General features: G+C 67.5%; 49 protein-coding genes (2 of these 49 cut by a window edge). 26 read left to right on the forward strand and 23 right to left on the reverse strand.

Going from position 1 to position 57,671, the window contains the following annotated elements; all coding sequences use genetic code 11:
- The 3 genes from ABZS29_RS16675 to ABZS29_RS16685 all read left to right on the forward strand — a co-directional run.
- Nucleotides 1–2,758 carry the 3' portion of a BTAD domain-containing putative transcriptional regulator gene (locus ABZS29_RS16675; RefSeq protein ID WP_355462696.1) on the forward strand. It extends 371 nt beyond the left edge of the window, so the window shows 2,758 of its 3,129 coding nt (coding positions 372–3,129); the start codon falls outside the window, past its left edge; the stop codon is at nucleotides 2,756–2,758.
- Between the two features lie 16 nt (nucleotides 2,759–2,774).
- Entirely contained in the window at nucleotides 2,775–5,042 is a 2,268-nt protein-coding gene (locus tag ABZS29_RS16680) for an alpha-N-acetylglucosaminidase (RefSeq protein ID WP_355462698.1), read from the forward strand.
- A gap of 300 nt (nucleotides 5,043–5,342) precedes the next feature.
- A complete protein-coding gene (locus ABZS29_RS16685; protein ID WP_355462700.1) occupies nucleotides 5,343–6,305 on the forward strand; it encodes a hypothetical protein in 963 nt (320 codons plus the stop codon).
- A gap of 80 nt (nucleotides 6,306–6,385) precedes the next feature.
- Here ABZS29_RS16685 and ABZS29_RS16690 read toward each other — a convergent pair whose 3' ends face one another.
- From ABZS29_RS16690 to ABZS29_RS16705, 4 genes are all read right to left on the reverse strand, one after another.
- Nucleotides 6,386–6,907 carry an OsmC family protein gene (locus ABZS29_RS16690; protein WP_355462702.1) on the reverse strand — a complete coding sequence of 174 codons (522 nt, stop codon included), beginning with the start codon at nucleotides 6,905–6,907 and terminating at the stop codon, nucleotides 6,386–6,388.
- 75 nt (nucleotides 6,908–6,982) lie between these two features.
- Entirely contained in the window at nucleotides 6,983–8,140 is a 1,158-nt protein-coding gene (locus ABZS29_RS16695) for an ROK family transcriptional regulator (RefSeq protein WP_355462703.1), read from the reverse strand.
- Between the two features lie 43 nt (nucleotides 8,141–8,183).
- The gene (locus tag ABZS29_RS16700; protein WP_355462705.1) at nucleotides 8,184–9,677 is read right to left on the reverse strand and encodes a glycoside hydrolase family 36 protein; all 1,494 of its coding nucleotides are present in this window, start codon (nucleotides 9,675–9,677) and stop codon (nucleotides 8,184–8,186) included.
- Nucleotides 9,678–9,701: 24 nt separating this feature from the next.
- Complete coding sequence (locus ABZS29_RS16705; RefSeq protein WP_355462707.1) at nucleotides 9,702–11,060, reverse strand: sugar ABC transporter substrate-binding protein; 1,359 nt, start codon at nucleotides 11,058–11,060, stop codon at nucleotides 9,702–9,704.
- 129 nt (nucleotides 11,061–11,189) lie between these two features.
- Here ABZS29_RS16705 and ABZS29_RS16710 point away from each other — a divergent pair, with 129 nt between their 5' ends.
- Nucleotides 11,190–13,139: a DUF4832 domain-containing protein gene (locus ABZS29_RS16710; protein ID WP_355462709.1), complete on the forward strand. Its 1,950-nt coding sequence runs from the start codon at nucleotides 11,190–11,192 to the stop codon at nucleotides 13,137–13,139.
- 3 nt (nucleotides 13,140–13,142) lie between these two features.
- Here ABZS29_RS16710 and ABZS29_RS16715 read toward each other — a convergent pair whose 3' ends face one another.
- Both ABZS29_RS16715 and ABZS29_RS16720 read right to left on the reverse strand, forming a co-directional pair.
- Nucleotides 13,143–14,024: a carbohydrate ABC transporter permease gene (locus ABZS29_RS16715; protein WP_355462710.1), complete on the reverse strand. Its 882-nt coding sequence runs from the start codon at nucleotides 14,022–14,024 to the stop codon at nucleotides 13,143–13,145.
- Nucleotides 14,025–14,034: 10 nt separating this feature from the next.
- Nucleotides 14,035–14,919, reverse strand: coding sequence for a sugar ABC transporter permease (locus ABZS29_RS16720; RefSeq protein WP_355462712.1), 885 nt, complete (start codon nucleotides 14,917–14,919; stop codon nucleotides 14,035–14,037).
- Nucleotides 14,920–14,988: 69 nt separating this feature from the next.
- Here ABZS29_RS16720 and ABZS29_RS16725 point away from each other — a divergent pair, with 69 nt between their 5' ends.
- Genes ABZS29_RS16725 through ABZS29_RS16740 form a run of 4 tightly spaced genes read left to right on the forward strand, consistent with a single transcriptional unit; the run spans nucleotide 14,989 to nucleotide 18,386 of the window.
- On the forward strand, nucleotides 14,989–15,975 hold the full coding sequence (locus ABZS29_RS16725) for a fatty acid--CoA ligase family protein (RefSeq protein ID WP_355462714.1): 987 nt from the start codon (nucleotides 14,989–14,991) through the stop codon (nucleotides 15,973–15,975).
- On the forward strand, nucleotides 15,968–17,116 hold the full coding sequence (locus ABZS29_RS16730) for a thiolase family protein (protein WP_355462716.1): 1,149 nt from the start codon (nucleotides 15,968–15,970) through the stop codon (nucleotides 17,114–17,116). The genes ABZS29_RS16725 and ABZS29_RS16730 overlap by 8 nt, the downstream gene beginning before the upstream one ends.
- Nucleotides 17,107–17,790, forward strand: coding sequence for an energy-coupling factor ABC transporter ATP-binding protein (locus ABZS29_RS16735; protein WP_355462718.1), 684 nt, complete (start codon nucleotides 17,107–17,109; stop codon nucleotides 17,788–17,790). The genes ABZS29_RS16730 and ABZS29_RS16735 overlap by 10 nt, the downstream gene beginning before the upstream one ends.
- Nucleotides 17,787–18,386: an energy-coupling factor transporter transmembrane protein EcfT gene (locus ABZS29_RS16740; protein ID WP_355462720.1), complete on the forward strand. Its 600-nt coding sequence runs from the start codon at nucleotides 17,787–17,789 to the stop codon at nucleotides 18,384–18,386. Before ABZS29_RS16735 ends, ABZS29_RS16740 begins: the two co-directional genes overlap by 4 nt.
- Here the strand turns inward: ABZS29_RS16740 and ABZS29_RS16745 are convergent.
- Complete coding sequence (locus ABZS29_RS16745) at nucleotides 18,335–18,943, reverse strand: biotin transporter BioY (RefSeq protein WP_355462721.1); 609 nt, start codon at nucleotides 18,941–18,943, stop codon at nucleotides 18,335–18,337. The two genes, ABZS29_RS16740 and ABZS29_RS16745, sit on opposite strands and share 52 nt — an antisense overlap.
- Nucleotides 18,944–19,019: 76 nt before the next feature.
- Here ABZS29_RS16745 and ABZS29_RS16750 point away from each other — a divergent pair, with 76 nt between their 5' ends.
- The gene (locus ABZS29_RS16750) at nucleotides 19,020–21,548 is read left to right on the forward strand and encodes a hypothetical protein (protein WP_355462723.1); all 2,529 of its coding nucleotides are present in this window, start codon (nucleotides 19,020–19,022) and stop codon (nucleotides 21,546–21,548) included.
- A gap of 15 nt (nucleotides 21,549–21,563) precedes the next feature.
- Entirely contained in the window at nucleotides 21,564–22,187 is a 624-nt protein-coding gene (locus ABZS29_RS16755) for a hypothetical protein (RefSeq protein WP_355462725.1), read from the forward strand.
- A gap of 1 nt (nucleotide 22,188) precedes the next feature.
- Here the strand turns inward: ABZS29_RS16755 and ABZS29_RS16760 are convergent, their stop codons facing one another.
- The 3 genes from ABZS29_RS16760 to ABZS29_RS16770 are packed head-to-tail and all read right to left on the reverse strand — an operon-like array spanning nucleotide 22,189 to nucleotide 25,711.
- Complete coding sequence (locus ABZS29_RS16760; RefSeq protein WP_355462727.1) at nucleotides 22,189–22,647, reverse strand: GNAT family N-acetyltransferase; 459 nt, start codon at nucleotides 22,645–22,647, stop codon at nucleotides 22,189–22,191.
- 9 nt (nucleotides 22,648–22,656) lie between these two features.
- Nucleotides 22,657–23,883 (reverse strand): alkaline phosphatase, encoded by a 1,227-nt coding sequence (locus ABZS29_RS16765; RefSeq protein ID WP_355462728.1) that lies wholly within the window; start codon nucleotides 23,881–23,883, stop codon nucleotides 22,657–22,659.
- Nucleotides 23,884–23,911: 28 nt separating this feature from the next.
- Entirely contained in the window at nucleotides 23,912–25,711 is a 1,800-nt protein-coding gene (locus ABZS29_RS16770; protein WP_355462730.1) for a hypothetical protein, read from the reverse strand.
- Between the two features lie 206 nt (nucleotides 25,712–25,917).
- On the opposite strand from ABZS29_RS16770, the gene ABZS29_RS16775 reads away from it, so the two are divergent.
- Nucleotides 25,918–26,709, forward strand: a complete 792-nt coding sequence (locus ABZS29_RS16775) for a maleylpyruvate isomerase family mycothiol-dependent enzyme (protein WP_355462732.1) — start codon at nucleotides 25,918–25,920, stop codon at nucleotides 26,707–26,709.
- Nucleotides 26,710–26,775: 66 nt separating this feature from the next.
- On the opposite strand, the gene ABZS29_RS16780 is transcribed toward ABZS29_RS16775, so the two are convergent.
- On the reverse strand, nucleotides 26,776–29,055 hold the full coding sequence (locus tag ABZS29_RS16780) for a chitobiase/beta-hexosaminidase C-terminal domain-containing protein (protein ID WP_355462733.1): 2,280 nt from the start codon (nucleotides 29,053–29,055) through the stop codon (nucleotides 26,776–26,778).
- A gap of 154 nt (nucleotides 29,056–29,209) precedes the next feature.
- Nucleotides 29,210–29,752, reverse strand: coding sequence for an Lrp/AsnC family transcriptional regulator (locus tag ABZS29_RS16785; RefSeq protein ID WP_355462735.1), 543 nt, complete (start codon nucleotides 29,750–29,752; stop codon nucleotides 29,210–29,212).
- On the opposite strand from ABZS29_RS16785, the gene ABZS29_RS16790 reads away from it, so the two are divergent.
- Nucleotides 29,751–30,323 (forward strand): alpha/beta hydrolase, encoded by a 573-nt coding sequence (locus ABZS29_RS16790; protein ID WP_355462737.1) that lies wholly within the window; start codon nucleotides 29,751–29,753, stop codon nucleotides 30,321–30,323. The genes ABZS29_RS16785 and ABZS29_RS16790 overlap by 2 nt on opposite strands.
- Before the next feature lie 39 nt (nucleotides 30,324–30,362).
- Here the strand turns inward: ABZS29_RS16790 and ABZS29_RS16795 are convergent, their stop codons facing one another.
- The 3 genes from ABZS29_RS16795 to ABZS29_RS16805 all read right to left on the reverse strand — a co-directional run bounded on the left by ABZS29_RS16795 (nucleotide 30,363) and on the right by ABZS29_RS16805 (nucleotide 32,928).
- The gene (locus tag ABZS29_RS16795; protein ID WP_355462738.1) at nucleotides 30,363–30,608 is read right to left on the reverse strand and encodes a hypothetical protein; all 246 of its coding nucleotides are present in this window, start codon (nucleotides 30,606–30,608) and stop codon (nucleotides 30,363–30,365) included.
- Between the two features lie 24 nt (nucleotides 30,609–30,632).
- Nucleotides 30,633–31,580: a right-handed parallel beta-helix repeat-containing protein gene (locus tag ABZS29_RS16800; RefSeq protein WP_355462740.1), complete on the reverse strand. Its 948-nt coding sequence runs from the start codon at nucleotides 31,578–31,580 to the stop codon at nucleotides 30,633–30,635.
- A gap of 145 nt (nucleotides 31,581–31,725) precedes the next feature.
- Nucleotides 31,726–32,928, reverse strand: coding sequence for a glycoside hydrolase family 5 protein (locus ABZS29_RS16805; RefSeq protein ID WP_355462741.1), 1,203 nt, complete (start codon nucleotides 32,926–32,928; stop codon nucleotides 31,726–31,728).
- A gap of 251 nt (nucleotides 32,929–33,179) precedes the next feature.
- Here ABZS29_RS16805 and ABZS29_RS16810 point away from each other — a divergent pair, with 251 nt between their 5' ends.
- Complete coding sequence (locus ABZS29_RS16810; protein WP_355462743.1) at nucleotides 33,180–36,503, forward strand: sugar-binding protein; 3,324 nt, start codon at nucleotides 33,180–33,182, stop codon at nucleotides 36,501–36,503.
- Here the strand turns inward: ABZS29_RS16810 and ABZS29_RS16815 are convergent.
- The gene (locus ABZS29_RS16815) at nucleotides 36,496–39,198 is read right to left on the reverse strand and encodes a LuxR C-terminal-related transcriptional regulator (protein ID WP_355462745.1); all 2,703 of its coding nucleotides are present in this window, start codon (nucleotides 39,196–39,198) and stop codon (nucleotides 36,496–36,498) included. The genes ABZS29_RS16810 and ABZS29_RS16815 overlap by 8 nt on opposite strands.
- A 127-nt stretch (nucleotides 39,199–39,325) precedes the next feature.
- On the opposite strand from ABZS29_RS16815, the gene ABZS29_RS16820 reads away from it, so the two are divergent.
- From ABZS29_RS16820 to ABZS29_RS16835, 4 genes are all read left to right on the forward strand, one after another.
- Entirely contained in the window at nucleotides 39,326–39,673 is a 348-nt protein-coding gene (locus ABZS29_RS16820) for a VOC family protein (protein WP_355462746.1), read from the forward strand.
- 36 nt (nucleotides 39,674–39,709) lie between these two features.
- Nucleotides 39,710–40,315, forward strand: a complete 606-nt coding sequence (locus tag ABZS29_RS16825) for a glyoxalase (RefSeq protein ID WP_355462748.1) — start codon at nucleotides 39,710–39,712, stop codon at nucleotides 40,313–40,315.
- Between the two features lie 21 nt (nucleotides 40,316–40,336).
- Entirely contained in the window at nucleotides 40,337–40,828 is a 492-nt protein-coding gene (locus ABZS29_RS16830; protein ID WP_355462750.1) for a hypothetical protein, read from the forward strand.
- Between the two features lie 69 nt (nucleotides 40,829–40,897).
- Complete coding sequence (locus tag ABZS29_RS16835; RefSeq protein WP_355462752.1) at nucleotides 40,898–41,146, forward strand: hypothetical protein; 249 nt, start codon at nucleotides 40,898–40,900, stop codon at nucleotides 41,144–41,146.
- A 10-nt stretch (nucleotides 41,147–41,156) separates the two neighbouring features.
- Here ABZS29_RS16835 and ABZS29_RS16840 read toward each other — a convergent pair whose 3' ends face one another.
- Nucleotides 41,157–42,191, reverse strand: coding sequence for a GntR family transcriptional regulator (locus ABZS29_RS16840; protein WP_355462754.1), 1,035 nt, complete (start codon nucleotides 42,189–42,191; stop codon nucleotides 41,157–41,159).
- Nucleotides 42,192–42,312: 121 nt separating this feature from the next.
- Between ABZS29_RS16840 and ABZS29_RS16845 the strand changes: the two genes are divergently transcribed.
- Nucleotides 42,313–44,631, forward strand: coding sequence for a polysaccharide lyase 8 family protein (locus ABZS29_RS16845; RefSeq protein WP_355462756.1), 2,319 nt, complete (start codon nucleotides 42,313–42,315; stop codon nucleotides 44,629–44,631).
- Here the strand turns inward: ABZS29_RS16845 and ABZS29_RS16850 are convergent.
- Complete coding sequence (locus ABZS29_RS16850; RefSeq protein WP_355462758.1) at nucleotides 44,628–45,164, reverse strand: helix-turn-helix domain-containing protein; 537 nt, start codon at nucleotides 45,162–45,164, stop codon at nucleotides 44,628–44,630. The genes ABZS29_RS16845 and ABZS29_RS16850 overlap by 4 nt on opposite strands.
- A gap of 77 nt (nucleotides 45,165–45,241) precedes the next feature.
- On the opposite strand from ABZS29_RS16850, the gene ABZS29_RS16855 reads away from it, so the two are divergent.
- The 4 genes from ABZS29_RS16855 to ABZS29_RS16870 are packed head-to-tail and all read left to right on the forward strand — an operon-like array spanning nucleotide 45,242 to nucleotide 48,696.
- Nucleotides 45,242–46,291 carry an aldo/keto reductase gene (locus tag ABZS29_RS16855; RefSeq protein ID WP_355462760.1) on the forward strand — a complete coding sequence of 350 codons (1,050 nt, stop codon included), beginning with the start codon at nucleotides 45,242–45,244 and terminating at the stop codon, nucleotides 46,289–46,291.
- A complete protein-coding gene (locus ABZS29_RS16860; RefSeq protein WP_355462762.1) occupies nucleotides 46,288–47,004 on the forward strand; it encodes a DUF998 domain-containing protein in 717 nt (238 codons plus the stop codon). Before ABZS29_RS16855 ends, ABZS29_RS16860 begins: the two co-directional genes overlap by 4 nt.
- Complete coding sequence (locus ABZS29_RS16865) at nucleotides 47,001–48,029, forward strand: aldehyde reductase (protein WP_355462764.1); 1,029 nt, start codon at nucleotides 47,001–47,003, stop codon at nucleotides 48,027–48,029. The genes ABZS29_RS16860 and ABZS29_RS16865 overlap by 4 nt, the downstream gene beginning before the upstream one ends.
- A 22-nt stretch (nucleotides 48,030–48,051) precedes the next feature.
- Nucleotides 48,052–48,696: a 2'-5' RNA ligase family protein gene (locus ABZS29_RS16870; RefSeq protein WP_355462766.1), complete on the forward strand. Its 645-nt coding sequence runs from the start codon at nucleotides 48,052–48,054 to the stop codon at nucleotides 48,694–48,696.
- Nucleotides 48,697–48,702: 6 nt separating this feature from the next.
- Here the strand turns inward: ABZS29_RS16870 and ABZS29_RS16875 are convergent, their stop codons facing one another.
- From ABZS29_RS16875 to ABZS29_RS16895, 5 genes are read right to left on the reverse strand one after another with little or no spacing between them, the layout of a single operon-like run.
- Nucleotides 48,703–49,242, reverse strand: a complete 540-nt coding sequence (locus ABZS29_RS16875; RefSeq protein ID WP_355462767.1) for a hypothetical protein — start codon at nucleotides 49,240–49,242, stop codon at nucleotides 48,703–48,705.
- Between the two features lie 33 nt (nucleotides 49,243–49,275).
- Nucleotides 49,276–49,695 carry a cupin domain-containing protein gene (locus ABZS29_RS16880; RefSeq protein ID WP_355462769.1) on the reverse strand — a complete coding sequence of 140 codons (420 nt, stop codon included), beginning with the start codon at nucleotides 49,693–49,695 and terminating at the stop codon, nucleotides 49,276–49,278.
- Nucleotides 49,696–49,722: 27 nt separating this feature from the next.
- Entirely contained in the window at nucleotides 49,723–50,298 is a 576-nt protein-coding gene (locus ABZS29_RS16885; RefSeq protein WP_355462771.1) for a GerMN domain-containing protein, read from the reverse strand.
- Nucleotides 50,295–51,659, reverse strand: a complete 1,365-nt coding sequence (locus ABZS29_RS16890; protein WP_355462772.1) for a HAMP domain-containing sensor histidine kinase — start codon at nucleotides 51,657–51,659, stop codon at nucleotides 50,295–50,297. The genes ABZS29_RS16885 and ABZS29_RS16890 overlap by 4 nt, the downstream gene beginning before the upstream one ends.
- Entirely contained in the window at nucleotides 51,656–52,357 is a 702-nt protein-coding gene (locus ABZS29_RS16895; protein ID WP_355462774.1) for a response regulator transcription factor, read from the reverse strand. Before ABZS29_RS16895 ends, ABZS29_RS16890 begins: the two co-directional genes overlap by 4 nt.
- Before the next feature lie 142 nt (nucleotides 52,358–52,499).
- Here ABZS29_RS16895 and ABZS29_RS16900 point away from each other — a divergent pair, with 142 nt between their 5' ends.
- The 4 genes in view from ABZS29_RS16900 to ABZS29_RS16915 are tightly spaced (at most 39 nt apart) and all read left to right on the forward strand, a layout consistent with a single transcriptional unit that may run on beyond the window.
- Nucleotides 52,500–52,811 carry an STAS domain-containing protein gene (locus ABZS29_RS16900; RefSeq protein WP_355462775.1) on the forward strand — a complete coding sequence of 104 codons (312 nt, stop codon included), beginning with the start codon at nucleotides 52,500–52,502 and terminating at the stop codon, nucleotides 52,809–52,811.
- Between the two features lie 11 nt (nucleotides 52,812–52,822).
- Complete coding sequence (locus ABZS29_RS16905; protein ID WP_355462776.1) at nucleotides 52,823–53,245, forward strand: hypothetical protein; 423 nt, start codon at nucleotides 52,823–52,825, stop codon at nucleotides 53,243–53,245.
- 39 nt (nucleotides 53,246–53,284) lie between these two features.
- Nucleotides 53,285–56,365 (forward strand): hypothetical protein, encoded by a 3,081-nt coding sequence (locus ABZS29_RS16910; RefSeq protein WP_355462778.1) that lies wholly within the window; start codon nucleotides 53,285–53,287, stop codon nucleotides 56,363–56,365.
- 4 nt (nucleotides 56,366–56,369) lie between these two features.
- On the forward strand, nucleotides 56,370–57,671 hold the 5' portion of the coding sequence (locus tag ABZS29_RS16915) for a hypothetical protein (protein ID WP_355462780.1). Its footprint extends 954 nt past the window's final position; 1,302 of the gene's 2,256 nt are visible here — the first part of the coding sequence; the start codon lies at nucleotides 56,370–56,372; its stop codon lies off the right edge, out of view.

Below are 57,671 nucleotides of genomic sequence, written 5' to 3' on the forward strand. Positions count from 1 at the left end.
GCACCGGGCGTTGGCGGAATGGCGTGGGCCGGTGCTGGCCGACGTACCGTCCGAGGCGCTGCAGCGGGACGAGGTACCGGCGCTGGTGGAGCAGCGATTGCTCACGCTGGAGCAGCGAATCGAGGCTGACCTGGAGCTGGGCGCGCATGACGTGTTGGTGGGTGAGCTGCGAGCACTGACTTCGGAACACCCGTTCCGGGAGCGCTTCTGGGCCAGTCTGATGCTGTCGCTGTATCGCGCGAGCAGATCCGCCGATGCGCTGCAGGCGTACCGCGAGCTCGACGAAATTCTTACTGCGTCGCTCGGACTCGGACCAGGTGAACCAGTCCGCCGGTTGCACGAAGCCATCCTGCGCAACGACCCTGAGCTCGACCTGGGTGCTCCGCGACCGCTTGCCAGTACGACGCTGCCGCCCGACATCGGTGACTTCGTCGGACGGGTCGACGAGATCGCACTGGCCACGGAACTGCTGTCGGAGCCGCATCCGACCTCGGCGCCGATTCTTGTGCTGTCCGGTCCACCTGGTGTCGGCAAGTCGGCGTTGGCCGTGCACCTGGCGCGACAACTGCTGCATGGGTTCGCGGACGGCGTACTGCACGTCAATCTGCATGGCTATTCGATCAGTCCGGCGATGACGCTGGCCCAGGCCTTTGGCTACCTGCTGCGGGCGCTGGGTATTGCGTCTGAGCGCGTACCGCTCGATCTGGCTGAGCAGGAGCTGCTCTATCAGTCACTGTTGACCGGCAAGCGCGTACTGCTTGTTCTGGACAACGCAGCCGACGCAGATCACGTACGGCGCTTGCTGCCGGCCGAACCGCGCTGTGCCGTGCTGGTGACGAGTCGCAGCGACCTGCGCGGGCTGACTGCGTTGCAAGGCGCCCGGCGGGTCCGGCTGGATGTGCTGTCGTCCGGCGAGGCGCGTGCGCTGGTGGCGGCCATCGCTGGACAGGTGATCGATCCGTCGGCTGGTGATGAGCTGGCGAGCCTGTGCGGCGGGCTGCCGCTCGCACTGCGCATCGCGGCCGCCAACCTGTCGAGCCGGCCGCGGCCTGATGTTGCCGAGTACGTGGCTGAGCTGCGGGAGGACGACAGGCTTGCAGCGTTGGCGGTTGACGGTGATGAGTCTGCTGCGGTCCGGAGTGCATTCGCGCCGTCGTACCGGGCTTTGAAGCCGGAAGCGGCGCGGCTGTTCCGGCTGCTCGGGCTAGTGCCTGGACGGGACTTCACTGCGCCGGTTGCGGCCGCGCTGCTCGACGTACCGGTGGGAACGGCAGGCCGGTTGCTGGAGCAGTTGAGTGCGGCGAGCTTGGTGCAGCAGTACGAGCCGCGGCGGTATCAGTTCCACGATCTGCTTCGGCTGTACGCGGTCACCACTGCGCAGGACGTGGACGACGAGGCGCTGCGGATCGAGGCACTGCGCCGGGTCTACGAGTTGTTTGTGCGGACGGCGGAGTCGGCGGCCGAGCTGCTGCATCCGACGTTGCTGCGGATGCCGCGGCCGCGGTCCGAGCAGCCGGTGCTGCGGTTGGCCGACGAGCTTGAGGCTGCAGCCTGGTTCGATGCCGAGCATCCGAATCTGATTGCCGCGGTGGAGCAGGCCGCGACGGTTGCGCCGGAGTACTCGTGGCATCTGGCGGATGTGCTTCGGGGGTACCTGTCCGCTCGCCGCCTTGATGCGGACCTGCTCAGTACGACGGACACCGCGCTCGCGGCCGCCGTACGGGCTGAGGCGGTCGACGTACTGCCGTGGCTGCGCAACAACCGCGGCATGCTGTTCTGGAGCCGCGGCGACTACCCGCGAGCGATCGAAGACCTCAGTACGGCGCTCGCCGAGCACACCGCGGCGGGTGATCGGATCGGTGCCGCAGTGGCGATCGGCAACCTCGGGGTCGTCCACCTGGAGCTGGGGGATCTGGATGCGGCCCTTGCCGACTCGACGCAGGCATTGGGGATCAGTCGCGAGCTGGGCGAACAGCGTCTCGAGGCAGCGTCGCTGGTAGCGCTCGGAACGATCCACCTCGAGCGGGGTGAGCTGGACTCGGCGACTGCTTGCCTAGGTGAAGCACTCGCTCAATGCGAGCAACTGGGCCTCGCGCACACCGGTGCGATCGCGCGGAACATCCTTGGTGGGGTGTGTCTGCGTCAGGGGCGAACGGATGCGGCGTTTGAGCACCATCGGGCCGCACTCGCGGTGCTGCGTCGGCTGCGGGCGCGCCACGACGAGGCGGAGGTGCTGCAGAACCTGGGCGCCACCTACCGAGAGGTGGGCGACTATGAACAGGCCACCGCGCACTGCGAGCGCGCACTGCGGTTGGCCGTCGAGACGGGCAACCTGCGCTACGAGGCCGATGCGCTGAACACGCTGGCCTCCGTGGAGCACCGGACTGGTGATGCGGCAGCAGCACTCGCCAAGCATGCTTCCGCTCTGGAGCTGAGTCGCAGCGCCGGCTATCGGCAAGGGGAGATCACCGCGCTGATCGGTCTCGGACGGACGGTGCCGGCGCAGGACGGCGTACAGCATCTGGAAGCCGCACTGGAGCTGGCGCGATCCACCGGGTTCCGGCTGCGGGAGGCGCAGGCGCTGGGGGTCCTCGCAGAGGTTGAGCTGGCGCAGGGGCGGTTCGAGTCGGCCGCTCGGCACGGCGCTGCCGCACTGGCGATGGAGCGGGCGATGGGACTCGCGACAGGGCTCACGTCAAGGCCGCGTCAACCAGACGTCACCGTCGGCGGCAACGATGGGGACCTCCCCGCCCGCTGACGACAGGAATCCGCCCATGCAGAACGTCTCCCGCCGCAGCCTGCTGGTCGGCACGATGGCCACCGCCCTGGTCGGGTCGGCGCTGCCCGCGTCGGCCCGCAGCACCGGTACGGCGGCCCATGCCGGACCGATCAACGCGCCCCAGATCCGGGCAGCCATCGCCCGGCTGCTCGGCCGCGACGACGTCTTCAGCCTTCGGCAGCTCACGCCCCAAGCCGGTGAGGCGGACGCCTTCGAGATCGACAGCTTCGAGGGCCGGCCGCGACTCTCCGGTACCAGCACGGTCGCAACCATCTCCGCCTTCCACTGGTGGCTCAAGTACGTCGCCGGTCAGCACCTCTCCACCAACGGCGACCGGATCGCGCTGCCCGCCACACTGCCGATCCCGTCGGCACCGATCCGGATGTCCACCGAGCTGACCGAGCGGTACGCGTACAACTTCACGGTCTTCGGCTACACGTCGCCGTTCTGGACCTGGTCGGAGTGGGAGCGCGAGCTGGACTACTTGGCGGCCAGTGGGACCAACCGGGCGCTGGCGCTGATCGGCCAGGAGCGAGTCTGGTACGACACGTTCCGCGACTTCGGGATGGACGAGCTCGCGGTACGGCAATGGATCGCGCAGCCGGCGCTGCAGCCGTGGCAGTGGTACGGCGAGACCACCGGCTATGACGACAACGCCTCCAGCTACAGCGGTCCGGTGTCGGTCGAGCTGATGGACAAGCGCGTCGAGCTCGGTCAGCAGATCGTCCAGCGGATGCGGCAGCTCGGCATCACTCCGGTCTTCCCGGCGTTCACCGGACAGGTGCCGGATCAGGCGTTCGCTGATCTGCATCCGGACACGCACATCCCGGCTCAAGGCGACTACGCCGGCCACCCGCGTCCGTACTGGCTCGACACGACCGAGGCGCTGTACGCACCGGTGGCGGCTCGGTTCTATCAGGCGCAGAGTGAGCTGTTCGGCGATACGACGCACTACTCGGGTGACCTCTTCCATGAGGTCGGTACGGACGCGCTGCCCGCCGTACTGGACGGTGCCAATCTCGGTGACGCGGCGAAGGCAGTGCAAGACGAACTGGAGCGCGCCGTACCGGGGGCGATCTGGTTGCTGCAAGGCTGGCAGGACAACCCGCAGCTCGAGGTGCTCAACGCAGTCGACGAGAACCGCGTCGTCGTCCTCGACCTCGACTCCGACGACAGCCGCAAGTGGGAGGACACCGAGGCCTACTGGGGCGTCCCGTGGTGCTGGGGCACGATCCAGAACTTCGGCGGCCGGCTGGGTATGTTCGGCAACCTGATCGAACCCGGCCGCACCTTCCCGCAAGTCCGTACGGCGACCCGCCGCCGACGCCTCGTCGGCAGCGCGATGGTGCTGGAAGGTACCCACAACAACCCGGTCGTCGCGGACCTCCTCGGCGAGATGACGTGGCGCCGTTCGGCGGTCGATCTGGAACCGTGGATCGTCAACTACGCCAAACGCCGCTACGGTTCCGACGACCCGCACGCCGCGGCTGCCTGGAAGATCCTGCTCCGGACGGCGTACTCGTATGCGTCCACCGGCCACTCGTCCGGCGAAGGGCCCTTCGAAACCCCGTTCGCCGGCTGGCCGACGCTCAACTTCACCTCCGCCAGCAATTTCGGCCCTGACAACTGGCGCTACGACCCGGCGGTCTTCGCTCCGGTTCTCGGCGAGATGCTCGCGGTCGCACCCGCGCTCCGCACGCTCCCGACGTACCGGTACGACCTGGTCGACGTCACCCGACAGATCCTCGCCAACCGCGGCCGCCTGCTGCTCGGCAAACTCCGCGAAGCCTACGAAGCCGGCAACCGTCAAGCCGTCACCCGCCACTCCACCCGCTTCCTCCGCGCCATGGACCTCACCTCGCAGATCCTCGCCACCGACCGCAACTGGCTCCTCGGCCCTTGGCTGGAATCCGCCAAATCCTGGGGTGCCAGTCCTGACGAAAGCCGCCTCCTGGAATGGAACGCGCGCGCCATCCTCACGATCTGGACCGAACGCGCCCTAGGCCCCGGCGGCCTGCACGACTACGCCAACCGAGACTGGCAAGGCCTGCTGAGCTCCTACTACAAGCCGCGCTGGCAGCGCTTCCTGACCGCCCTCCCCGACACCATCGCCTCCGGCGAAGAACCCGACCTGGTGGCCGAATGGGACCAGCACGGCCTCACCTGGACCCAGCAAACCGACGCCTATCCCACGCAACCCACCGGCGACCCGTACGCCGTCGCCAGTTCAATCGCGAGTGAGCTGGCGGCCGACCCGGTCTAACCCAATCCGTGCTGCCGGGCGTCCCCGCGCCTTCCACTAACCGGGGGTGTGGAGTCCACGTGATGGGCTTGAACAAGTAATGACCTGTGGTGGCTTGGGCGGTCTTCGGGGTGAGCGTCGCGCTAGTCGTGGATCTTTCGTCGCCTGGACCCGAAAAAGTCACGACTAGCGGAAAGATCGGGAGCTCCCACCCGCGGACCGCGCGCCTGCGAGGACAACCCCGTCACCTGAGCTCGGCGGTTCCAGCTTCCAACTTTCACCGGGCCGGCTGCATCAAGCTGAGTGAGATCTACTGCGGGCATGGTGCCGGCAACCTGGGGGCAGGTCACGAGAGGTTGCGAAATGCACTGTACGCAAAGGCTTTTGCGTCGATTCGTTGTGCTGAGTGCGGCGTCGCTGTTGGGTGTCGGCTTGCTGCCCGGAGCCGCCGACGCTGTGACGACCAGCAGCGCCGCCAGGTGCGGGCTGAATCTGGGGTCGGTGACGCAGGGAGGTGATCATCGGTCGCAGCGCATCACGGTCGGCTCGCCCCCGACAAGGACCAACATCCACTTTGTGGTGCCCAAGCTGTACGACGAGCCGGTGCGGCTCAGCACTTCGATGTTCCTCTCGCTGTCGGGCGGCGACCCTTTGATCGGGGGGCATGTGATCATCGGCCCGACTCTGGCCCGGACCACCTACGCGTTCATGAACGACGGCACCCTCGATACGGCCTCGATCCGCCTCACACCGATTGCCGGCGGACACGAAGACACCGTCGTGTTCGAGGAGTCCCGCTATCGAGAGGGGATCACCCCGCGAACGACGAGCTACGCGGTGGGGAGCGACGGCATCCTGGTCAGGCAGAACAACGTCTTCGGAAATCAGTGGGAGACGACCGGCACGGCGGCCGGGTTCGGGCTGGTGAAGACGATGGCCTTGATCAGTAAGACCCGGACCTACGACACGTTCCTCGCGACCACACGAGGCGGGGTGCTCACCACGGTGCACATCCCGACGACGTCGCCGATGAAACCAGTCGTCAAACGGGTCCGTGCCAGTACCTGGCAGCGCTTCGAATTCCTGATCGCGCAGAAATGCGGCACCCAGGGCACCCTGCTGCTCGGCGTCGACAAGGACACCCAATCGGCCTACCTGTACGCCGTCGGCCACGCCAACGGCACGTCCACGGTCATCCAGGCCCTAGGGAGGGTTCCCGGTGCGTTCGCCGACCCGACGTACTTCCGCTTCACCCCGCTCGTCGACTCACTTGTCGGCGAGTAGGCACTGGAGTATCAGGTAATCGGCCCGAGCGGACCCCCGGAACAGGTCCGCTCGGCGCCACCATGCACGTACCCGGAACGTCAGGCCGGCACGATCGTGAGTGGTACGGCAGCGGCCAGGGTGTGACCCACCGGGGAGCTGGTACGCACGCGCTCGTGCAGCGCTGCGATCTGGTCGGCCCCGGCGCTCGACTTGAGGCGCACGGTCGCGGTGATCGAGTCGAAGCCGGCGTGGCCCTCGGCCAGTCCGAGGAAGACGTGGAGATCGACGTCGCCCTTCACATCGATCGTGAGTTCGTCGAGAGCGATCCCGGCCACGCTCGCGTTCGCGGCGTACCCGACCGCGAGGCAGTTGCCTAGGGCACCTAGTAGCTGCTCGACCGGATTCGGTGCCTGGTCGCTCCCGCCGAGCGCCAACGGCTCGTCCGACGGTACGGCGTCGAAGGCGCGGACGCGCGACGAGGACCGGAAGGCGCCGTTCCAGCTGACGTGAGCGGCCCAGGTGGTCTTGGCCTTGGCAGGGTCGGCCTGAATGGCCTCGACCAACGCACCCACGGCCGCCAGGTTCACATCGTTCAGAGCAGTCTGCGATTCAATACTCATCTATCTCACCCAACTTACTAGACAATGGGGTCACTAGTCTGGCGCACCCACACCGACCACCAGGCGGCGTACTGCCTAGTGAGACGAGGTGAGCGGCGCGGGCATCCCGTTGGTGAACAGTTGACTGTCGAGTTGATCCAGCGCGACCCGGAGCGCACCAAGGGCGACCGAGTCCGCACCCAGGCTGGATGCCCGGATCTCCGGGACGCGAAGAACCAGCCGCCCGAGCTCACGGGCCAGCGGATCAAGGATGAGATCCGCCGATCGGGAGAAGCCGCCGCCGAGGACGACGACCTGGGGGTCGAGGGTCAGGACGAGAGCGGCGGTGCCGACGGCAAGGTCTTTGACGTAGCGGCGGATGGCCGTGGTGGCGTCGCGGTTGCCTTCGCGGGCTTGGGTGAAGACCCAGGCGGCGCGGTCGTCGGGGTGGATGTCGGTGGGGAGGCCTGGGCAGTTCTCGATGTGGGCGGGTGCGGTTTCCCAGCGGACTGCCTTGAGGGCGCCGATCTCGCCGGCGGCGCCGCCGTAGCCGCGGCGGAGGGTGCCGTCGATGATCAGGCCGGCGCCGGTACGGATGCCGGCGAGGACATAGACGATGTCGTCGGCGTCCTGGGCGGCGCCCTGCCAGCGCTCGGCGACGGCGGCGAGCTTGCAGTCGTTCTCGATCAGGATCGGGCAGTCGAAGCGGGCGGCCAGGTGCTCGGCGGGGGAGACGCCGGCCCAGCCGGGGAGCGGGGTGAAGAGGGTCGTGCGGCCGCTGGCGTCGACCGGGCCGGTGACGCCGACCGTTACCGCCCAGATCTGGTTCGGGCGCATTTTCGCGCCCTTCAGGCATTGGGTGATGGCGGTGTCGACAGCGTCGAGGCGGGTCTCGGGGTCGGCGCTCGGCTCGACGGGGACGCGGTGGCTGTGCAGGACCTGGCCCTCGAGGTCGGAGAGCAGGACCAGGATCTTGTGCACGCCGACGTCGACGCCGAGCACGTGACCGGCCTCGGCGTTGAAGCAGTAGCGGCGGGCCGGGCGGCCGACCGTGCTGCCGTCGGGTTCGACGACCTTCACCCAGCCGTCGGTGACGAGGCCGCGGACGACGACGTCGGTTCCGGGCCGGGACATCCCGACCCGGTCGGCGAGCTCGGTGACGGTGGCGGGCGGCTGCCCGCGCATCGCGCGGACGACGCTGACCGAGTTCAGCTCGCGCAGCTTGCTGACGTCGGCTCCGGCCGGATTGCTCACGCGTGCTCCCTACTTACGCTGTAGTTCAGCGTAAGTTTAGCCGTCAGGTGATCGGATACTGCTGACCACGCTGCAGAGCGGCGCCGAAGTCGACCGTCCGCCCATCGAGGGTGAACCGGTACCGGCCCTCCCGCACGACCGCGGTCTGCGCGACCAGGTACGACGTCAACCGCTCGAGCTCGCCCGGACTGAGCCACGACGGCGGATCCGACACCGCCTTGAACCCACAGATCGCCGACAGGTCCTGCAGCCAGGCCATCTGCGCTTCGGTCAGCAGATTCAGCCGGCTGCGGAAGTACACGACATCAGGATCGACCTCGAGTAGCGGCGCGTGCCACAGCCGGTGCAAGGTGTTCACGACCGCGTTGGAGGCCATCGCGTCAGAGGGATCGTCGCTGGCGTAGTTGGTCCACAACGGCGCCACATCGGGACCGCTCCGCAACCCGTCGATCAGCCCGAGTGAAGGCAGCAACAACCCACCACTTCCCAGCAGATAGACGTCCGGTCCCGCCGCCTCCCGGATCAACGCGAGCGCCTCCCGATAAGCCTGCTCCCGCCCAACCCCAGTACGTCGTACGCCGGGTGCCGCGCCCGCGTTGATGAAGTCGAGCTTCAGGTAACTGAACCCCCACTCGTGCACGACCCGCCGGATCAACGCTGCCAAATGCTCTTGCACACCCGGATGCGTCAGATCCAATGCCCAATAACCAGTACCCCAGTTGTTCCCGGCAACGACCGGCGCACCATCGGCGTCCCGCAACACAAAGTCAGGATGCTCACGCGCGACAGCCGAGGTCGGCAACACGATGAACGGCGCGATCCACAATCCCGATCGCATCCCGGCCGCCGCGATCCGATCGGTCAGCACCCGCAGCCCGGACGGGAACTTCGCGTTCGGCTCCCAGTCCCCGACTGCCTGCTGCCACCCGTCATCGATCTGTACGACGTCGAACGGCAGTTCGGCGAGTTCCGCAATGTCCTTCGTGAGCACGTCTTCCGTGATGCCCTCGTAGTACGCGTACCAGGTGCACCACACGTTCCCGGCCCGCCGGTCGCTGCTGCCGAGGCGAGCAGCCAGCTGTTCGGCGTACCGGGCGAAGACCTCCTCCTCGGTGCCATAGGCAACAAACCAGAAAGCGCCGTCCTCCTCGCACCAGCCGGCCAGGGTGTCGGCATCGGCACTCAGCCGCGGCGTCCCGAGCCCGAGCGATCCGAGCAGCAGAACCTGACCGTCGTCACCCTGCAACGCGGCCACCGCCGAGGAGTGATGCCGGGACGGATCGTCCCAGATCGTGTCGTCGGCGGTGAGGCGCCGCTGCGGACTGGCGATCCGCAACGGCTCCTCGCTGAGCCGCCGCCAGCCGCACGGACTCCACGAGTTCTGGCCGTGGCGATAGAACAGGGCATCACCGAGGCCGTGCAGCACCGCCACTCGGCCCGGTGGAAGGATCAGACCACCGGGCACCGCCGTGGGCGGTTCCGATCCGGTCAGTTGCACCGCGAAGGTGCGGCCGGCCAGGTCGACGAGCAGAGGCATGGATCTCCTTAAGAACAACAACAATTAGCGGAACAGGTCGTTGACCTGTTGATTGGCCTTCTTGAGTGCGGCGTCCGGCGCAGCCTGACCCTGGACGACGGTCTGCATCGCGTCCTGCACGATCTGGCTGATCTCGGTCCCGTGGTCGGTGATCGGGAGCAGGAAGGTGCCGTCCGGAGTCTTGGTGTAGTCGACGTACACCTGCACATCGCGCCCAGCGGCCTTGTGCGCCGCCAGTGCTTTCTCCGTTGCCGTCTTGATCGCCGGGAAGACGACCGCGTTGGTCCCGACGACGTTCTGGCAATCGGCGGATCCGAGGTACTTCACCCACTTCCACGCGGCGTCCTTGTTCTTCGTCCCCGCCCAGACGGCGTCCGACAGACCGTTGATCGCGCTCTTGCGCACCCCGGCCGGCCCGACCGGAAGTGGTGCCAGCGCGAACTTCTGCTTGGCGTCACTGCCGAGATAGGTGTTGATCGTCCACGAACCGGCGATCGTCAGCGCGGCCCGGCCGGAGCCCATCACCGCGTCGATCCCGAGCGTCGACTGCTTGTCGAACCGGGGTGCGTACCCCTTGTCCACCAGCGACTTGTACCAGCCGATCGTCTCGATCAGCTTGGGATCGTCGTACTTGTACTGCGTTCCCCACGGGTTCTTGTCCAGATAGGTGAAGCCGTTCGCGGCCGCGAGTTCGCCCCAGCCGTTCTGGCCCTGGGACCCGTCGTTCCACTCCGGCTGGTACCCGTAGATCTTGACGTTGCTCTTGTCGAAGGCCGGGTCCAGACCGTTGCGCCCTTTCGCGTCGATCGTCAGCCGAGCGATCGTCTTCTCGAAGGTCCCGCCGTCACTCGGGTTCCAGGTCAGCGATGCCAGCTCGGCCGGCTTGATGCCCTGCTTGGCGAGCATGGTGGCGTTGTAGACGATCGCCTCGGTGTCCCAGTCCTTCGGCAGGCCGTAGCGCTTGCCGTCTTTGACCCACAGCTCCGCCAGCCCGTCCTGGTACTGACCGAGGTCGACCTTGTCGGTGTCGACGTACGGCTGCAGATCGAGGATCTGCTGGCTCGAGACGAACTGCGGGTAGTACGAACCCTGGTTGGTCCAGACATCCGGCGCGTCACCGGCGGCCAGCTGGGTGGTCAGGTTCTGCCAGTACTGCGCCCAGGCGGTCTGGGTGATCTTGACCGTGATCTCCGGGTTCGCCGTGTGAAAGGCATCCGCGCAGGCCTGGTACGACGCCTGCTGGTTGTCGTCCCAGAGCCAGTAGTCGAGCGTGACCGGGCCGTCGGCGGCCGCGTCGTCGCCGTTGCTGCTGCAGGCGGTGAGCGTGGTCGCCGCCAGTAGTCCGCACAGGAGGGCTGTGCCCACCCGCTTCCTCGTGATCATCCGAGTGCCTCTCCCTCTTGCCATGGCTGGCCGTCTCGAATAATGATGTGGCTCATCGAAAATTTGTCAAGGGCAGATCGTAACCCTTGGCCGCGGGGGACTCGCCCACCCACCCATCGGAGGTCACTGATGTCCTTCCTCCCGACCAGACTCGGCCGCATCGCTCTCGCCCTGGTGGCCGCAGCGGTGCTGACGACCGCACCGGCGTCGGCCGCGCCGCAAGGCCCACCGCCGCGGCCGGCCGCGCCCGCCGTACCGGATCCGGCGCTGACCGCCCATCCGCTCACTGCCGCGCCCGGCCCGCTGGACAACCCGCTGAAGGGGTTCGCCCGGTTCTTCTCGCCCGGCAGCAACCAGAACACCGGCTATCCGCACTCGCTGACCTGGTCGTACTTCGGGCTCTCCGAGGTGATGACGAACGCCACGAACTGCGGGAGCTACGACTGGTCGCTGGTCGACCAGGCGCTCAACGAGAGCGCGACGTACGGGAACCAGACCGCGATGCGGTTCTACCTGGAGTATCCCGGCGGCTCCGGCACACATCCGGGCAACGCGATTCCGCACTGCTTCGACGGTCACGTCACCTACCGCACCAACGCCTACTGGAACACGACGAGCCCGGACTACGACAACGCCTATCTGCTCACCGCGGTGAAGAACTTCATCGCGGCCTTCGGCGCCCGGTACGACGGCGATCCGCGGATCGGCTTCATCCACACCGGCATCGTCGGACTCTGGGGCGAGTGGCACACCTGGCCGTACGACACCGACACGAGCGGTGACAGCTACCCGAACTACATGCCGACCGATGCCCACGGCAAGGAGATCCTGCAGGCGTACGACGACGCGTTCAACACCACCAAACTCGAGGTCCGGTATCCAGGCGCGGGCGGATCGAGCGCGAACGGGTTGAACATCGGCTACCACGACGACTCGTTCTGCTATCGCGAGGGCGGTCCGCTCGCCGGCGTGACGCTGCCGATGTCGATGGGTGGTGCGAGCTACTCCCAGCTCCAGCACGCGCTCGACCAGGGCGTGGAGAACAAGTGGATCACCAACTCGATGGGCGGCGAGGTGCGGCCCGAGATCCAGCCGCAGGCGTTCGCGAACTGGCCGGGTGGATCGGGTGAGGTCGACAACATCAAGGCCTGTATCGAGCTGGAACACGCCACCTGGAAGATGAACGAACAGAGCGCGAACTACAGCCCCACGGACGCGAACGTCGCCGCCGGGGTGCGCTTGATGGGCTACAACCTCAGCGTCACCAACGCCTATTACAAGAACTCCGTCGCGGGGACCGCCAAGGTCGGCGTACAGATCAGCAATGACGGCGTTGCTCCGTTCTACTATCCGTGGAAGGTGACGCTCGGGCTGAAGAACAGCGCCGGAACGGTGGTCAAGTCCTGGGACACCGCCTGGGATCTGCGGACCGTCATGCCGCGCAAGATCCGCGCGTTCCCGGACTGGGGAGTCGGCGCCGATCCGACGTACCGGGACTTCGGCTATGCGCAGTACTTCGAGAACACCGCGGATCTGACGGGCGTTGCCAACAGCAACTACCAGTTGGTGATGCGGGTCAAGAACCCGCTGGAGGCCGTCACCGCGAACGCCAAGAAGCTGCGCTTCGCCAACGCCACCCAGAACGCCGACGGCTGGCTCGGGCTGGGTTCCATCACCGTCGGAACCGGTACGCCGTCCGCCGGCACCGTGGAGGCGGAGAGTACGGCGAACACGCTGACCGGCGGAGCCGTCACCGCGACGTGCTCAGGCTGCTCGGGCGGTTCGAAGGTCGGGTACGTCGGCAACGGCGCGACCCTCGTCTTCAACAACATCGGCACCGGCACGGCCGGCAATCACACGCTCACGCTGTCCTACCTGTCGGCCGAAACCCGCTCCGCCACGATCAAGGTCAACGGCGGCACCGCAACCAGCTACAGCTTCGCTCCGACCGCCGACTGGAACACCGTCGGCACCCGCACCATCACCGTCCCGCTCAACGCCGCCAACAACACCATCACCATCGCCAATCCATCCGGCTGGGCCCCCGACTTCGACAAGCTGGCGTTCAGCCTGAGCTGACGATCACTTCAGGCCGGAGAAGTTGAGCGACTCCACCAGCCGTTTGCCGAGGAAGATGAGCAGCAGGAGCACCGGGACGACGGACAGGACTGAGCCGGCCATCAGTCCTGTCCAGTCCGGCGCCCGGTTGGGGGACTGCTGCAGGAAGACGCCGAGGCCGACCGTGAGCACGCGGGTGTCTTCGCCCTTGCCGACGAGCAGCGGCCACAGGTAGTCCTTCCAGCTCCAGACGATCGTCGTGAGACCGATGGTGATGAGTGGGCCACGGCTCATCGGCAGCACGATGCGCCAGAACATGCCCCACGCGCCGACACCTTCGAGCAGTGCGGCCTCCTCCACCTCGCGGGGGATCGACAGGAAGAACTGGCGCAGGAAGAAGACCGCGAACGGCGTCATCAACAGGCTCGGCAGGACCAGGCCGGGGATCGTGTTCAGTACGCCGAGTTGCTTGGCGAGCACGAAGTTCGGCAGCAGGGTGAAGATCGGCGGCACCATCAGGGCAGCGACGATCGTGCCGAACGCGAGGTCCCGGCCGGGGAACCGCAGCCGTGCGAACGCGTATCCGGCCATTGCACAGCAGAAGGTCTGCACGATCGCGATCGAGCCGCTGTAGATCAGCGAGTTCAGCGTGTACCGCAGGAAGTTGATCTGCGCCCCGGAGCCTCCGGCGGCTCGGGCTTCCGCGGCGTCGACGAGTCCGAGCACCCGGCGGAAGTTGATCAGGGTGGCGTGGTCGGGCCAGAGGCCGGTCGAGCCGCCGTACAGGTCTGCTGCGGGAGTGAGCGCCGTACGGACCATCCAGTAGAAGGGAAAGATCGTCAGGACGAGTGCGGTGATCAGGATGATCCAGGCAACGACTCGGCCGGGCCTCAGGGACGAGGGCATCAGGTGGCTCCTAGGTCAGATCCGAGCGGGACGCACGCAGCATCCGCAGCTGAACGAACGTCAGCAGGCCGAGCACGACCACGAGCACCATCGCGACCGCGGCGGCGTAGCCCATGTGGAAGTAGGTGAAGGCCTGTTGGTAGATGTAGTAGTAGATGACGCGCGTCTCCGGGATCGGCGCCTTCCCGCCGTAGACGACGGCGACCGTGTCGAAGATCTGGAACGATCCGATCAGCGAGACCACCAGCACGAGGGCGAGGATCGGCCGGATCAGCGGCAGCGTGATCGAGCGGAACATTCGCACCTCGGTGGCGCCGTCGATCGCGGCGCTCTCGTACAGATGCTGCGGTACCTGGAGCATGCCGGCGTACAGGAGCAGGGCGGTGTAGCCGGTGTAGGCCCAGCTGTTCACCAGGCCCACCAAGGGCATTGCCCAGCCGGGGGAGTTGAACGACAACGTCACGTCGAGGCCGATCGAGCCGAGCAGGTGGTTGACGAAGCCGAGGTCGGGGTCGAGCAGCCAGGCCCACAGCAGGCCGATGGTCACGTTCGGGACCAGCCAGGGGACCAGGAGTGCCGCGCGCAGCACGACGGAGCGCGTCAGTCGATGCATCAGCGCCGCCAGCCCGAGTGCGAGCACGGTCTGGGACACGATGTTGACCACGACGTAGTACGCCGTCACCTTCAGCGCGTTCCAGAACTGGTCGTCGGCGATCAGCTTGCGGTAGTTCTCGCCGCCGACGAAGCTCGGCTGGTTGAGCAGGCTGTAGTCGGTCAGCGAGTAATAGATGCCGCGCACCGTCGGATACGCGTAGAAGATCAGGAACCCCACGATCACCGGTAGCAGGAACAGCCAGCCGACTCGACGGTCGTCCCGCCGCCTCACCACAGTCATGGGATAATGATGCGGCCTATCGAAACTTTGTCAACAGCGAATTGAAAGTATTGCAACTACAGTCGGGGCGTGACGGTTGGGGTTGCGGTGCGGCCGCTGGAGACGGCTGACCCGGTGCGGGCGGTGCTGGAGGCGCGGGAGCGCGGTCTTCCGATCGCCCTGGCGACCTCCGGTACGACGGATCGGCCGCGGCTCGTGGTGCGCGATCCGGAGTCGTGGTGGGCGTCGTTCGCGGCGTACTCGGAGTTGACCGGGGTGGGCGCTGGGGCGGTGGTGTGGATCCCGGGGCCGCTGAGCGCGACGATGAACCTCTTCGCCGCAGTGCACGCGACGGTGGTCGGGGCACGGGTGGTGTCGTCGCCTCAGCACGGACGCTCGCCTGGTGAGGTGACGCATGCTTGTTTGACGCCCGCCCAGCTCGACCTCCTCGGCGGTGAGCTCGGGTCCGAGGTGGTGATCTGCGTAGCTGGCGCTCGATTGGAGCGCCGGTCCGCGGCGCCGAACGTGGTCCACTACTACGGCGCGGCTGAGCTGTCGTTCGTCGCTGCCGGTGGGCATGCTGACGACTTGCGCCCGTTCGACGGTGTCGAGGTCGAGCTCCGCGACGGCGAGATCTGGGTGCGGTCGCCGTACGTGTGCCTCGGGTACGTCGACGGTGCGACCGGCCCGCTGCGGACTGATCCAGACGGCTGGGCCACGGTGGGCGACCGCGGCCGATGGTCCGGTTCGACGCTGAGGGACCGGGCCGGAACGCTGAGCGTCCTCGGGCGTCCCGGCGCCGTGACGACTGCGGGTGCGACGGTGGTGATCGCTGAGGTCGAGGAGCGGCTGGCGAGCGTCGCTCGGGGACCGGTGGCTGTCTTCGGCGTACCGCATGAGGTGCTGGGCGAGGTGCTCGCGGTCGCGGTCGTTGCGGAAGAGGACCTGGTGACGTTGCGGGCGTTTGCGCGGGAGCAGTTGCCGCCGTCGCACCGGCCGCGGCGCTGGCAGGTCGTCGACGAGCTGCCGCTGACTCCCGGCGGCAAGGTCGACCGGGCGAGGCTCGCACGTGTCTGAGCTCTTCATCACCCACGCTCTCCGGACACCGATCGGTACCGCCGGTAAGGCGTTCCGCGAGGTGACAGCCGCCGAGCTGGGCGCTGTCGTCCTGAGCGAACTGGCAGACCGCGTTGCCGGCGAAGTTGAAGACGTTGTCCTAGGCAACTGCATGGGTCCGGGCGGGAACGTCGCCCGGGTAGCGGCCCTCACCGCCGGCCTCGCCGACCACATCCCAGCCCTCACCGTCGACCGCCAATGCGCCAGCGGCCTGGCCGCCATCCAGCTCGCCGCCGCAAACCTCGCCGCCAGTGCCGCCCCGGGGCAAGGCACCCCGCCCGCGGCCCCTCCACCGTCCACGGGTGGTGTGGTGTTGGCGGGTGGCCTCGAGAGTGCGTCGACGGCGCCTTGGCGATTCTGGCCGCCGGTGGGAGACGCGGAACCGAAGCGGTACGAGCGCGCCCCGTTCGCGCCCGCGGACCGGGATCCGGAGATGGGGGCGGCGGCCGACGCCCTTGCTGAGCTGTACGGGATCACGCGGGAGCGGCAGGACGCCTATGCAGCCCGGTCGCATGAACGTGCCGCGTCGGCGCAGGCAGACGGTGCGTTCGACGACGAGATCGTGCCCATCGCCGGACACACGACCGACGAGCGGATCAGACGTGGGTTGACCGCACAGCGGCTGGCGAAGTTGCCTGCGGTGTTCCGGCCCGACGGGACGGTGACAGTCGGCAACTCGTGTGGCATCAACGACGGCGCGGCAGTCGTCGCGCTGTCGACGACCGGCCCCGGCCTGCGGGTGCTCGCGGCTGCTTCTGCTGGCGTTGATCCGACATTGCCCGGCCTCGGGATCGTGCCGGCCGTCCAGCGGCTCCTCGCCCGCGCCGGGCTGACCAGCGAGCAGATCGACGTCTGGGAGTTCAACGAAGCCTTTGCCGGACAGGTACTCGCTTGTTGCGACGTCCTCGGCCTCGACGACGAACTCGTCTGCCGGCAAGGCGGTGCGTTGGCGCTCGGACACCCCTGGGGTGCGAGCGGCGCCGTACTCGCCGTGCGGTTGTTCAGCCAGCTGATCACCCAGCAGAACGGCCGGTACGGCGTTGCGGCGATCGCCGCGGGTGGTGGCCAAGGTACGGCGATCCTGGTTGAAGCATGCCGCTGATCGAGTTCGCCGAAGTGACGCACGCCTTCGGAGATGGCGAACCAGTACTCAAGGACGTCACCGTCGAAGTGAGAGAGCACCGGATCGGCATCATCGGCGGCAACGGTTCCGGCAAGTCGACGTTCGTGCGGATGATCAACGGGCTGGTCGTCCCCGAGATCGGCAGCGTGCGTGTCGATGGCGACAGCACCGCGACCAACGCCCGGCGGATCCGCCGCAAGGTCGGCTTCTGTTTCACGAACCCGGACTCACAGATCGTGATGCCGACGGTCGCCGAAGATGTTGCCTTCGGCCTCCGACGGCTGCGGTTGTCGAAGACCGAGCTGCACCAAAGAGTCACCGACATCCTCGGCACCTACGGCCTCACCGAGTTGGCTGACCGCGCCGCACACACCTTGTCCGGCGGGCAGAAACAACTGCTTGCGCTGGCCTCCGTCGTGGTCACCGAACCCGAGGTCCTGATCCTCGACGAGCCCACCACACTCCTTGACCTGAGCAACGAACGCCGCATCCGTCACGAGATCGAACGCCTCGACCTGCAAGTGATCCTGGTGACCCACCACCTGCACCTGCTCGACGGCTTCGACCGCGTCCTCGTCTTCGACCAGGGTCGCCTGGTCTGCGACGACGAGCCCGATCGGGCCCGCGCGACGTACCGGAGCCTGGCCTCATGAGCGACCTGATGACCTACACCCCCGGTACGTCGCTCATCCACCGACTGCCCGCGGCTGCGAAGATCCTCGGCCTGGCCGCGGTCTCGATCGCCACCGTTGTCACCAGCAACCTCTGGATGACCGCTGCCGCATTGGTGCTAGCAGCAACAGTTACCGTGATGGCCAAAGTCCCGCGCCGGCTGCTGGCCAAGCAATGGAAGGCCTATCTCCTGATCGTCGGATTACTCGGCGGCTACCAGTGGCTCACCAACGGTCCCAGGACCGCCTTCCACGTCGCAGGCGGTCTTGCCGCCCTGCTCCTGCTCGCCGGCGTGATCAGCAGTACAACCCGGACGACCGAACTAGTCGATCTGATCGTCCGCTGCGCGACGCCGCTGAAACGCATCGTCGACCCCGAACGCCTCGGCATCACTCTCGCGCTCGGTATCCGCTCGGTCGCAGTCGTCTACGACTTGGCCCGCGACGTCCGCGCCGCCCAACTCGCCCGCGGACTCGGCTTCAGTCTTCGAGCGTTCGCCGTACCGCTCGTGGTTCGATCGCTGCGTCAGGCGGACGGATTGGCCGAGGCCTTGATCGCCCGCGGCTTCGATGACTGACGCCGCGGCAGCAGATCCGGTACGGCGCGGTGCACGGCGTCGGCGACAAGCGTCGCGATGACCGCCTTCACGCTGTCCCCGATCAAGAAGAACGCGCTGCCCTTGATCGCCGTACCGAGCTCGAGGTGCGCCCGCCAGGCGGTGACCGGAATGCCGATGCAGTACAACACCACGATCCCGCCGAAGACGATGCTCGGCAGCCCCAGCCACAACCGGTACGGCGCTCCGAACCGGTACACGAGGCTACCGATCACAAAGGCCGCGACCGGGAACCCGATCACATAGCCCGCGCTCGGACCGGTAAAGACGGCCAGACCACCGCGACCGCCGGACAGCAGCGGCAGACCGAGCGCGACGAGCGCGAGGAAAAGCAGCATCGAGAGCCCGCCCCGGCGGCCGCCGAGGACCACGCCGGTGATCATCACTCCCAGCGTCTGCACGGTGACAGGCACCGGAAAACCGAACGGTGACACGCCTGGCACCAATCCCATCGCTCCGACCAGACCGGCGAAGGTGGCGATCAACGCCAGGTCCCGGGTGCGCTTGTCGCTCTGCATGCCCTCATTGTGCATGCCGCGATCACCGAGATCGAAACGATGGGCAGGCCGCCCGGGACTACCTACCTTGTTGGCCATGCCCACGAACTGGTCCAGACGAACTTTCCTCGCCACCGGCAGCGGTGCCCTCGCGGCGGCCGCGGTCCCCAGCGGAACCGCCGCCGCAGCAGCCGGTACGACGGTTGCGGCGCCCGCCGTGTCCGGGCTCGCCGGAGTCGAGCCCGATATCGAGCTGGCCAAGCTGTGGTGGCCGAATCCACGCAACATCTGGACGCCGATCGGCTGGAAGGATCACCTGTTCCGGTTCAACGTCACGTACAACGGCAGCGTGATCGGAGCGCCATCACCACTCGCGCGCAGAATCAAGTATTTCGACCAGAACAACACAGAGACGCAGAACCTCGAAGCGGATCGGCTGCAGCTCGACATGACGCCGTGGGGCGGCCCGGCGTTCCGGAAGGGCAAGCCGACGGATCCGCCGCCGCGGATGCCGGATCTATATCCGGGGCACTTCTACGTCTACCGCGAGGACCAGGGGCTCTACGGCCACGGCCGGCAGAGCTGGGCCGAGCAGCCGACCCCGGTTCTGCAGACGGACTGGACGTTCTCCGAGGCCGGTCTCGTGCTGCGGCAGTCGGTCTTCGCCCATGTCCAGGGCGGCGCGGACGTGGTGACCGGTGAGGAATCGCTGTTCGCGTGGATCCGGCTCGAGGTGATCGCCGCCGATCCCCGGCTGGTGAACAAGGACAGCGTCTACGGCTTCGCGATCCGGGTGGCGCGCGCGTACTACAGCCAGGAGCTCCCGTACAACTGGCAGGACGGCATCGTGCTCACCGGTCTCCCGGAGCTGGCGCCGTTCACCTACACCCGGTGGCGGAAGGACCTGAGCGCCGGCTCGATGACCGGGTTCTCGATGTGGCAACCGCGCGGGCCGCAGCTCGGCGTACTGGCGATGAACGGGGCGCCGGCGCCGGACTTCCTGCAGCCGAAGGACGCGGCCAAGCCGATCTACGAGATCGCGGCCAAGCTGAAGCCGGAGGTCGGCGCGCACATCGACATCCTGCAGTGCATGCGGCCGGTCAACGAGGAACGCGAGTTCAACCCCGAGATCACCCTCGGGTACGACGGCGCGCTCGCCGAATCGAACCGGTACTGGTCCCGCAAGCCCGCCACCGCGGCCACGGTCAGCACACCGGAGAAGTACGTCAACGATTTGATCAGCCGGAACGTGCAGTTCTCCGAGGTCGTCGCGAGCAAGGTGCCCGGCCAGAACTACTCCACCTTCCTCACCGGTTCGATGGGGTACGACGTCCTGTGGACAACCCCGACGTCGATGACCAGCCACATGTTCCTGTCCCTGCTGGGTTATCACGACGTGGTCGCGAAACACCTCGAGCTGTACTTCGGCACCCAAGGCACGGTGAAGCCGCCGGGACCGGACTACTACGTGAAGCATCCCGGCTACTACGCGACGCCGGACACGGTCACAGCCATCGACTGGCTGCCCGATCACGGCGCGGTGATGCTCGCGGTGGCGACCCATGCGCTGATGACGGGTGATCAGGCGTTCATCGACCGCTGGGTGCCGTCGTTGCTCAAAGCATGCGACTGGATCAAGGACGCCTGCGCGCTGACCAATCACGACGGGGTGAAGGGCCTTCCGCCGGCCGGCGGCGCGAGTGACGAAGGCGGTTCGGTGCAGAGCATCTGGGCCACCGCATGGATCTACAAGGGTCTGATCACCACGATCCGGTTGCTCAAGCGGCTCAACCACAGCCGGACCGCCGAGCTGACGACGTTTGCCGCGGGCTACCAAGCCAAGGCTGTGCAGGCGCTGGACGCGGTCGGCGCCCAGGCCCCGAAGTGGCGGCACCCGGACGGGAAGGACTACCCGATCTACCCGGCGAACTACTGGGGTGCGCCCGGAGTCTTCGGCGAGGCGATGAGGCTCGACACCGGCGCGATGATCCTGGTCTGGGCCGGGCTCCTTCCGGCCACCGACGAGCGGATGGTCAAATTCTGCGATTACTTCCGCGTCGGCCCGAACGCCAAGCTCTGGAACGGCGGCTCCCGCAAGAACCCGCTCGACGCCCCGGTCCTCGAGCACGAGATCTCCAGCTTCGAGCCGATCTACAGCTGGAACATCTTCCACTCCTGGCAACTCGGCGACCGCGCCAGGTTCCTCGAAGGCCTGTACTCGCTGGCCGCCGGCGGCGTCTCACCGCAGACCTACATCCCGTTCGAGCACCGCGGCGGCATGTCCGCCTCCCTCGGCACCCACGCGACGATCTTCTCCCTGATCCGCCTGGCCGTGGTCGACGACAACCTCTCCGAAACCGACCTCAACCTCTTACGCCTCTGCCCGATGGCCTGGCTCTCCACCGACCAGGACACCGTCTTCGACAAGCTGGCGACGGTCTACGGCCCGGTCAGCCTCACGTTCCGCCGTACCGGCGCCACCCAACTCACCCTCACCTGGACCGCCGCCTGGCGCTCCAAGCCCGAGCGAGTCCTCGTCCACGCCCCGCCCGGCTTCACCAGCCTGGTCGTCAACGGCACGACGTACGCCGTACCGGCCGCGGGCTATGTCGCCGTACCGATCTAGGCCAAACTTGGGCAGGTGAGTCTCTTCAGGTCGCGCCGCCCCAAGCCACCGCCGGCAGCAGCCGCAGCCGCCAACCCGGGCGGCTGGGTGTACGACATCGACGCCGACTGGGTCGACGATCCGAACGGCTACGTCCCGCCGGAGGCGATCCGCGGCGGCTGGCGGGTGAACGACGCCGGCAAGTTCACCGGCGAGTTCGTGCCGAACGCGAAGCACGGACCACCGCAGGACGAGTTGAGCGCGCTCACCGAACCCGACCACTGGCTGGGATGGCTGGGTGACAATCCCGGGCGGACGGTGCGGGATCTCCTCGAGCAAGAGTTCGCCGCGCAGGTGACGGGTGCTGAGCTCGAGTGGCTGAAGATCACCGCGGAGCCCAGGTTCCTCACCGGCGGCGTGCGGTCGGAGGAGAAACCCGAGCTGGTGAAGGTGGTTCGGGCCGCCCTCGCCGCGCCTTTCGCGGCCTCGGTCAAGCTGCCGACCGGAGATCGTGATCTCGTCCTGGGCGTGTACAGCCTGGCCGTGGCCGGCCTTGACGACCCGTCGCAGGCTCGGCAACGCACTTGGCTCGACATCGGTGCGGAGCTCGAGCAGATCGGCGCACTCCTCGAAGAACGCGTGTACTCGCTCGGCCAGTGACCTACAGCGGCTTGGCGTAGCAGTTGGTGCCGGGTTGGTTGACGTACTTGCCCCAGGGGTCGGTACGGCGGTAGCCGCTGGACTCGTAGAGGGCGATGGCGGCGGGTTGGAGGTCGCCGGTGGTGAGGCGGAGGGTGGGGTGGCCGGCTTCGCGGGCTACGTGTTCGAGGCAGGCGAGGAGGACGCGGGCGAAGCCGCGGCCGCGGGCTTCGGGAGTGACGAACATGCGCTTCACCTCGCCGTCGCCGGCGTGGTCGGTGCCTGGCTCGAAGGCTTGGAGGGCGCCGCAGCCGACCGCTACCTCGTCGTCGAGCACCACGAGGTAGCGGGCATCCGGCTTCACCTGCGAGCGGCCTTCGGCGCCGTACCGGCCGACGAGTTCGTCGTAGGCGGCGGCGAGCAACCGGGCCAGGTCCGGATCGTCGACGGGTCGTTCCTCGATCACCAGGTCAGTTGCCACGGCGCCATTCTAGAGGTGGGCGGCGGCTCGCATGGCGGCGAAGACCTCGGTGTTGTCCTGGACCCGGGCCAGGCGTTCGGAACCGGGGCCGGAGGCGGTCAGGGGAGTGTCGGTGCCGCTGTGGCTGTTGGTGGTCCAGTCGACGGCGAACTTGAGGCTGGAACCGGGGATCGAGAACGGGCCGTCCTGGCGCGGGTCGGTCTTCTCCTCGTCCGAGTCGTAGTCCTGGATGCTCAGACCGCCGGTTTCGTGGTCGCCGTTGATGATGACCAGGGTGTCCGGGTGGGTGGCGACGAACCGCATCACCTCGGCGACGGTGGTGTCGAGGGCTCGGCCGGCGTCGATCACGCCCGGAGTGTTGTTGTCGTGGGAGAGTCCGTCGATGCCTTCCTCCTCCAGGAAGAGGAAGAAGCCGTGCGGATTCTTGCCGAGGACATCCAAAGCCTTGCGGGCCATCAGCTGCAGCGGGACGCGCGGTGCGTACTTGCCCACACCCTCCGGCCCGTAGTCGACCATGTCCTCGTTGGAGAACAGCCCGAGCAGGCGGTTCGATCGCGTCGTGCGCAGTTCCTCGGCATTCCGCACATAGGTGTAGCCGGTCCGCTGCGCCTTCTCGACGAGGTTGCCGTACGGGCTGCGGCTCTCCTCACCGGGCTTGTCGGGCCACAGCCCGGGGTTGCCCTTCGGGTACCACCAGTCCTCACCACCACCGAGCAGTACGTCGGGACGCACATTTTCGAGGTACTGCTTGGCGATATCGCTCTGCAGGTCGCGACTAGGCACGTGGGCTGCGAACGACGCAGGCGACGCACCGGTGACCTGAGCCGTGGTGACCAGCCCGGTCGACTTGCCTGCCTTCTTGGCCAGTTCAAGGATCGTCTCGACCGGCCGGCCCTTCGGGTCCAGACCGACGGTGCCGTTGGTGGTCTTGTGGCCGCTGGCCAGAGCGGTCGCCGAGGCGGCTGAATCCGTCACCAGCTCGTGCGGGTCGACCGACGTCGTCCGCACGAGTCCGGCGACTGGCAGCTTGTTGAGTTCGAGTTCGCCGTACCGGCCTTTGGTGGCCAGCCGGATCAGGTCGCGCTGGCCGAGGCCCATGCCATCACCCTGGATGTAGATGATGTTCTTCGCGACCCGGGGTTTCTTGGACTCCTGGTCATGGGTTGTCTGGGCAACGGCGACGGCCGTGCTGCCGCCGAGAACTGTCAGAGCCACCGCCACGGCAAGACCGCGCATATCGCCTCCTGGCTAGGAATGGTGTTGTTCAGGGCTTGCCGATGCGGACGGCGCCACCGGCCGCCTCGTCATCGGTTCCGTAGAGAATCCGGTCGCACGACGACGAGAGGCAGGTCAGCGCCTCGATCTTGTGGCCGGGGTAGCGCGTGAGTTCCTTGGTCGCGAGCGTGATCGCGCCGTTCTTGCCGAGCTTGCCGGCGACATACACGCCGGAGTCGAACGGCCCGGTGTCACCCGGATCCGACGCCGAGGTGACCAGCACCCGGTTGTCGTCGGTGATGTCGACATCAGAGATGTGCCGTACGTCGTTCGCCGGATATCCCACGTGGAACGGCACGGCCTTGACCGACCCGAACGACGGACCGGCAAGGGTGAACGGCGCCGAGTAGAGCGTCGATGACCGGACGTCCTGACCGCGATCGGCCCACACGGCGTACAGGCGGTTCTGGACGACCTTGAGCGCGAAGCTCTCGTAGTTGTCGCCCGGCTGACCCGCCGGAACCTGGAAAGTCGAGAGCACCTTGAGCTGCAGACCCTTCAGCTGGATCACGAAACCTTTGCCTGCACTCGCCAGAGCGACGTAATGGCCGGCCTTGCCCGGCACCGGCTCGACCGCCTCCAGATCCACCGGCAGCTCACCCGGCCAGGCGATCGGATCGGTTCCCTCGACCTCGCCGTCGTCGTCGAGCGTGACCCGCAACGCTCGGTTCTCGCCGGCCTTTTTGTTGTCCCGGACAACCAGTACGTCGTTGCTCCCGGCCACGACCGCGATCCCGCTGACGCCGGCCGTCATTCCGTCGCCGATCTTCTGCCAGCCGTGGCCGGAGCCGGCGGCCGGGGCAGGTGCGGTGCAGGGCAGGGTCCCGGCACGGAGTGCGTGGCCGCCGGTGTTGTCGTCGTCGGCCCAGACGACCTGCTTGCGCCCGGCCGCACAGGCGGACTGTGGCGCGATCGCGAAACCTTCGAGGTTGTAGTTGGGCAGCTGCCCGGGGCGGTCGTAGGTGGCCGAGACCTTGAACGCGCCGCTGACGATCGAGAGCGTCGCGCTCTGTCCCGAGCAGTGGTTGTCGCAGGTCGACCACAGGCGGCCGGTCTCCGGCTCGAACTCGAGATCCATGATCGTGGCGAAGCCGCCGGCGAAGGCCGCCACCCGGGTGAAGCCTCCCCCGGACTGGTTCAGCGCGTAGGCGTAGATCGTCCCGTTGTCCTCGAGCCCGACGAAGTACAGCCCGGTGCCGTGGCCGGCGTACGAGCTGGGGGAGTAGGCGGCGTTCGTGCGCTGGTCGCGGAAGCCCTTGGCGGTCAGGAACGAGTCCGGGATCCAGGTGATCGCCTCGAGTCCGGAGTTGTCCTCGACCTCGGGCAGGTCGGAGGTGAGATCCCATTCGGCAGTCGCATTGACAGATTTCGCCGTGGAACCGGCGTTGTACCGCAGGACCTTGAGCAGGCTGGTCCCGCTGTCGTCGCCGTCGCGTTCGGTGGCGACCACCAGGCCGTCCGGCGTACGAACGATGCCTTCGGCATCGGGATCGCCACTGCCGTCGCGGTAGTTCAGCGACCGCGCGCCGACGGAGTCGGGCTTCCATCGGGCGCCGTCCCGGACGAGCCGGTACAGCGTGCTGGGGCCGTTTTTCACCGCCCACAAGACATCTGGGCTCTCGAACGAGAGGCCACTCAGGTTCGTGCCGAACACATTGCTGCCGTCGGCAACAGTCACGGTCGCACCGCCGGGCCAGGCGGTGGCAGCTTGGGCTGGGACAGCCAGGACGGACGAGATCAGTGTCGCGACCACTACAGCGGACACCTTCGTACGGCGGAACAGGGACACGTCGCGCTCCTTCCGGCCAAACGGGGGCGGGGCTCGGTGAACAGCAGCGGAACAATAAGGAAAGTTTCCTAACAGATTCCCAGACTGTACCGATCCACCTTGGACCCGGCAACCGTCGATTCGGTGAACCGCCCGGGAATAGCGGGCGCGCCGAAGTGATTGATCACTGAACAACCTGAATCGCACTACTCCTGTGGAGGCACAGCTTGAGCAACGCCGATACCGTCATCGCCGCGCTCCGGAGCGGCTACGAGCGGCTCGCGGATCTGGTGAAGAAGTTCGACGACGAGACGCTGGCCGGCCCGTCGGCCGCCACGGAGTGGGACATCGCGCAGGTGCTTAGCCACCTGGGCAGCGGTGCCGAGATCATGGTCAACACCCTCCAGCTGGCCGTGGAATCCGCGCCGGCCGCCGACGGTGACTTCAATCAGACGGTCTGGGATCGCTGGAACGCCTCGAGCCGGCGGGAGCAGGCCGACGGCTTCCTGCGGTGGAACCAGACACTCCTCGGCCTGTTCGAGTCGCTGGACGAGGGGCAGCGCAACGACCTCCGGATCGACGTCGGCTGGCTGCCCGCGCCGATCGATGTCGCGACCCTCGTGCGCATGCGACTCAACGAGCTCACCCACCACTCCTGGGATGTCCGCAGTGCCCTCGACCCCGAGGCCACGCTCGACGCGGCAGCGGTCCCCGAGATGCTGCAGTCCAACACCCTCGACCTCAGCTGGATCACCAAGCCGGCCGAGCTGAACGGACAGACCGCCGTACTCGCGGTGACGACGACCGAGCCGGCGACGGAGTTCACCCTGCGCCTCGCCGACCCGGTCAGCGTCGACAAGACGCCCGCTGTCGAGCCCGACGGCTCGCTGACGCTGCCGGCCGAAGCCTGGCTCCGCCTGGCCGCCGGCCGCCTCGCCCCGGACCGTACGCCGAAGTCCGTCGACCTGAGCGGTCCGATCGACCTCGACACCTTGCGCCGCGTCTTCGCGGGCTACTGAATCGGCTGCTGAGCACAGAACCGGCCCGGATCGACTCGCGTTGATCCGGGCCGGTCGCTGGTCAGGTCAGGGGTAGCTGACCACGTTCACCGGGACTGTCCCCGGTGGGGTGACGGCTCCGGTGTCGTTGATGACGTGGGTGATCGTGCCCTGGTAGTTCAGCGAGACCGTGCACAGGCTGTGGAAGCGCACGTTCGCGTTGTTCGGCGCCTCGAAGGCGTTGTAGGCGCTGACCGAGGGGTTCACGTTGAAGAAGTTGTAGCTTCCCAACCCCCAGGCCTCGTGGGACGTGACGTTGTCGCCGACCTTGTACGCCGCGTACCCGTTGCGGCCGCTCGGCCGGTTCCAGCTCGCCTGGTTCGGGACGTCGTACGGCATCTCGTTCTGGAAGAAGATCGTCTTGCCGCCTTGGCCGTTCCAGATCACCTGCGTCTTCTGGTAGTGCTCGACGAACAGACCGGTGGCGAGCACATTGTTGCCGTTGACAATTAATCCGGTGTCGGCGGTGGCCTGCGTCCAGCCCCAGGTGCCCGCGTTGCCGTGATCGGCCCGCCAGGCCCAGATGTGGTCGACGATCGTGTTGTGGCTGTTGACGATCAGGCTCGTGGTCGCGTGCCCGGCGATCGATCCGCCGATCCGGAAGAACACGTCTTGAAGCGTCGTCGGGTTCGCGGCGTGGTTCGCCGATGACCCCGAGGGGCCGACGGTGAGCAGGGCCGCGGAGTTCGTCGTACCGGCGTCGAAGAGCAGACCCTTGATCCGGACACCGTCGACATCGGCGACCTGCATGGCGTTGACGCCGTTGTCCGGGATCAGCGTCGGGTAGCCGATGCCCAGGACGACGGTGTTCGCCCTGGTCACGTTGAGCGTCTGGTTCAGGTGGTAGACGCCTGGCGTGAAGAACAGGTTGCAGCCCGACGACAGCGCCGCGTTGATCGTCGACGCGGTGTCGCCGGCCTTCACGACGTAGAACTGGCTCATCGGGATCGAGGTTCCCGGAGTGGAGCCGTTCGCCCAGCTCGCGCCGGACGCGTTGGTACGAAGCGAAGGCGTGAACACGCGATACTTGCCCGAGCCGTCGATGTACAGGTACGGCACGTCCCGCGAGACCGGCGTCGTGGCGAGCGTCGTCTCCGGCGGGTTGGGGAAGGTGGTCGGCGGAGCGCCGGGCGTGCCCGAGAACACCATGTTCCAGACGCCGCCGGACCAGCTGCCGAGGTTGCTGTCTCGCGTGTACCACTGCTGCTGCGAGATGGACGCAGTCTGTCCGGACACCTTGGTGTCGGCGATGTAGCCGCCGCTGGCGAAGCCGTAGCTCGCCGGGTAGAGCTGCAGGTTGCCGCGGATGTCCATCCGGCGGAACGGCGCCGCCTGCGCGACGGCCCAGCGGTTCGAGCCGCCGATCGGGTTCACCGCCATGTTCTCCGCGGACCGCCAGAAGTTCTGCAGTGCGACGCCCTGGTCCGACTCGTTGAAGGCGTCGACCGTGATGGCGCCGTTGATGACGACGTCACCGGGGTTCTGGCCGAGACCCGCGACCGACGTGTAGTAGCCGACATCGTCGTGCACGCTGTAGGAGCCGGGCTTGAACAGATGCGCCACCCGGCGGCTCGCCATCTGCGCGGTCAACGTGTCCTTCTGTGCGTTGAAGTCCGCATCGAGCTGCGTCTGGATCGCCGTCGACGACATGCTCGGGTCGAAGATCCGGGTGTTCGGCCCGAAGTTCGGTACGTCGGGTTGCGTCGTACAGCTGACCTGCGTCGTACCGATCGTGTACGTCGCGCTGCCCACGGCGGAGTTCGTCAGCCCGGACTTGAGCGCGATCGCGTTGACCGTCCGCGTCGTCGGCACGCTGATCGGCCCGCTGTAGAGCGTCGACGAAGCTGTCGGCGTCGAACCGTCAACCGTGTAGCGAATGGTGGAGCCGTCTGTCGCTGTCGAGATCGTCACCGTCTGCGCACTCGAGTAGTTGCCGCTCCCCGGCGAGAACGTCGGCGTCGCCACCGTCGGCGTGGTCGTGCCGCCGTGCGTGTAACTGAAGTGCGGGGTGTCGTACTGCGGCCCGTTCTTCTCGTAGGTGAACCAGTAGTCGATGACGCTCCCCGACGACAGACCGCTCACGGTCTTGCGCCAGGTCCCGCCGCTCAGATCCATCCGGAAGTTCTGCTGGCCCTGGCCGGCCACGATGTAGTGAACGTCGACGTAGACCGCCGCTGTCGTCGGGGTGAACGAGATTTGGGCCTGCGTCGCGGAGACCGACGTGACCGTCTGCGTGTAATCGTCAGCCGCTGTCGCTACGCCACCCACCAGGAGGGTCGAGCAAACGGCCAGGACGAGCGCGGCCACGGCGGCGCGCCAGCTGCGCCGACTTCGGCGTCTTCTTTCAGGACTCCGAAACACGGGGAACCACCTCCGGGGCGGTAGAGGGGAGAGAGGTGAGAGCGCTCTCATTTGAGCGGACAGTAGACCGATTCCGTCGCCGGGGGAAGAGCTGGACGAGCTACTGACCCGCGAAGGGCAACGGCTTGCGTTCGTACTCGTCCAGAACCAGGGAGGTGGTGGCCGGGCCGAGGCGGCCGACGGCGTCCACGATCCGGGCGAGGGCGGCCGCGTCGGGCGTGTGGACATCGAGGAGGAAGCAGTCGTCGCCGGTGAGGCGGTAGGCGGAGGTCACCTCGGGTAGTTCGTCGAACAGCGCGAGCGCCTCGGGGATGCGGGCGTGGACGGTGCGGATCCGGATCACGGCGTGAATGCTGAGGCCGACCGCCTCCGGATCGACGACGGCCGTGTAGCCCTTGATCACGCCCAGCCGCTCGAGGCGCTGGATTCGGGCGGAGACCGCCGGTTGGGACAGATTCACCCGGCGCCCGACGTCGGCTCCGCTGAGCCGGCCGTCCTGCTGAAGGATCGACAGGATCTGCCGGTCGATGGCGTCCAATGGATCCGTCCTTTCCAGGGCCGTCTGCTTCGCAATCATCGGCGCCGCGGCGTCCGGGCCGGCGATTCCGCCACGATGGCACCTCCACCGATGGAGGTCAGCCATGCATTACATCATCGTCCCGGGCTGGAACGGCTCGGACGCCGACCACTGGCAGTCGATCTGGGCGGCCGATTGGTTGCCGCAGGCAACGCGGATCGAGCCGGCGTCCTGGACGGATCCCGACCGCGGCGACTGGATCCGCGCCATCGATCGCTCCCTCGACGCCATCGACGACGAGGCGGTGTTCGTTGCCCACAGCCTCGGCTGCTACGCCGTCAAGCACTGGCTGGCTGCTGCTCGGGATCGGAGCCGCGTGCGCGGTGCATTCCTCGTCGCGCCTCCGGACCAGCGCGCCGAGGCCTACCCCGCCGATCGCCTCGCCACCTTCCAGGATCCGCAGCCGACCGCACTGAACATCCCGGCCCTCCTGGTCGCGAGCGAGAATGATCCGTACTGCTCGTTCGACGTGGCCGGCCGGATCGCCGAGGGCTGGCAGATCCCGCTCATCACAGCAGGCGAGCAGGGGCACATCAACTCCGAGAGCAAACTCGGCGACTGGCCTGTCGGTCGGAGCCTCCTAACCGGCTTCGTCAACAGCATCACCCCAGACCGAGAGGCTGACGGAGTGCGTTAGCCGGTACTTTTTCGTCGCCTGGACCCGAAAAACTCACGACTAACGTCGACGGGCGTCCGAATGTCTCAGCTCTCGGCGGGCCGCCCGGATCCCCGGGCCGGTGGTCACTTTGACGATCGCCGACCACTCGAGGGTCTCGCCGGCCGGCTTGGTCGCGAGCCCGCGGACCTGGTCGACCTTGCGGCCGGCCAGGTACGGGTCGTACTCGACCGTCTTCCGATCGGTGACCAGGGCGGCGGCCACCGAGCGTCGAACGGCTCTTTCAGCGACGACAGACAGGTCCATTCCACGAACCTATCGAAAAACAGTTCAGATTTTGCCGGTACCTGCGCCGCCGGTCACCAGGGATTTCACATTCTCGGCGGCATCCACGACATAGGAGTACGGAATTGCTGCGACACTTGCCGCGTTCCGGGAAACCGGCGTACCGGACCCGACCAGATAGTTGTTGAGCAGTTTGACGTTGCCCTCGGGGGAGTCGCCGGTCTGGGCGACCACCGTCTTCGAGACGCTCTCGAAGTAGTTGCGCTCGACGTAGACCCCCGCGTTGCAGGTCGAGGCCACGCCGTACCCGCTGTTGCCGCGGTAGTAGTTGTTGAAGACGTGCACCGGGTTGCCGAAGCGGACCCGCGGGTGCCGCTGCGTGGTGCCGTCGAACCAGTTGGCGTAGTAGGTCACGCGCAGCTTGCCGCGGTCCTCGGCGCCGTTGTCGTCGCTGTGGCCGACCAGGCCGACCTTGTCGTGGTTGGAGAACTTGTTCCACGACACGGTGACGTAGTCCGACGCGCGCTTCACGTCGACAGCGCCGTCGTACCCGTGGCTGAAGCTGTTGTGGTCGATCCAGACCCGGCTGGAGTACTGGACGTTGACCGCGTCGTCGTCCCAGTCCCGGAAGTTGATGTTGCGGATGATGACGTTGCTGACGCTCGCGACGTTCAGCCCGCCACCGACGATGGTCGCGCCGCTGCCGACGCCGATGATGGTCTTGTTGGCCGCGACCTTGTTCATCCCGGACAGCGTGATCGTGCCGGAGACACGGATGACGCGCGCGCCGCTGGCCTGCATGTTGCTGATCAGGGCCGAGGCGGTGGTCACGGTCACCGGCGACGCGCTGCCGCCGCCGGATGTCCCGCCTCCCTGCGTGGCCCAGCCTTGCAACGCGTACGTCGACGCTGCCGCCTCCGGCAACATCCCTGGAACGACGACCGTGGTGGCCGCGGTGGCTGCCAGGACAGCAGCCAGGGCATAAAGCTTCATCGGAAAAACCTCCAGTGGGGCGACTGATCGGTAACCGCTTTCCAACGAGGAAGCTACAAAACGGAAACCGGGAGGTCAAGGGCTCGCAACGGGGAAATCGAAGCGATTCGATTTCCGCGTTACTTAAGCAATTCAAAGGGCTTTGTCAGCGAGCGCTCTTGATCGCGTCGATGATGCCTTGCTGGGTCACCGCGGTGTTGCTGCGGTTGAACAGACCGAAGCCGTACTGGCCGTTGTGGCCGTTGTCCCAGTAGACGGCGGCGGCGCCGTACTTCTTGGAAGTGGCGGCAACGGCGCGCGCGAAGTCGGCGCGGTACCGGTTGTTCGAGGAGTCGGCGAAGGTCTTGTCGATCGAGCCGTACTCGCCGACGACCACGGGGTACCCGCGGACGACGAACTTGTCGTACATCAGCTTCAGTTGGGCGTCGAGGTAGTCCTCCTGGCCCCAGGTGGACTTGCGGGACGAGTTGGTTGCGTTGCGCCCCCATTGCGTGATCGTGCCGTTCTCCTCGCCGGCGAAGTCCCACGGCGCGTAGTAGTGCACGGAGATCATGATCCGCTTCTCGGTGCTGGGGATCGAGGACGACCGGTACTGGTCGGTCGGTACGACGAAGCCGTAGTTGCCGGCGGTGTAGTCGATGTTGGTGTTCCAGCCCGGCACGAGCAGCCAGCGTGAGCTGTTGTTGCCGCCGGCCCGGCGGACGGTGTCGACGAAGATCTGGTTGTAGGCGTTGATGTTCGAGTAGCACGGCTGGGTCGGGGCGCCGTACTGCCCGTCGAAGTTCTCGTTCATCGACTCGAGGATGAGCCGGTTGTCGTAGCTCTGGAACCGGGTGGCGATCTGCTGCCACACCTTGAGGTACTTCGCCTTGATCTCGGTCTGGTTGGACGCGTCGCAGATCAGCCAGGCGTTGGGGATCGACTTGTAGCCGTCGCCGTGCATGTTGATGATCACGTGCAGACCACGGTTGTAGGCGTAGTTGACGACCTGCTGGATCCGGTTCAGCCAGGCGGAGTCGACGGTGTAGTTCGGGGCGGCGCCGATGCTGCGCAGGTAGGAGACCGGGATCCGGATTGTGGTGAAGCCGGCGGCTTTCACCTTGTCGATCAGGGCCTGACTGACCGTCGGGTTACCCCAGGCGGTCTCGCTGGGATAGCCATTGGAGTTGGCTTCCAGTTGGTTGCCGAGGTTCCAGCCCGAGCCCATGTCGGCCACGATCTGGGCGGCGGCGCCCGTGGTTGCCTGCGGTGCGGCGGTGGCCGAGTTCGTCAGGCCTGGCAGGGAAACGGCGGCGGTGAGGACGGCGGTGAGAAGAACGACTCTGAGCTTTCCCGTTCTTGATCCCATAGGAGTGTTCGCTTCCTGTGTTGTCGAACGAAGTGCTGTCGAATGAAGTGTCGAAGCGCTTCGACGATGGGGGCGGATACAGCAGGAGAAGGTCACCAGGAGTGGGCCGGAGCCTAAACGCAGGCCGCCGCTCACGACAAGAGTTCGGGCCCCGGTGGCTGGAGTCTTGACGGCTCACGAGCCGCGTGAGTACCGTTCGCGACACGTTTTTAACGTTCATATTCTTGGTGAGGGGCCTGATGAAGAGCCGTGTGAGGCTGTTGGCGGCACTCGTTGCCGGTGTACTGGTGTCGTCCACTGTCACGGCGTCCCCGGCCGCGCCGGCTCCGGCGGCCAGTCCGTTCGTCGTCACCGTGGAGAGCCTGCCCGGCGGTCCGGGGGCGGCCGGCCGGATGGACCTGACGTCGTACGGCGATCTGGACTGGGTGCACGTGAGTGGCGGCGGCACCGAGCGCAAGGCCGGCGTACCGGCCGCGATCTCGGTCGAGAGTCTTGGCAGTGCGCCGGACACGCTCACCGACAGCCCGCTCAGCTTCGCCTGGTCCGACGGAGCCGGTACGGCGTCGTCCCCAGGCGTCACGACTGGCGGAGTTTTCCAGCAGACGGGGTATCGCATCACCGTGCCCGCAGCCGACTCACTGCGGCGGCTGGTGTTCGTGGGAGGCAGCTGGCAGGCGCGCGGCACCATCACGGTCGCCGCTGCGGACGGCCGCGGTGCCTACTCGCTCAAAGTGGCCGCGGACGGCGCCGCGGTCGTCAAGCGCTACAGCGTGACGATCCGCCCGGGCGAGGGCATTGTTGTCACCGGCAACCTTGCCGAGAAGCTCAACCCCAGTGGCAATCTCTCGCTCTCCGCCGCGGCGCTGTCCCGGTTGGGATCGTTCACCGCGACCGCGCCGCCGGTCGGTATGAACCTGACCGCGGAAGGGCCCGACGACTGGATGCACCTCGACGGCTCCACGATCAACCGGCGTACCGGCGGGAGTGCGAACCTGGCCGTCGCGAACAAGCGGGTCGGCGCCACGATCGGCGCCCAGAACGACAACCCGGTGACGTATTCGTGGTCGAACGGCGTACCGACTGCCAGTCAGCCGGGGACGCGGCAGGGCGGCATCTTCTTCGCCGACGGCGCTCCGTTGAACGCAGATCTCACTGATGCCTACGGCTACGACCTGACGATTCCGGCGGCCACGAGCCCGCGGTCGGTGCGCTTCGTCTCCGGCGCGTGGCGGGCGACCGTGCAGATCTCGGTCTTCCTCAACGGCAGCAGTACGCCGGCCGCCGTGAGCACGGACCTGGTGAGCAGCGACGCGCCGGTGACCAGGCTCTTCGAGCTCCCGCTCGCCGCCGGCGACTCGGCGAGGGTCAGCGCGCAGATCCTCCGGAAGACGCACGACTCCGGCAACGTGACGCTGGCCGGAGTGACGGTCGCGCAGACGACGACCGATGGCTATCGGCGACTCACACAGGATCTCCTCACCCAGATCGCCGCGGCCGACGTCAGTGCGGCGAGCGACGCGGCGGCGCAGCAGCTCGAGCGCGAGATCGCGTCGGCGAAGTCGGCGCTGGCGGACGGCGGTGACCTCCGGGTCGGCTATCTGTTGCTGAAGGCAGCCTTCGACGAGGCGGTGTCGTCGGCTGCGAACGCCGAGTTCACGAATGTAACCAACCCGGGGCTCACGTCGTCCTTCGGGTGGGAAGGTGACCTGAACGCGCCGATCGCCTTCATCGACGGCAGCTACAAGCTGCGCAGCCGAGGCAATCTGATGGTCACCTTCGGCGTCCCGGACATTCCGGGCAAGATCAAGTGGACCAACGCCGAGGGGTACCTGCCGGCCTTCGTCAGTGAGTACGCCAAGGACGGTCTCGCGGTGAAGGTGGAGAACTTCGCCGACCTGGTCGTTGTCGGTGGCAACCGGTTCGAGGTCGCCTACTCGCGGATGACCGTGACGAACACGACCACCACCGAGGCTCGGCTGCCGCGGGTCTCGACTGCGCTCACGCCGTTGAACGCCGCCGCGACCACAGTGGGAGCCGGACAGACCGTCGTCCGGGACTATGCGATCGCGGCTGATCGGTTCGGCGCGACGTACGAGTGGCCGACCGCGGTGCAGTTGCAGCAGCTCGGCGGTTTCGACAAGCACTACGCGCATATGCGGAAGTACTGGAACACCCGGCTGGCGGCGATCGCGGACATCACGGACCTGCCCGACAAGCGGCTGATCAACGCCTACAAGGCCGGCTACATCTACACCCTCATCATCCGCGACGACATCAACGGCGCGAAGGAGCTGCACGTCGGTGAGAACGGGTACGACGAGATGTTCGATCACGACACGATCGGCATCGTCTCGACCCTGCTCACGATCGGCGACTTCACCTACGCGCGGGACTACCTGTCCACCTTGCCGGCGCAGCTGCAGTACGACGACGCGAAGTGGAAGTACAGCTGGCCGTACGCCGTGTATCTGCAGCGGACCGGTGACAAGGACTTCATCCGCAGCCGGTTCGAGACGATCAAGAAGAACACGCACACGGTCGAGACTGATCGCATCGACGGCGGCAAGGGCATCATCAAGCAGACCTACGCGATCGACTCGCTCGGCTACTGGACGATCGACAACTGGTCCGCGCTGACCGGACTCACGACGTACCGGTATCTCGCGACCGCGCTCGGCGAGACCGCGGAAGCGGCCTGGGCCAAGGCGGAGTACGACGATCTGTTGCGGGTGGCAACCGCCCGGATCGAGCAGACGATGCGCGAGCACAACCTCGACTACCTGCCGATCTCGATGGTCGAGCCGAACGAGACCGGGCCGCGCAGCGATCCGCGGGACGCGAACTGGGCCTCGATGTTCTTGTTCGGCCGGTGGGCGTGGGACGGCTACCTGTTCGGCGCGGAGCAGACCGGCACGATGCTGGACAAGATCGACGACACCTACACGCACGGGTTCGATCGGCGCAAGGACATCTCCGACACGATCTACAACTTCGGTGGCTATCCGCACGGCTACTTCTCCAGCGCGTACAACGCCGGCTACGGCAGTGCGGCGCTGCGCGGTGAGCAGTACCGCGACCTCGGGATCAAGGCGTACCAGTTCATGATCGACAAGGCGATGAGCGGGCCGTTCGGCTGGTGGGAAGGCGTCGACTACCCGAGCGCCGACTCGCCGTGGGACATCGACCACGCCCGTGGTGGCGGCGGTTCGAACCAGCACATGTGGGGCCAGTCGACGGCCACCAAGGTTCTCTTCGACTCGCTGATCGCGGAGAAGTCCGACGGCACGATCATCATCGGCCGTGGCGTGCCGACCGAGTGGATCCGCGACCACCAGAAGATCGGCCTCACTCGCTATCCGGCGCGCAACGGGACGCGCGTCGGGTATCAGCTGACCACGGTCGGCAAGCGGGTGACCATCCGGTTCAGTGGCCCGGCGACGACGTACAGCCTGGAGTTGCCGGTACTGCGGAACAACGTCGCCGCGGTGTCCGTGCGAGGTGCCGCGGTCGATCAGGGCGCCGGGACGATCAAGCTGCCGCGCGGCACCTCAATGGTGACGATCACGCTCAAGTAAGCATCACGGTGCGGGCCGACTGGTAGCGGCAGCCGAGGGCATCGAACTCGGCCGCCGTTGCCAGCGCCGCCTCCCGGTCGCCGTCGAGGAGGGCTGTGGCTCGCGCCACCTGGGCTGCGGCGAGTGGGTTGCCGGCCACGATGGTACGAGCCTCGGTCAGCCAGTCGGCGGCGTCCGGGTGCCCGGCCAGTACGGCGGCCTCGGCGCGCAGGGCGACGTACCAGTGGTGCCAGATCCAGGTGACCCACTTCCAGATCTCCGCAGATGGTCGCGCGATCCGTTCCAGCGCTTCGGACAGCCGGCCTTGGTCCAGCAGGAGCATCGTGTCGAAGACTGCTCCGTAGCCGAAGGCTTCCTCCGGGGGAGTGTCGAGGCTCGCCAAGACGTCAAGCCAGTCCTGCCGGGCTTCCTGGTCGCCGCGGAGACCGTGGATCATCGCGACCGCGGCGACGGCCGGACCAAGGGATGGGCTGGCCGGGCTACCGGCTCGTTGCCACGCATCGAGGAAGCGGACACTGGCGGCGAGTACCTGATCCTCGTTGCCTGCAAGGGCATCGGCGACCAACAGCCAGCTCGTCGCGCGATGGCCGACCTCGGCCAGCAGCGGGTGATCGGCGAGCTGCGCCGCCCATCGCCGTGCCGCCTGCAGATCACCAGTGCCAAGGCTGGCTTCCGCAGCCTCACCCAATGCCTCGATCAGCTCATGGGTAGCTGCGGGTGTCACTGGAGTGGACGAGAGCAAGGTGACGCGACGCTGGGTCGTCGCGGCCGCGGCGAAGCTGTCACCGGCCCAGCTCTGCGCGCTGGTCAGTACGTCGAGAGCGATCGACTCCGCGAGCGGGTCACCCGCGGCGTGGGCGAGTTCGACAGCTCGTTCGGCACGCGCGATCGTGTCCGCGACCGAGCTGCCCGGATGCCCCTGGGCGGTGATGATCGCGGCATTGAGCGCCTGTCCTGCCTCGGCCACCGCCACCATGACCTGCGCTGGTTGGTCGTCACCGGCCAGCTCGCGGGCACGGGCAACCAGTGCGTCGGACTCCGCGGTGGGCAGCCTGCGCACGAACCTGCCACCGAACCGGTACGACGCGGTGGCGATCGTCGCCAGGTCACGAGCAGTGCCGAAGTTATGGCCATCGGCATCGGCCGCGGCGTGCAACAGGCGGTACACGTCGTCACCGCGCATCCGGCACGCGGCAACGGCTGCGGCGTTCCGGAGCTCGGCCGCGGCGCCGTCGGCGTCCTCGGCGAACGAGGCAGCTTGCTCGTAACGCAGCTGGGACTCGCCGATCAGCGTGCGGATGAAGGTCAGTTCCGCCAGCCGCTTCGCCAAGCGGTACGCGTTCGCGCGCTGTGCCGGCTCCTGCGCCGCCCACGCGAGCGCCGCGCGGAGGTCGTCGGCGATCGCATCGAACCCGCCTCGTTCCGAGGTCAGTCCGGCGGCCTGCTCCAGGCACCAGCGAAGGTGCCTCGCGCGGAGCTCGTCGAGTTCATCGGCCGCGGCCAACTGCTCGGTCCCGTACTGGCGAATCGTCTCCAACGCCCGGTACGCCGTACCGCGCGGTGAGGCGGTCACCACCAGCAAGCTCTGCTCGGCCAACCGCGCCAGCCCGTCGGCCACCTCGAACTCGTCGGCCCCGGCCACCTCAGCGGCCGCGGCGGCGGTGAACGGCGCGACGAAGACCGACACCCGGCGCAGCAGCGCTTGGTCGGCGGAATCCAGGAGAGCGTGGCTCCAATCCAGTGCTGCGCGCACGGAACGATGCCGCTCGTCGGCGCGGAAACCTCCGGTCAGCATGCGGAGCGGATGCGAGAGTGCGGCCGTGATTCCATCGAGCCCGAGCGTCCGATAGCGAGCCGCCGCGAGCTCGATGGCCAACGCCATCCCGTCCAGCCGCTCACAAATCGCAGCGATCTGCTCACGTGCCGTCGAGTCCAACGCGGAGTCGACTGCTGCCGCACGCTCCAAGAACAGCGTGACAGCGTCCGATTCACCGTCGGTGGGAAGCGACAGCGGCGGGACCTGATAGACGTGCTCGAACGGCACCATCAGCTGCGCCCGGCTGGTCGCCAGCACCGTCAGTCGCGGGCAGGTCGCCAGCAGGCGCTCGACGACGAGCGCCACCCCGTCCACCACCTGCTCGCAGTTGTCCAGCACCAGCAGGGCCCGGCGATCGGCCAGCGCGGCGATCACGGATTCGGTCATGTCGCGGCCGGGCTGCTCGCCAAGACCGAGGGTGGCGGCGATCGCGGTCGCGATCATCTCCGGATCCGTGACCGGTACGAGATCGACGTACCAGACAGCGTCGAAGTGGTTGCCGGCTGCTTCGGCGGCAACCGCGAGGGCGAGTCGGGTCTTGCCGACGCCGCCGGGGCCGACCGCCGTCACCTCGCGATGCGTGGTGATCAGCTCGATCAGTGCCGCCTGCTCATCGGCACGGCCGACGTACGAGGTGAGCGCGGTCGGCAACACCGGAGCGGCTGGGGGAGCGCCCGCGCTGGGTGGCTCCGTGGGTGCGCTGTGGGCGAGCGCGCGCCGGTCCGGCACCTCGAGCTTGCGCAGGAGGGAGGAGACGTGGCTCTCCACGGTGCGCACCGAGATGAACAGGAGCGCGGCGATCTCCGCGTTGCTGAGGTGCGCCCCGACCAGTTTCAGCACCTCGGCCTCGCGAGGCGAGATGTCCACGGTTGCCGTCACCGGCCAATCTTCCCTCATCCGTACCGAGACTCCGTGGTGCGGTTCCGTGGTCGCCACGGATGTGGATCGGTGGGCCCGGACGCGAAGCTATGACCACAGCAAGCAACCGACCACCACAGGAGTGATCGTGACCACCCAGGGCATCAAGACGGTGCTGCACCCCGTGTCCGACCTGGCCAAGGCCAAGGCCGTGTACACCGCTCTGCTCGGCGTCGAGCCGCAGACGGATTCGCCGTACTACGTCGGCTTCGTGGCCGAGGGCCAGCACATCGGACTGGTTCCCGACGGCGGACCGCAGGGCATGACCTCGCCGGTCACGTACTGGCACGTCACCGACCTCGACGCGAAGCTCGCCGAGGTGACCGCCGCCGGCGCGACCGTCAAGGAAGCCGCGCACGAGGTCGGCGGCGGCCGCAGAGTCGCCACTGTCATCGACCTCGACGGCAACGTCCTGGGTCTCCTCCAGGACCGCTGACCCGCAATCCACTTCATCCAGCCAAAGGAAACTGCCATGACCACGCTCGCCTCCGTCACCCTCGAAGCCTCCGACCCGGCCGCCGCCGACGCCTTCTACCAGGCCACCGGCCTGGACACCTACGTGACCGTTCGCGGCACCGACAGCCCGTCGACCGGCTTCCGCGGCTTCGCGCTGTCCCTCGTCACCTCCCAGCCGGGTGACGTCGACGCCATCATCGACGCCACCGCGAAGGCCGGCGCCACCACGCTGAAGCCCGCCACCAAGAGCTTCTGGGGCTACGGCGGCATCGTGCAGACGCCGGACGGCACGATCATCAAGGTCGCGACCTCCAAAAAGAAGGACACCGACCCGGTCACCGGCCGCATCGACCAGGTCGCCCTGCTGCTCGGCGTCGACGACGTCAAGGCCAGCAAGCGTTTCTACGTCGACCAGGGCCTCGCCGTCGGCAAGAGCTTCGGCGGCAAGTACGTCGAGTTCGACACCGGGTCGTCGGCCGTCACCCTGGCCCTCTACCCCCGCCGCGCCCTCGCCAAGGACACCGGCCTGCCCCAGGAGGGCTCCGGCTCGCACCGCATCGTCCTCGGCACCGACGCCGCCCCGCTCACCGACCCCGACGGCTTCGTCTGGGAGACCGTCTGAGCTGCAGTAAACTCCCGCGGCATGGTGATGGGGAATCAGGACATCGGGGCCTGGGACGCGGAGTTGCATCGTTCCGGGCGGGTGGTCTTCACCGTTCGGCGGGCGCTGGCCCTCGGCGGGCTGGTCGTCGTACTGGTGCTCGCAGGCATCCCGATCGTCTCGGTCGTCTCGGATCTCGACAGCCGTGACACCTGGTTCACGATCCGGGTGGCGCTGCTCGCCGTACTGGCCGCCGCCTGTCTCGTGGTCGGGGTCCTGGTTCTTCTCGGTCATCCGCGAGTGACCGTGGACGCCACGGGCATCCGGTTCGCGTGGTGGCGGCGGATCCCGTGGTCCGAGTTCGAGGGCACAACCCTGGTCACGCCCACCGGTCTTGCCGCCCCCTACCTGACCATCACCTCGACCCTCGGGCGCAAGCTCCACATTCCCCAAACCAACATCGAAGACCTCAGCGCCTTCGCCGCGTGGCTCACCAAACTCCGCACCCAGCACCAACTGCAGACCAACAGCTGAGCGCCTGCCTCCGCATATCGCTCCGCAGCCCGGGTACCGGATGCCCAGCAGCCAGAGCGAGGAGCAGACATGTCGGTGGTCACGCGAGTGAAGGACTGGTGGCAGGCGCACCAGCTCAACGAAGGCGACGCCCCGGCGGATACCGACGTCGCCGCCAGCCGCGACACGGGTGGTGATCCCGCCGAAGTCGGCGGCGACACCCACTCGACTACCGGCACCGGCGTCAACGACACTTTCGTCGGCCGAGTAGCCGGGGACGACGAAGGCTACGCGGGCGAGACCGGCGCCGAAGCCCGGTCGAACGACCCGGAAAAGTGATTCGGTTGAATTAGCTGACCGGACCGGTCGACTCTCGGACGACGAGGTGCGGAACCAGTGAGATCTGACGGCGTGGCGCATCCGGTACGGCGAGCCGGGCTTGCAGGGTCTCGACGGCGAGCCGGCCGACCTCCAGCTTGGCGGGTGAGACCGCGGTCAGCGGGATCTCGGAGAGGTCGGCGACTTCGTCGTCATAGCTGATGATCGAGAGGTCGCCGGGGACCGAGATGCCGTTACCGACCGCGGCATTGAGCAGCAGGGTCGCCTCGCGGTCGGCGAAGCAGATGACCGCGGTCGCCTTTTTTCGGCGGAGCCGGCCGAGGAACCGCTCGGCGTCGTTGTAGGTCCAGCGCTCCCGTGATTCGCTCAGAACCAGCGCGTCGGCGAGACCGGCCCGAAGTTGCGGCGCAGTGTGCGGGCTCTCGCGTTCGAGATAGCCGATCCGCGTGTGTCCCAGGCTGTGCAGGTGCTGGAGGGCGGCCCGGGCTCCGGCGGCATGGTTGGAGCCGACGAACTCGTGCAGGGTATGGGGATCCTCGAGTCCCCGCTCGACCAGCACCACCGGTACGTCGAGGTCGTCCAGCCCGGCCAGACTCGGTCCGTCGGTCGCCAGGATCAGCCCGGCCGCACCGGCGCTCACCAGCCCGTCGATTGCCCGCCGCTCCTCGGCCGAGTCCCACTCGGTACTCCGGAACAGCATCTGCGCGCCGTGTTTCGCGAGCTCGCGCTCGATACCGACGATGATGCGGGGGAAGTAGTACGTCATCGACGGCACGGCTACGCCGATCAGCGGCCCGGTGTCGCTGCCCGCGATGTACATCCCGGAGCCCTGCCGCCGGTAGACGAGACCGTCCTGGACGAGCAGATCCACCGCCCGCCGGACCGTGCTGAGGCTGACGCCCTGCTCACGGGCCAGTTGCTGCTCGGTCGGCAGCTTGCCGCCGGGCCACCGCAGCTCCGCGATGCCACGGCGCAGTTCCGCGGCCAGATGCTGCGCCTTGTGCCCGCGCCCGGCCTCGGATGCTGGTCCCTGGGATCCGCTCACAGGCCGACTCTACTGCCGGGACGGCGAGGCGGTCGGAAATTCATTCGTATCAATCTGTTGATCTAGCAGACAACTTGGCGCACACTCATGCGAACATCCCTGATCCGCCTCAGGAGACCTCGTGAACAGACGTGCCTTCCTCGCCGGTACCACGGCCGCCGCAGCGGCGCTCACCCTCGACCTGCCGGCCGCCGCGGCACCGGTCGATTTCGCCGCCCTGCGAGCGAAATGGGCCGCCGACCTGACCGGTAGTGCGGTGATCGACCCCGCCGATCCGGACTACGCCGCCGCGTTGGGCCGCCTGGACACCGCAGTACGGTCGTCGCTGGTGAAGCTCGACCGCGCCGCGGACCGCAAACTCGTCTTCACGGACCTGCCGCTGACCGCGGACCCTTCGGTCCCGAACACCTACGTCCGGCTCGAGCAGTGGGCGACGGCCTGGGCGACCCCGGGTTCGGCGTACCACGCGGACGTGGCGCTGCTGGCCGACGTACAGGCTGGGTTGGCGTCGATGGATCAGCTGATCTACAACCCGAGCACGGTCGAGTTCGGCAACTGGTGGTCGTGGGAGATCGGCGCGACCCGGCCGCTCGCCAACCTCCTGGTCCTCCTGTACGACGAACTCCCGGCGGCGACCCGTGAGCGGTACTGCGCAGCCATCGACCATTTCGTCCCGGATCCGTATCTGATGTTCCCGCCGGAACGCGGTCCGGTCATCTCGACCGGTGCGAACCGGGTCGACCTGTGCCAGGCGATCATCATCCGGTCGCTGGTGACCGACGACGAGGCGAAGCTCGTCCACGCTCGCGACGGTCTCAGCGACACCTGGCAGTACGTGACGAGCGGCGACGGCTTCTACCGGGACGGCTCGTTCGTGCAGCACACCTGGGTCGCCTACACCGGAACCTACGGTCATGTTCTGCTCAGCGGGATCGGGAAACTCCTTGCCCTGCTGGCGAATTCGCCCTGGGCGGTGACGGATCCGAAGCGCCAGATCCTGTTCGACTCGGTGACGAAGGCGTACCTTCCGGTCGTCCACGACGCGCGGATGATGGACTTCGTCCGCGGCCGTGCGGTCTCGCGGTACAACGCCTCCGACCACAACGACGGCTACACGGCGATGGAAGCGATCCTCCGCTTGGCACAGGGCGTCGATCCGGCGCTGGCGACGCAGTGGCGGGCGGCGGTCGCGGGCTGGGTGCAGCGCGACACGTTCGGCAACGTGTTGTCCGGGGCAACGATTCCCCGGGTTGCGCTGATCAAGAGCCTTCGCCGTATCACGCCGGTTCCCCAGACCAACGGCCACACACTGTTCGCGAGTATGGACCGCTCCGTGCACCGCCGTACCGGCTGGGCGTACTCGATCTCGATGGCCAGTCGGCGGATCGCCTACTACGAATGCGGCAACGGTGAGAACGACCAAGGCTTCCACAGCGGTTCCGGCATGACCTATCTCTACGACCGCGACAACGGCCAGTACGCCGACGCCTTCTGGCCGACCGTCGACCGCTACCGCCTTCCAGGTATCACCGTCGACAAGTTGCCGCTGGCACCGAAAGCGGGCGGCGAGTGGGGCGCGGCCCGACCCGCCACCGCCTGGGTCGGCGGCTCCACCCTCGACGGCTACGCAGCGGTCGGCCAAGACCTCCAAGGACCCGCATCGCCGATGCGCGCCCGCAAGTCCTGGTTCTGCCTCGACCAGTACGTCGTGGCGCTCGGCGCAGGTATCACCGGCAGCAGCGGCCACCCCGTCGAAACCGTCGTCGAGAACCGCAACCTGCACAGCGCCGGCACCAACATCCTGACGGTCAACGGATCTCCACAGGTCACCGAACTCGGCTCCGCGGCCACCGTCGACGCCCACTGGGCCCACCTCGACGGCGTCGCCGGTTACGTCTTCCTGCAAGGCAATCCATCGCTGCACCTGCTGCGCGAGGCGCGGACCGGCTCCTGGCGAGACATCAACACCGGCGGTCCCACCACGCCGATCACCCGCCGCTATCTGACCATGTGGCTGGACCACGGCGTGAACCCGGCCGACGCCAAGTACAGCTATCTCATCGCCCCGGGCGCATCCCTCGCCCAGACCCAGTCACTAGCCAGCCGCTCCGGACTACTCGTCCTCCGCAACACCTCCGACGCACAGGCGGTCCTCAGTGGGCAACTCCTGCTGGCCAATTTCTGGCACCCGGACCGAGTCGCCGAACTGACCGCGCTCACGCCCTGCTCGGTGATCAGGCGTGTCCGCGGCCGCGAGATCGACGTCGCCATCTCCGATCCGACCCAGCTCGCCACGACCGTGCAACTCCGGATCGCGCTGCCCGGAGCAACCGTCGTACGGGCTGATGCCGGCGTGACCGTGCGACGTACCAGCTCGGGTGTCGAGGTGACCGCCGAGACAACTGCCGGCGCCACCAAGCGCTTGACAATCCGAACCTAAGGCCGAGGGCGCAGTCCGTCGAGGATCATGGCGAGCATCCGCGGGGCGCGGTCGACCGGGGTGGAAGCCGCCCGCCAGAGGGCGCCGGTGAGCTGGAGGAAGTCGCCGGCGTCCGCGTCGTCGCGGATGCTGCCGTCCTTCTTGCCGGCGTCGAAGAGCTCCGTGATCGCGGCGATGACCGGCCCATAGGTCTGCTCGGTGATCGTCTGGTGGGCGGACGGGCTGAGGGCGTCACCCAGCCCGTGCTTGCGGCGCATCGCCTCGACCAGGTCCAGGGTCCAGTGTTCGAGCGCGTCCAGCGGAGCGCGCTCGGCCAGGAGCTCAGGGACGGCTCCGGTGATGCGCTCGACCTCGTCCTGGTAGACCGCGAGCACGAGCGCCTCCCGGGTCGGGAAGTTCCGGTACAGCGTGCCGGCGCCGACGCCTGCCCGCTGGGCGACCTGGTTCATCGAGGTGGCGCCGTCCTGCGTGAAGGCCTCCCGGGCCGCCGCGAGGATGCGCACACGGTTCTCGCGAGCGTCTGATCGGACCATGACAACCTCACCTTGCTAAGCGGAGAGCTCTCCACTAAGCTATCTGGAGACCTCTCCACATAGCTTAGAGGAGCATCATGCAGTACATCAAACTCGGTACCACCGGTCTGGACGTCTCGCCGATCGCGATCGGCGCGATGACGTACGGCGAGCCCGACCGCGGGCATCCCGTCTGGTCGAAGGGGCCGGCCGAGGCCCGGCCGCTGATCCAGCACGCGCTGGACGCCGGAATCAACTTCTTCGACACCGCGAACATGTACTCCAACGGGTCCAGCGAAGAGATTCTCGGCCAGGCCCTGAAGGACTTCGCCGACCGCGACAGCGTGGTGATCGCGACCAAGCTGCGGCACCCGATGCGGCTCGGCCCCAACGGGCGCGGCCTGTCCCGCAAGGCGATCATGACCGAGGTCGACCACTCGCTGCGCCGGCTCGGGACCGACTACATCGACCTGTACCAGCTCCACCGCAACGACCACGCAACCCCGTGGGAGGAGACGCTCGAGGCGCTCAGCGATCTGGTGAAGGCCGGCAAGGTCCGGTACGTCGGCGCCTCGTCCATGCACGCCTGGGAGTTCGCGAAGGCCCTGCGCCTACAGAAGCAGCACGGCTGGGCGCGCTTCGTGTCGATGCAGGACCACTACAACCTGCTCGCCCGCGAGGAGGAACGGGAGATGATTCCGCTCTGCCTGGACGAAGGTGTCGGCACGATCATCTGGTCGCCGCTGGCCCGCGGCCGCCTCGCCCGGGGCTGGGACGACGCCAGGGCGACGACACGCTCGGAGACCGACGGCGCCTTCGCCGACGCGCTCTACTCGCCGGAGCAGGAGGCGTCCAACCGCGCGATCATCGAAGCGGTGGGGCACGTCGCGGACAAGCACGGCGTCAGTCGCGCACAGATCGCGCTCGCGTGGCTGCGCCGCCAGCCGGTCGTCACCGCGCCGCTGGTCGGAGCCGGCTCGATCCAGCAGATCGACGAGGCGGTCGCATCGCTGGACATCGAGCTCACGGACGACGACGTACAGGTTTTGCAGGCGCCCTACAAGCCCCGCTACGACTGGCAGGGCATCTCGGACGAGGCCGAGATGGAGGCCATCCGTCAGCGGGTGCCCGGAATGGCACTGCGATGACGATCATCCGGCCGGGCGCGTCGGCCCGCATCGGGGCACTTCTGATCTTCGTCGGGCCGCTGATCTCCTGGGTTGCCGAGTTCATCACCGCAGCCGCCTGGCAGGACCCGCACTATTCGCCGCTCTACAACTGGGTCAGCCACCTCGGCCTGACCGGTCCCAGCCAGGTCGCCTTCAGCCAGGTCGGCTACTCGCCGCTCGGCGCGGTCATGGACACCGGCTGGGTCCTGTACGGCGTCCTCCTGATCGCCGGCGCGTTCCTCACCTTCGACCTGGGCAAGGGGATCCGCCCGATCCTGATCGTTGCCCTCAGCACCATCGCCGGCATCGGAGTTTCGCTCGTGGGCATCTTTCAGGGATCGAACGCGAACGTCGCCAACGGCCTGATCGCGTTCCACACCTTCGGTGCGCAAGGCGTGATGATCGCCGGCAACCTGATGGCGATCGCCGTCGGAATGGCCGGTGCCCGGGCCGGCCTGAGGCGTGGCCGTGCCGTCGCCAGCACCGTGCTCGGCATCGCCGGCCTGGTCGGCTTCGCGGTCTTCATGGTCGATGTGTTCAGCGGCTGGATGTGGAACATCGGCCTGTTCGAGCGCTCGGCGATCTACCCGATCATGGTCGGTCACGTGCTTCTCGGCTCCGCGCTGCTCGCCGCGCAGCAACGCGACCTGCCCCACCGCGCGGCGGTTCTGGTGCCGGAGGTCAGTCGATGAATCAGGTTCTGGTGACCGGAGGCTCCGGCTTCATCGGCGGTTGGTGTGTCCTCGCACTGCTGCAGGCCGGGTACGACGTCCGTACGTCGGTCCGCGATCTCGACCGTGAGCCGGCCTTGCGCGCACAACTGCACGCCGCGGCCGACTTCGACGACGCGCGGTTGACCGTGGTCCGTGCCGACCTGCAAGACGACGGCGATTGGCCGGAGGCGGTCGCGGGCTGCGACTACGTGCTCCATGTCGCGTCTCCGACACTGCGGAACGCACCTGAGAGTGAGGAGGCGATGATCAGCGCTGCGCGGGACGGCGTACTGAGGGTCTTGCGGGCGGCCCGTGATGCCGGGGTCCGGCGGGTGGTGCTGACCAGTGCGTTCGGTGCGGTCGGCTACGGCCATCCGCCGCGGCCGACGCCGTTCACCGAGGAGGACTGGACGAACGTCGACGCGGACATCGCGCCGTACCAGAGGTCGAAAACGCTCGCGGAGCGCGCGGCCTGGCAGTTCGTCCGCGACGAGGGCGGTGGGCTCGAGCTCGCCGCGGTGCATCCTGTCGCTGTCATCGGGCCGGTCCTCGGTCCCGACGACCCGCCTTCGCTGCGGATCATCCGGAGCATGCTGACGGGTGCGGTTCCGGCCTGCCCGCCGTTCGGCACCAGCTGGGTCGACGTCCGCGATGTTGCGGATCTGCACTTGCACGCGATGACCGATCCGGCCGCGGCCGGCGAGCGCTGGCTTGCTTCCGCCAGCGACAGCCTGCGGATCGTCGAGGTGGCGCGGATCCTCCGCCGACGGCTCGGCGACCGTGCGGCGCAGGCGCCGACGCGCGAGCTGCCGCTGCCGGTTGCTCGGCTACTCAGCCGGTTCAATCCACAGTTGCGTTCGCTGCGCCCGCAGCTCGGCAGAGAGTTTGGCGCTACGAGTGCGAAGGCCGAGCGGCTCCTCGGTTGGCGTCCTCGTCCGCTGGAGGACACCATTGCCGACACCGCGGAGAGTCTGCTCGCGCATGGCGTGGAGGTGGGTAAGTAGTAGGTGATCGAGGGGAGCGCTGATGACGAACGGACCGAGCTGGACTCGCCAGCGTGCTGCTGAGCTGCGGGACCACTGGTGGTGGCGGCCAGGGTGGAAGGTCGGGACACGCTTCTATACCTGGCATCTCACCTTCGGCGATGCGCCGGAGCTGCATGGGCTTGTCGCTGCGTATCAGGATGCGCTGCGTGGGATGGCTGGGTTGGATCCGGTGCCTCGGGAGTGGCTGCATCTGACCATGCAGGGCGTTGGTCATGTCGAGGACGTTCCGGGCGAGACGGTCGAGGGCATCGTCGAAGGGGCGCGTGAGCGGCTGGCGGAGTTGCCGGCGGTACGGGTGGAGTTTCAGCGGCCGGTGATTGGCGCCGAGGCCGTGGTGTTGCCCGCGCTGCCTCCGGACGCGGTCGCGCAGATCCGTACGACGATCCGCGCTGCGATGGCGGAGCGGATCGCCGTACCGGAGAAGGCGGAGGGGTTTCAGCCCCATGTGACGGTGGCTTATTCGTCGTCCGAGCAACCTGCCGCCGAGGTCGCGGCGGCGCTGTCGGCCGTCTCGGTCGCCGCGGTGGATTGCGCGATCAGCAGTGCGTCGTTGATCGAGCTCCACCGCGATCGGCGGATGTACGAGTGGCGCACGATCGCCGAACTGCCGATCGGGCGCGCCTGAGGGTGTTTAGGCGACGACGATCTGTGCGGTCTTGGTCGCGGTGAACCGGCCGGCGGGGCCGCCGCAGTACGAGATCTTGTAGGTGAAGGTGTAGGTGCCGGGCTTCGCGTAGGTGTGCGGCGCGGCCGGCTCGTAGGTCTGGGTGCCGGTCTTCTGCTTGGTCGCGCCCTCGCAGGTGACGCTGCCGCCGTCGGAGCCACCGGGCTCGGATCCGTCGCCATAGGTGTACTCCGCGCCGAGGCCCAGGTCGACGAAACTTGTGTCCTCGGGCAACGGCTTGCGGTCGTCGCCCCCGAGCGGAACGACCGCGGTGCCCGCGACCGTGACCTTCATCGTCAGCACGCGGCCCTTGACCACGGGGAAGAGCGTGACCTCTGCTCCGACCTTCGCCGGCGTCGAGGCGCTGGGGGTCGAGACGCTGGGGGTCGTGGGAGCGGTCGAACCTGCGGCCGACGGCTTGTCATCGTTGTTGCAGCCAGCAACAACAATCGGGGCCACCAGCGCCAAGCTGAGCAGGGTGGTCGTGGTCAGGAGGGATTTCGGCATGCCTCAGGTTAGCGCCGCCGCCCTCAAATTGCCCTATGCAACGATCGCCGCGGCCGGCGATGTGGTGTATTCCTCATCGGTGACGGGGTCGAGCCACTCGACCATGGCGTGATCGTCGTCGGCCTCGTTGATCGCGAGGTGCACCATCATGCGGTTGGGCGCGGCGCCGTGCCAGTGCTCCTCGTTGGCTTCGAACAGCACGCGATCGCCGGGACGGATCACCTCGACAGGACCGCCGCGCCGCTGGCACAGGCCGACACCCTCGGTGACGAAGACGGTCTGGCTCAGCGCGTGCCGGTGCCAGTGCGTGCGCGCGCCCGGCATGAAGTGGACCAGATTCGCGGCGATCCGGGACGGCGGGGGAGCCGCGGCGACGGCGTCGATGTAGACATCCCCGGTGAACCAGTCGGCCGGTCCCTTGACCGTGTCGATGCTGCTGCGCGTGATCTGCATGCCACGACAGTACGACGGCCTGCGACTTCACCGGGAGCGGAGGGATTCGTAGTCGTCGGCGGTGAGGGGGTCGGTGGTCAGGGCGCCGTCGGCGAGCAGGGCCTCGACCGTGGCGCCGTCGTGGGTGAACAGGACCTCGTCGACCGTCGGCAATGCAGTGAGGGACAGGACGATCTGGCCGACGGCGAGGATGTTCTCGGTGGCCGAGCGGCCGTCGGTCTGGCCGGACAGATCGAGGATCACCCGACGGTTCTGTACGGCGACCACCTGCAGACTGAGATCAGGCGGAAGGGCGGTCGTGATGGCGTTGGCCTGTTCGGTCTCGGTCGGCCCGTCCTGCAGAGCCTGTACGACGGCCGCCACGCGATCGCCGGGCGCATCGCGGCGGAGCGGGACCAGCCGGTCCTTGCGCACGAAGTCGACCTGAACGGTCGGTCGACCGGGTGTTGTCCTGGCCTCCGGAGAGGTCGGTTCGTCCGGGTCGCGGAGCTGGGTCGGGATCGCGCCGGGCTCGATCGGGGCGGCCTCTCGCTGGATCGGAATACCGCACCCGGCCACGACAAGCAGGATCACGGCGGCGAGCGCCGTACGGCGGGCTGTCACGACTGCACCTCGGGAAGCCGGACGACGAAGCGGGCACCGCCGGTCGGGGATACGGAGCACCAGACCGCACCGCCGTGCGCCGCCGCCGTCTCGGCGACCAGAGCGAGACCGAGGCCGGTTCCCGAGGACGAGCCGCGTCCGGCCGGACCGGTGGCGAACCGCTCGAAGACGCGTTCGCGATCTCCCGGCGGTACGCCGTTGCCGTCGTCGTCGACCGTGATGAGGACGGTGTCCGCGGACCGGGTGACGGTGACGCTGATGAGGCCGCCGCCGTGGCTCTCGGCGTTCTCGAACAGGTTGCGGAACAACCGGCCGAGTCGTGGTTTGTCGGCGTGCACGAGGACGTCGTCGGCGCCGTGCAGGATCGTCGGGTCGTGGCCGACTTCGCTCAGGACCTGGCGCAGCAGGTCGGCCAGCTCGACGGTGGTGCTGGGGCGCCGATCGAGGCCGGCGTCGGCGCCGGCGAGTTCGAGCAGATCGTCGAGGAGCCGCCGGAAGCGCTGCAGATCGGCGGTGACGAGATCGAGGGCGCGTTGCGAGCGTTCAGGAAGTTCATCCCGCCGGGCGTTGAGGAGGTCGACGCTTCCGACCAGCGTGGTGAGCGGCGAGCGGAGTTCGTGGCTGACGTCGGCGGCCAGCCGGGCATCACGGTTGATGCGCTGCTGGAGCGTGTCGACCATGCTGTTGAACGAGCCCACGATCGTGGCCAGCTCGGGATCGTCGGTGGCCGGAAGCCGGTCGTCGAGCTCGCCACCGGCGATCGAGGCCGCCGTGACGGCGACCCGGTTCAGCGGCGTGGTCACGGACCGCGTCGCCCACGAGCCGAGCGCCGCGCCTGCTAGCGCGGACAGCAGAGCACCGCCGATCAGGATGCCGCTGAGCAGCCGCAGATTGCTGTCGAGCTCCATCAATGGAGCGATCTCGAAGAACTCCGCCCCCACCGACGGGACCGGTACGCCGACCGCCAGCGCGGGTCCATCATCGGACCGGAACCGCTGCGTGGCTGCCTGTCCGGAGGCGATCTGATCGCGCACGCTCGCCGGAACCGCTTCCCGACCCTGATCCAGAGCCGAGGCGTACCACTGCCCCTGCCACTTCAAAATGATCGTGTGACCAGCCGGTGTCCCGGCCGCCGTCAGGACCGCGGACACATCGGCACCGGCACTCTCCAACCGGCGTTGCACGAAGGCGGCGTCCGCAAAGGTCTGATGCTGAACGACCCGCTCGCGCTGCGCCAAGAGGTAGCTCCGAGCCAACAGATAAGTGCTGGCGGCGAACACGGTCGAGACCGACAAGGCGACCAGGGCGAACGCCAGGATGAGCCGGGGGCGCAGCCCGAGGGTGCGCAGCCGCGAGGTCATCGCGGGTCCAGGCGGTAGCCCATTCCCCGGACCGTCATGACGATTTGCGGCTGCCCGGGGTCGCGCTCGATCTTGGTACGCAGCCGCCGGACATGGACGTCGACGATCCGCTCGTCACCGTAGTACCCGTGCTCCCACACCGAGGACAGCAGCGCCTGGCGGCTGAGGACGCGGCCGGGCGGCTGCGCGAGCTCGGCCAGCAGCCGGTACTCCGTCACCGTCAGATGCACGTCCTCGCCGTCGAGCATGACCGCGCCACGCGCCGTCGACAGCACCAGACTCCGCCGCGGGTCGGAGTCGAGGACGACGTCGGGCTCCAGGGTGTCCGCGCTGGTCCGCAGCCGGCGACGCAGGGCCCGGAGCCGGGCGGTGATCTCCTTCACCTGGAACGGCTTGGTGACGTAGTCGTCGGCCCCGGCCTCCAGACCGGCCACGATGTCGTGGGTGTCGGAGCGGGCGCTGACGATCACGATCGGGATGTCGCTCAGCCGCCGTACTTCGCGGATGCAGGTGTAGCCGTCGATCTCGCCGAGCATCAGATCGACCATCATCAGGTCCGGCACAGCCGCACGGACCTGTTCGAGCGCACTGGTCGTGTCGGCGGCCTCGGCGACCTGGTACCCCTCGTCCTCCAGCGCCAGGCGCAGCACCGCCCGGATCCGGTCGTCGTCTTCTACTACCAGGACCTGCATCGGCATCGTCACATCTTGGCAACCGGAACCGCGATTGTGACCGGCGGGCGCGTCCCCGTCATCAGATCGTCAAGTAGGCGTCCCTGCGATCTCAAACTCCGGGGGCCAGAGTGGGACCAGGAACCGCATGCCTTCCGGAGGGACTTCCATGAGCGACACGATGCACAGTCCGCCACCGCAGAAGGCCATCGTCGCGCTCGCCGAGTCGGATCTGGGCAGCGGCCTGACCGCACTGCGCTGGCGCCTGCGTGGACTCGTCATGGACGGCGTCTGCCTGGTGGTCCTCGATGTCACCGAGATCGACCAGATCGACTCGACGCTCCTGGCCGCGCTGCTCGACACGCACCGGGTCTGCCGCCAGCGCGGCGGCGGCGTGGTGATTCGTCATGCGAGTCGCAAGATGACCGACGTACTGCGTCGGACAGGGTTGGACCGGGTCTTCGAAGTCGAAGCGGCGTAGCGGAGCCGGCTGTGTCGCACAATGAGGACTACGTCGACGTGACGATCGTCGAGTTCGCCGCGCATACGGCCTATCTCGACCCGGCCACTGGCACCGGATACCTGGTCGTACCGCTGCCGGAGCGCGATGTGGCCGCGCCCGCGGACGTCCTGACCGAAGCCGCGTGGTCCGACCAGCTCACGGAGACCGATCGAGGCGTTCGCCTGTCCTTGCACGAGGCGGACCGTGAGTCGGCGCTCGCGCAGCTCGCCGCAGACCAGTGGCTGCTGCTCTTCGACGAGGAGGATCGGGTCGACCGCGCAGGGCAAACTCACGACGGTCGCGACGTGCTCTGCCTGCACGGCCCGCCACCGCCCGAGGAACCCACCCTCGAAGCCATCCGCCGCGCCGTGATCGCCCTGGACATCGCCGTCGGCATCCGCACCCGTACCTGACCCGCTGTATCACTGGAGACCAGGCCGTCTCCTAATGTCATGGAGAATCTGTTTCGCTTGATGCTCCTGCGGCCTGCGATCGAGCAGGCACCAGAGCAGTCGTCCATCGGACTCGAGCAGGAGTCCGGGTATCAAGATGCCTTGCGAGCCGCCGTTGTTTCCGGCGGCGGCCGGCCAGGGATCGAAGCCGCTTCGGCGGAGTTCGCAGCGTCCGACGAGTTCGTTTCCGGGGTGCTGGACACGCCACTCGGAGCTGAGCTCGATGAACTTGCTGATCGCGTTGACGCTCTCGAGGCGGCCGGGGAGGTGCCGTGGTCGGAGCTGGCCAGCGCGGTCGAGGAGGTGTTCGGGAGTCCGGCGGCGGACGTGGTGGCCGGTGACGCCTACCAGGAGACGGTACGGCGGCTGCGTGACAGCCTGATCGCGATCAAGGTCCTGCAGCAGCTGCACAGCCTGCCGATCGAACGGCTGACCCGCCAGCTGCGCACGGCCGAGCTGATCGCGGACGTCGCCGCGGATCACACGACCGGAGACATCGCTCGCCGCAGGCGTCGTTCGGTCGAGCTGCCGGTCGAGCTCGAACTGAAGTCCCGGCTGTCCACCCGGGACGCGCGCAAGGAGCTCGAGGCGCAACGCCAGAAGCTTCTCGAGGAGCGCCGCAAGCACGTCGACGAGTTGCTCACCGAGCACGAAGTGCTACGCGGAGCGATCTCCGAACTGGCCGGTCTCGACTCGATTCATTTCCGCGCCACCGAGCTGGTCGCCAGCGAGCCGACCAGGACGCCCGACGTCACGGTGTTGACCCACGCCGTCAGCAGTGCGGCGAGTTACACCGAGATCCTGCGTGAGCAGCACCTCAAAGGCGTTCCGCGTCGTGAGGACGAGGAGCGTGCGGAGGCGCTCTCGATCACGACGCCGTACGCCGAACTCGCGCAGACGCTCGTCCAGGCGCCCGATGTGGTGCTGCCGGTGCGCGCCGCGTTCACACCGCTCGCACTCGCGGAGGTCGGGTTCGTCCTGAAGCCGAGCGTCGGCGACCGGCTGTCGCAGAAGACCCAGGAGGCCCTCAAACGACGCGGTATCGACCTCGGTACGACGCCGCTCGACAAGGTCACCCAACGGCTCCAAGCCGATCTCGCCACCACGGTCGACAAGCTCGAACTCGTCGCCGGCCACCCGGAGAAGCACTCGTTCGTCCGGTTCGGCGACGCCCTGATCTCGGTCAAGACGCCGCTCACGACCGGCTGGGGCGAACTGGGAACGGGCGGCATCCTCGGTCTTCCGTACATCCCGATGAACGGGAGCGTGCCGCAGACCAAGGGAAATGTCGCGCCGGCCGGTGTCGCCGACCTGCTGCTGGTGAAACAGCAACTGACCGGCTACGAAGCCGTGGACGTCGCGCACATCGAGAACGTGCTCAAGGGTGAGCTCAAGTCGCGCGAGCACAGCCGCCGCGAGGAGAGCGAGACGATCACCTTCGTCGAGACCGAGACCAGTACGTCGGAGGAGCACGAACTCGAGACGACCGACCGGTTCGAGATGACCCGGGAGGCGAGCGCGACGATCAAGGAGGATGTCGCGCTCAAGGCCGGGCTGACCATCTCCGGCAGCTACGGCCCGACCGTTGAGTTCGCGGCCAGTGCCGAAGGCTCGTTCAGCCGGTCGAAGGAAGAGGCGACCAAGTCGGCGACGACTTTCTCCCAGGACGTCACCGAGCGGACCGCACGCAAAATCTCCGAGCGGGTGCTGCAGCGGACGACGGTGCGCACCCTGACCGAAGTACTGGAGAAGAACGTCCACTCGCTCGACAACAGGACCGGCACCGGTCACATCTCCGGCGTGTACCAGTGGGTGAACAAGGTCTATCAGGCCCAGATGTTCAACTACGGCCTGCGGATGATGTTCGACTTCATGATCCCCGAGCCCGCTGCGTTCCTGGTGGCCGCCATGAACCAGGCACAGAGCAGCGCGCTCACCCTGACCAAGCCGCCGGACTTCACGCTCGCGCCGGCACAGCTCAGTGAGAGCAACTATTCGTACTGGGTGAAGGTCTGCGGCGCCACCGACGTCGCCCCGCCGCCCGAGTTGTTCCGCACCAAGTCCGCCGACTTCAAGGGCGGTGGCGGGGACAGCAAGACCAACTACAACCATTCCGCGCAGATCACCATCGACGACGGCTACCGGGCGGTGTTCGGCAGTGTGGGCCGGGTCTGGAACGTGTGGGAGTCCGACGCCAGCGTTGATGTCGTGCTCGGCCGCCGTACGCAGCGGATGTCCGGCGGTCAATGGTTGTGGACCACGACGCTGGACGACGAACGCGACTCGATCCCGTTCGCGCTCGACTCGTTCCACGCGTCCCAGGTCGCGATCGCGATCGAGGTGAAGTGCCAGCGGACCGACCGTGCCCTGGAGAAGTGGCGCCTGGAGACGCACGCAAAGTTGCTCACGGCCCATAACGCGCAGGTCGCGGACTACGAGGAGAAGCTGTCGCAGCTCAAGCTGCAGGCCGGCGTCGCGATCCGCGGCCGCAACCCGGGGGCGAACCAGGTGACGATCCGCCGGGAGCTGCAGAAGAACTGCCTGAGCATCCTGACCGATCAGCACTTCGACCTGTTCGACGCGGTCGTCGACTCGGCCGTCAACGGGCTGCCGCAGATCGACGTCTCCGAGGCGGCGGCCGAAGGCGCGTACGTGCGCTTCTTCGAGCAGGCCTTCGAGTGGGAGCACATGTCCTGGGTCACCTACCCGTACTTCTGGGGCAGCAAGGACCAATGGGACGAACGACTCGGGTACGACGATCCCGACCCGGCGTTCGTGGACTTCCTGCAGGCCGGGTACTGCCGGGCGACCGTCCCGGCGCGACCCGGGTTCGAGGGCGCGGTCGACCACTTCCTCACCTTCGGCGAGATCTGGAACGGCGGCCCGCTGCCGACCATCTCCAGCCCGCTGTACCTGCCGATCGCGGACGAGCTGGCCGAGCGGCTCGACCGCCCGGGCGCCGAAGTACCGCAGGGTGAGCCATGGACCGTTCGGGTTCCGACCAGCCTGGTCAAGCTGCGCGCCGACGACGCGCTGCCGGTCTGGGAACAGAACGAGGACGGCGACTGGGTCGAGGCCTGAGCTGATGGGTGACATCTCCCGGCACCGGGACATCTTCCTGTTCACCAGGGAGACCGTCCCGGCTGCCGTCCTCGACAACGTCAAGCTGACCGCCGACGACTTGACGTACCTGGAGCTCGGCAACTACCTGACCGACGTCTCGCAGTTCCGCGACCCGGTCACGTACATCTTCGCCAAGCAGCGGATCTGGCGGGAGTTCGTCATCCCCGCCGTCCAGGACAAGACCCAGTTGCTCCGCGGGATCGCCGCCCTGGGAGCCGGTGCCGCGCTCGCCGCATCGCAGTACCTGAAGACCCTGACCTCCGGTACGGCGGCCGACGTCATCGAAGGCTCCGGCATCGGACTGGCCGCGATCGGCGGGATCATCGCGGCGCTCCCGTCCGACACGTACGCCGACCTGAGCGGAGCCGACAACTGGATCGACTCGCTCCTCGGTACGCCGATCGAGCGCACCCCCGGCGCGGCCCGGGACGACGAGAAACACTACGGCTACCTCGGAGAGTTCTTCCGGCTGTTCATCGAAGGAACCACCCAGATGCTGTTCGCGCAGGACGTGAACCGGCGACTCAGTGGTCCGTGGGGCTCGCTCAAACCGATCCCGGCCAACCGCGTCGACGACGTGTACGGCGAGTTCTTCACGCAGTACTTCCCGCATGAGCACACCGACCAGCCGCCGTACGTGTGGAACGCGGCCAAGCGGCCGGCCAACAAGCTGTACCAACCCAGCCGGCGGCAGGCGAACCTTGCCGACGGCGACGTCGGCGTGATGAACGCGGTGGACGCGCACTACGTCGCCTACCTGGCCGAAGGGCTGGCCGGCATCGAGGACGAGTGGCGGGCGCTCGGACGGGAAGACCAAGCCGGCCGGCAGCGCTTGCTGGTGCGGGTCGGCAAGCTGCTGCACGGCGTCGAGGACTGGTTCTTCCATTCGAACGTGGTCGAGTTGCTCGAGCTGCGCAGCTACCGACCGGCCCAGGTCGAGGGCGAGAGCGACGACGCGTTCCTCAAGCGGTTCGTGGACGACGTCGCGAAGCGCCGACCCGAGTTCGTCGCGGCCCAACCGGCCGAGCGGATCCGGTTCAAACGCAAACTCTTCCGGCGGCTGCGCTATCCGGCGTACGAGGTGGGCGGGAAGACACAGACCGCCGGCGTCGTGAGCAAGACCAAGATGTCCACGCCGAGCACGCGGCACGCCTATCCGGCGTTCCCGTCGGCGCAGGACACGGCGCACACGTTGCTGCATGCGCTCGAGAATCTCGAGCAGAAGGTCATCGGCAAGCCGGGGGAGCTGCCGGAGTGGGCGAAG

This window comes from Kribbella sp. NPDC005582 (genome assembly GCF_040605415.1).
Classification (GTDB): domain Bacteria; phylum Actinomycetota; class Actinomycetes; order Propionibacteriales; family Kribbellaceae; genus Kribbella.

Bases quoted from the DNA above. Each gene is read 5' to 3' on its own strand.
- ABZS29_RS16785 (WP_355462735.1), bottom strand. From the start codon at position 29,752: ATGGCTGACCTCCATCGGTGGAGGTGCCATCGTGGCGGAATCGCCGGC.
- ABZS29_RS16800 (WP_355462740.1), bottom strand. From the start codon at position 31,580: ATGAAGCTTTATGCCCTGGCTGCTGTCCTGGCAGCCACCGCGGCCACC.
- ABZS29_RS16880 (WP_355462769.1), bottom strand. From the start codon at position 49,695: ATGCAGATCACGCGCAGCAGCATCGACACGGTCAAGGGACCGGCCGAC.
- ABZS29_RS16690 (WP_355462702.1), bottom strand. From the start codon at position 6,907: ATGAGTATTGAATCGCAGACTGCTCTGAACGATGTGAACCTGGCGGCC.
- ABZS29_RS16700 (WP_355462705.1), bottom strand. From the start codon at position 9,677: ATGCCTCTGCTCGTCGACCTGGCCGGCCGCACCTTCGCGGTGCAACTG.
- ABZS29_RS16875 (WP_355462767.1), bottom strand. From the start codon at position 49,242: ATGCCGAAATCCCTCCTGACCACGACCACCCTGCTCAGCTTGGCGCTG.
- ABZS29_RS16720 (WP_355462712.1), bottom strand. From the start codon at position 14,919: ATGACTGTGGTGAGGCGGCGGGACGACCGTCGAGTCGGCTGGCTGTTC.
- ABZS29_RS16830 (WP_355462750.1), top strand. From the start codon at position 40,337: ATGGTGATGGGGAATCAGGACATCGGGGCCTGGGACGCGGAGTTGCAT.
- ABZS29_RS16835 (WP_355462752.1), top strand. From the start codon at position 40,898: ATGTCGGTGGTCACGCGAGTGAAGGACTGGTGGCAGGCGCACCAGCTC.
- ABZS29_RS16900 (WP_355462775.1), top strand. From the start codon at position 52,500: ATGAGCGACACGATGCACAGTCCGCCACCGCAGAAGGCCATCGTCGCG.
- ABZS29_RS16735 (WP_355462718.1), top strand. From the start codon at position 17,107: ATGCCGCTGATCGAGTTCGCCGAAGTGACGCACGCCTTCGGAGATGGC.
- ABZS29_RS16705 (WP_355462707.1), bottom strand. From the start codon at position 11,060: ATGATCACGAGGAAGCGGGTGGGCACAGCCCTCCTGTGCGGACTACTG.
- ABZS29_RS16890 (WP_355462772.1), bottom strand. From the start codon at position 51,659: ATGACCTCGCGGCTGCGCACCCTCGGGCTGCGCCCCCGGCTCATCCTG.
- ABZS29_RS16910 (WP_355462778.1), top strand. From the start codon at position 53,285: ATGGAGAATCTGTTTCGCTTGATGCTCCTGCGGCCTGCGATCGAGCAG.
- ABZS29_RS16750 (WP_355462723.1), top strand. From the start codon at position 19,020: ATGCCCACGAACTGGTCCAGACGAACTTTCCTCGCCACCGGCAGCGGT.
- ABZS29_RS16870 (WP_355462766.1), top strand. From the start codon at position 48,052: ATGACGAACGGACCGAGCTGGACTCGCCAGCGTGCTGCTGAGCTGCGG.
- ABZS29_RS16680 (WP_355462698.1), top strand. From the start codon at position 2,775: ATGCAGAACGTCTCCCGCCGCAGCCTGCTGGTCGGCACGATGGCCACC.
- ABZS29_RS16855 (WP_355462760.1), top strand. From the start codon at position 45,242: ATGCAGTACATCAAACTCGGTACCACCGGTCTGGACGTCTCGCCGATC.
- ABZS29_RS16860 (WP_355462762.1), top strand. From the start codon at position 46,288: ATGACGATCATCCGGCCGGGCGCGTCGGCCCGCATCGGGGCACTTCTG.
- ABZS29_RS16795 (WP_355462738.1), bottom strand. From the start codon at position 30,608: ATGGACCTGTCTGTCGTCGCTGAAAGAGCCGTTCGACGCTCGGTGGCC.
- ABZS29_RS16805 (WP_355462741.1), bottom strand. From the start codon at position 32,928: ATGGGATCAAGAACGGGAAAGCTCAGAGTCGTTCTTCTCACCGCCGTC.
- ABZS29_RS16790 (WP_355462737.1), top strand. From the start codon at position 29,751: ATGCATTACATCATCGTCCCGGGCTGGAACGGCTCGGACGCCGACCAC.
- ABZS29_RS16825 (WP_355462748.1), top strand. From the start codon at position 39,710: ATGACCACGCTCGCCTCCGTCACCCTCGAAGCCTCCGACCCGGCCGCC.
- ABZS29_RS16685 (WP_355462700.1), top strand. From the start codon at position 5,343: ATGGTGCCGGCAACCTGGGGGCAGGTCACGAGAGGTTGCGAAATGCAC.
- ABZS29_RS16745 (WP_355462721.1), bottom strand. From the start codon at position 18,943: ATGCAGAGCGACAAGCGCACCCGGGACCTGGCGTTGATCGCCACCTTC.
- ABZS29_RS16740 (WP_355462720.1), top strand. From the start codon at position 17,787: ATGAGCGACCTGATGACCTACACCCCCGGTACGTCGCTCATCCACCGA.
- ABZS29_RS16765 (WP_355462728.1), bottom strand. From the start codon at position 23,883: ATGCGCGGTCTTGCCGTGGCGGTGGCTCTGACAGTTCTCGGCGGCAGC.
- ABZS29_RS16710 (WP_355462709.1), top strand. From the start codon at position 11,190: ATGTCCTTCCTCCCGACCAGACTCGGCCGCATCGCTCTCGCCCTGGTG.
- ABZS29_RS16850 (WP_355462758.1), bottom strand. From the start codon at position 45,164: ATGGTCCGATCAGACGCTCGCGAGAACCGTGTGCGCATCCTCGCGGCG.
- ABZS29_RS16715 (WP_355462710.1), bottom strand. From the start codon at position 14,024: ATGCCCTCGTCCCTGAGGCCCGGCCGAGTCGTTGCCTGGATCATCCTG.
- ABZS29_RS16865 (WP_355462764.1), top strand. From the start codon at position 47,001: ATGAATCAGGTTCTGGTGACCGGAGGCTCCGGCTTCATCGGCGGTTGG.
- ABZS29_RS16895 (WP_355462774.1), bottom strand. From the start codon at position 52,357: ATGCCGATGCAGGTCCTGGTAGTAGAAGACGACGACCGGATCCGGGCG.